Here is a 48,399-nt window from a genome sequence, read left to right on the forward strand (position 1 = left end):
TGTCGCGTTCACGTATGCGGTGGCCGCTCCGGTGCTTGCTTCGGTCAGTCCGGTGTCGGGGGCGGCGGGGTCGGTGGTGACGCTGACGGGCAGCGGGCTCTCGGGGGCGACGGCGGTGCGGTTCGGTGCCGTCGCCGCGTCGTCGTTCACGGTGGTGTCGGCGACACAGATCACCGCGACGGTGCCGGCGGGCTCGGGCACGGTGCAGGTGACGGTGACCACCCCCGGCGGCACCAGCAACGGTGTCGCCTTCACCTACGTTCCCGTTCCCCAACTGGTCAGTGTGGTTCCTTCGGCGGGGCCGACCTCGGGTGGGACCACGGTCACGCTGACGGGGAGCGGACTGAGCGCCGCCACCGCGGTCACCTTCGGGTCCGCGCCGGCCGCCTTCACCGTCGTGTCGGACAGCTACCTGGTCGCCACGGTGCCGGCGGGCTCGGGCACGGTGCAGGTGACGGTGACCACCCCCGGCGGCACCAGCAACGGCCTCGCCTACACCTACACCGCCCCACCGGTGGTGACCACGATCGTCCCGACCCAGGGACCGGCGGCCGGTGGCAATACGGTCACGCTGACGGGCAGCGGGTTCACGGGGGCGACGGCGGTGCGGTTCGGTGCCGTCGCAGCCTCGTCGTTCACGGTGGTCTCGGCGACGCAGATCACCGCGATCGTGCCGACCGGAGGGCCCGGGCCGTCCGGCGTCACCGTCACCACGGCCGGTGGCACCAGCCTGCCCGTGCCCTACTACTACCTGAGCAACCCCCAGCTCACCGCCGTGGTCCCCGACGAAGGGCCTGTTCTCGGCGGAACCACCGTCACCGTCACGGGAAACAATCTGTTGGGGGCGACGGCGGTGCGGTTCGGTGCCGTCGCAGCGTCGTCGTTCACGGTGGTGTCGGCGACGCAGATCACCGCGACGGTGCCGGCGGGCTCGGGCACGGTGCAGGTGACGGTGACCACCCCCGGCGGCACCAGCAACGGTGTCGCGTTCACCTACGTTCCCGTTCCCCAACTGGTGAGTGTGGTTCCCACGGCGGGGCCGACCTCGGGTGGGACCACGGTCACGCTGACGGGCAGCGGACTGAGCGCCGCCACCGCGGTCACCTTCGGGTCCGCGCCGGCCGCCTTCACCGTCGTGTCGGACAGCTACCTGGTCGCCACGGCGCCGGCGGGCTCGGGCACGGTGCAGGTGACGGTGACCACCCCCGGCGGCACCAGCAACGGCCTCGCCTACACCTACACCGCCCCACCGACGATCTAGGGTCGCCGCCTCTTCCGAGAGCGGCGCGGGCATCGGAACCCCGCCCCCGACCGAGCGTTTGACAAACAGTGAGCTCCGACAGCGCGGCTGCTGTCGGAGCTCACTGTTCTCATCCCGCCGGATCGTGTCGCGCACGGACCGGCGGTCGGCCGCCGTCCTACAGGTAGGTGTAGGAGGCACCGTTGCTGGTGCCGGCGGGCGTGATCACCGTGACGGGGACGGTTCCGGTCCCGGCCGGGGAGACGGCCAGGACGGCGCCGTCGCCCAGCACGGTGAAGTTCGTGGCGGGGGTGGTGCCGAACAGGACCGACGTCGCGCCGGACAGGCCGTGACCGACGATGAGGACGGGCAGGCCGCCCATGGCCAGGCCGATCGGCGGCACGAGCGCGAGGATGGTCGGCGGGGCCGGCAGCTGGTAGGTGTAGCTGAGGTTGTTGCTGGTGCCGGACGGCGTGACCACCGTGACCGGGACCGTCCCGGTTCCGGGCGGGGCCACGGCCGTGATGGCCCCGTCGAACTGGACGGTGAAGCTGAGCGCGGGGGTGGAGCCGAACAGGACCGCCGTCGCGCCGGTCAGTCCGGTGCCGACCAGGAGCACGGGGTTACCCCCGGTCGTCGGACCGTGCGAGGGGACGAGCGCGAGGAGAATCGGGGACATAGGATTCCTCTTTTCCGATTTCCGAACGCCGGACAAGGCCATTGTGGCCAAGTCGACGAGGCGTTTCCATCACGGTAGGTTCGGGCGCCATCGGGTGGCAATAGGGAATTTGCTAAACGCGGTAGCAAAGCCACCATCGGGGGCGCGCAATCTCTTCAGCGCCTCGCCGGAGGGAGCCGGCCATGACAAAAGACTTGCCACTGGGCATTTTAGGTGAGCGCGAGCGAGCGTCTCCCAGGACGACCATCGAAGAGCTCTCGAGAATCCTGGCATGAATCATGGTGAGAGTGCCCGGAAACTGGGGAGACAACATGCGGAAACCGGCCCAGCAAGCCATCTGACCTGCATGTTCATCCATGCCATGACACAACCGGGAGAGCATGGCGAAGTCTTCGTATTTATTCTTGACAGCGACCCCCGACTGGGCTTTGTTCAGATGACATCACGACTTCGATGACATCCTCGCGATCTGCTGACTGCGATGCGAGTGCGCCCCTGGCGCACTTCATGCGCTGTTTGGATTCCTGGGTTAACCTGCCTCCCCTGCGGGTATTCAGGGGGGGTGCACCGTCAATCGGATGCTTGATCCTCCTCGAAGAATTCTTTAGCGGCTTCGATTGAGTGAGGTGAGTACCACGTCCCACCGTCTGCTCGTCTTCCTCAAGGGCGGCCCGAGTGACATTCCTGAGATCCAGGAAGTGAAATCCGGAAGCATTGAGGATCGGTTGACGATTCCTCGCGGAAACGGCTATGAGCACTTCGAGATCACGCAGGACTTCAAGGACGTCGGGGGCGTGCTGATGCGGGTCTACCAGTGGTCGTACCGGACCGCCATCGCCGAGTAGCGCCCGTCACCGTCTCCCCCGCATCCGACGCCGGCGCCGGGCCCCATGAGCCGCACACCGACGCGGCGCCGTCCCGCATCACCCCTCCCCACACCCCGAGGTGAGCAATGATCAGCAACCTTCCCGCACCGGTACGGAATCAGCGTCCGCGCCGCACCCTCGGGTACGCGTCGTGAGCAGGCCCTCCAGCACGCGCGCACGAGGCGCCACCGGCGAGCGGGACACCATGGTCACCGGCATGGGGTTCTGCCTGCCGGGCGAGGAGCAGCCGCTGTTCACCGCGGACGAGGTCTGGGACGTGGCCGCCAACGGCCGCTCGTGCCTGAAGCACCACGGCGTCTACTACGGCTCCGTCGATCTGCCGGACACGGCCTTCGCGGAGCGCCTGCCGGACCTGCCGGGCATCTTCTCCCAGCACTACACCAACGCGCACCGCTATGGGCTGGTGTCCCTCGTGGAAGCCTGCGCGGACGCCCAACTGAGCATCCGGGACGGTGACCTCACCAACGCCGCCGTCCTGGTCGGGCGCGGGGGCATCGATGCCAACGTCTCCAGCTACCTCGAAGTCCTGCACGCCGACGCACGCACCACCACCCCGAACCAGGCGATGGAGCTGTTCGTCAGGGCTCAGCAGGGACTCACCCCTTCCGACGTGGCACTGGTCCAAGGGGCGCTGATGCGCACGACCGGCCCCTGCTTCACCGTCTCGTGCGGCTGCGCGTCCTCCGCCGTCCAGATCGGCAACGCCCGCCGCATGATCGCGGACGGTGACATCGACCTCGCCGTCGTCACCGGCGTCGACGTGTTCGGTGTGGACGTGATCCAGAACGTCCAGCGTCTGCTGCACGGTGCCCAGCGTGCCTACGATTCCATCCGCGTCGACGGCATGCCCGAACTCCTCCCGGCCTTCGACCGGATCATGAGGCCCTACGACCGACGGGCCGACTGCGTGAACCACGGGGAGGGATCGGTGACCCTGGTGCTGGAAAGCCGCGACCGCGCCCAGCGACGCGGGGCGTACACCTACGGCCAGGTCCTGTCGCACGGTATGACCCGCGACGGCCTGTCCAATCCGCTCGCGAGCGACGAGAACGGCGCGTCACTGGTCGCCGCCATCCGCAAGTGCCTCGGCGACCGGTGGGACATCGGCCAGGTCCCCTACATCCACGGCGGAAGCGACGGCGACGTCGTCGTGACCGCGTTCGAGGCGAACGCGGCCAGGCAGCTCTACGGCGACGCTGTCGAAGACCTCCTGATGACCTCCCAGGAAGCCTGCTTCGGCCACAACGGCGCCCCGGCGGGAGCTCTGGGCGTCGCCCTGACCCTCCTGATGCTGGAGCAGGGAGAGGTGTGCCCGACCGCGAACTGCGAGGAGCCGGCCGACAACATCTGCTTCGATCCCGTCCCCGGCCGCCACACCCGGCACCTGGAGTTCGACTACGCACTGACCTGCAACTACCAGATCGGAGGTGTCAAGAGCGCGATCCTGCTGGGCAGTTCGGACGTCGACTGACCCCCGGCCTCCGGCGGCCACACCGCCGGACGGCGAGCGCTCCCCACCCCCGTTCGCGCAAGCGCGTAGGAGACCATGTGATGGGCCACGCAGAGAACCCGAGAGCCGCCGATGCGCACATCGCCATCGTCGGCATGGGATGCCGACTTCCCCGCGACATCGACTCGCCCGCCGGGCTGTGGCGGCTGCTCGAAGCCGGCCAGGACGCGGTCGGCGAGCCGCCGATAAGCCGCGCGGGGCACGTGGAGGCCGCCCCGGCCCACGCCGCCGCTCCGATGCCGCTGTGGGGGGGCTACCTTCGCGACGTCGCCGGTTTCGACGCCGACTTCTTCGGGGTCTCGGGCAAGGAGGCCGACGTTCTGGACCCCCAGCACCGGCTGCTCCTGGAAGTGACGTGGGAGGCGCTCGAGCACGCCGGAATCCCCCCGGAGCGACTGGCGGGAACCTCGACGGGACTGTTCTCGGGCCTGAGCTACACCGACTACATGGAGGCCCTCTCCGGCCAGCCCCGTGAACTCGAGGGCGCGATCCTGACCAACGGGCACTGCGTCGCCCCGGGACGCATCTCCTACCTGCTGGGCCTACAGGGCCCTTGCGTGGCACTGGACACCGCGTGCTCGTCCTCACTCGTGGCGCTCCACCTGGCCTGTCAGGCCCTGCGGAACGACGAGTGCGACCTCGCGCTGGCCGGCGGCGTCACCCTCATGCTCGGCGCCAGGACGACGATGTCCTTCGCCCGCATGGGGATGCTCTCGCCCACCGGTCGCTGCCGGACCTTCGACGCGGCCGCGGACGGCTTCGTACGCGGCGAAGGCTGCGGCGTCGTCGTCCTCAAACGCCTTGACGACGCGCTACGCGACGACGACCGCGTCCTGGCCCTGGTCCGCGGCTCGGCCGTCAACCAGGACGGCCGCTCCGACGTCCTGGCCGCGCCCTCCGCCGAGGCCCAGCAGGCCCTCTACCACCAGGCCCTCGCCCGATCCGGAACCGACCCGCGCGACGTTGGTCTGGTGGAAACGCACGGCACCGGCACACCCGTCGGAGACCCCGTCGAGTTCTCCAGCCTGGCCGCGGTCTACGGCGTGGGACAGGGGCGCTGCGCGCTGGGTTCGGTGAAGACGAACGTGGGCCACCTGGAACCGGCGGCCGGCGTCATCGGCCTGATCAAGGCAGTGCTCTGCCTCCAGCGCGGGCTCGTCCCGCCCAACCTGCACTTCACCCGGTGGAACCCGGCCATCAGCGCCGAAGGCACCCGCCTGTTCGTCCCCACCAGCCTGTCCGCCTGGCCCACCCGGACGGCCTCGCGATTGGCCGCGGTGTCCTCCTTCGGCTTCTCCGGGACCAACGCCCACGTGATCCTCGAACAGGCCCCCGCCCGACGCCGCACCGTCATCCTCCCCGGCGGTCCCACCGCCGGCACTCCCACGCGCGCGGCCGCCGTCCCCACCGACGCCCCGCCGTCGCAGGCGCAGGCCACCCCGCCCCACGTCTTCCTCCTGGCCGCCGGCTCCCCCGACGCACTGCCCGCCGCCGCCGCACGCCTGGCCCGCTGGCTGGAGACCGAGGGAGCCGCCACCCCCTTGCACGACATCGCCCACACCCTCGCCCTGCGCCGCTCCCCCGGGCACGGTCGGCTCGGCGTGGTGGCCGGCTCCCGCCGTGACCTGACGCACGCCCTGCGTTCCTTCGAAGCCGGTCGAGCCCACCCCGGCGTCGTACACGGCCACGTGGGCGCGGGCGTCAGCCGCCGTCCCGTCTGGGTGTTCTCCGGTCAGGGCTCGCAGTGGCAGGGCATGGGGCACGGCCTGCTCCACCACGAGCCGGCCTTCGCCGAGACCCTGGCCGAAGCCGATGCGCTGATCGCCGCCGAGACCGGGTTCTCCGTTCTGCGAGCCGTCCGCGACCGCGAACACGTCAGCGGCTGCGGCCACGTGCAACCCGCGTTGTTCGCCCTGCAGGTCGCCCTGGCCGCCGCCTGGCGCGATCACGGGACCGAACCGGCCGCAGTCATCGGCCATTCCATGGGCGAAGTCGCGGCCGCCGTCACCGCCGGAGCACTCACCCTGGCCGACGGCGTCCGCGTCATCTGCCGACGATCCGCTCTCCTCACCCGCATCGCCGGGGCCGGCGCCATGGTGAGCGTCGGCCTCGACAGCGCGAGCGTCGAGAACGACCTCGCCGCCATCGGCGACGACACGGTGTCCGTGGCCGTCGTCGCCGCGCCCGACTCGACTGTCGTCGCCGGCACCGTGGCCGTCATCCGGCACCTGACCACCACCTGGCAGGCCCGCGGAGTCGTGGCACGCATGATCGACGTCGACGTCGCCTCGCACTGCCCCCAGGTCGACCCGCTGCTCGCGGACCTCGCCGCCGCGCTCGCCGGGCTCACCCCCAGCCGACCGACCGTCCCCTTCTACACCACCGTCCTGGACGACCCCCGCGACACCCCGATCTTCGACGCCGCCTACTGGTGCGCCAACCTGCGCCGCCCCGTGCGCTTCAGCGCCGCCGTGGCCGCGGCCGCCGCCGACCGCCACCAGGTGTACCTCGAGATCTCGCCCCACGCCGTCGTCACCCGCCCCCTCTCCCAGAGCCTGACCGGCCTGCTCCACGAACCCGTGATCCTGTCGACACTGCGCAAGGGGGAAGACGACCGCACCACCTTCCGCACACAGCTCGCCGCCCTGCACTGCGCGGGAGTCGGCGTCGACTGGTCCCGCCTCTACGCCGAGGGCCGCCTGACCGACGTACCCGCGCTGACCTTCGACCGTCGACCCCACTGGACCGACATCACCCCACCCCGAACGGCCTCCCAGCACGCCGAAGGCGCGCCCGCCGCCCTGCCGGGCACACACACGCGGGTGCCCGGCGACCAACCCCGCCACGCCTGGCACGCCGACACCGGCACCGACGTCCTGCCCTGGATGGCCGACCACCGTGTCCACGGCCAACCGGTCCTGCCCGGCGCCGCCTATTGCGCCCTGGCCCTGACCGCGGCCGGCGAGGTCTTCCACGGCGCCGCGCACGATGTCGAAGCGACCGACATCCACTTCCGCGAGCTGATGCACCTCGACGCCCGCACGCCCATCGGCACGACCGTCACCCTGACCGACGCCGACCGCGCCGACTGCGAGGTCTTCGGCCAGGACAAGGACGGAACCTGGGTACGGCAGGCCACCGCTGTTCTGCGTCGCATCGACGCCGCCCCCCGGGCATCGGCGCTCTCCGTGGCCGCACTGACCGCCGACCACCCCGTCGTCCTGGATCCGCACGCCCTCTACACGAGCCTGCGCGCACGGGGCCTGGAGCACGGCCCGGCCTTCAGCGGCATCACCGAGCTGCACACGTCCGCCCAGGGCGACAGCTTCTGGGCCCGCGTGACGCTGCCGGAGTCGGCACGGACCGCCCGCCACGGCCTGCGGATCCACCCGGTCCTCCTGGACCTGTGCGCCCAGCTCGTCGTCGCCGGCCTGATCCACGAACCGGGCCACGGCCTGGTGCTGCCCGTCCAGATGCACGCCGTGCGAATCCTCGCGGCCCCCGAGGGCGCCCGCTACGCGCACGCCCGGCTCACCCATTGCGCCGCGGACAGCATCGTCGGAGACGTGCGGCTGCTGGACGAGGCGGGAAACCCCCTCGTCGAGATCGACGCACTGCGCTTCATACGCCACGGCGCGCGGACCGACGAAACCGTCGACCGGTGGTTCCTCGAAACCCGCTGGCAGCCCGGGCCACGCCGGGAGAACCTCGAACCGGCCGGCCCGGGACCCTGGCTCGTCATCGGTGAGGCCGACGGATCCGCCCGGGCACTGGCAGACGCCCTCGAACGCGCCGGAGCACGCACCGACGTCCTCGACGCCCCCGTCGACAGCGCCACCCTCCAGCCGCTCAAGCAGACCATCGCCCGACACTGGGACCCCTCACCCGCGCCACGCGCCGTGGTCCTCCTCGCCGCGCCGTCCGCGCCCGACGACGACGCCGCCGCGATCGCGCTGCACCGTACCCGCCGCCTGCTCGCCGCCGCGCAGAGCGCGATCGCGCGCGGCGCGCCCACACGCCTGTTCGCCGTCACCCGATCCGCCCACGATCCAGAGCCGGGGCACCCCTGCGACCCCGCCCAGAGCGCCCTGCGCGGACTCGTGCGCGTCCTGACACACGAACACCCGGAGCTGCGCGCGACCCTCATCGACGCCGACCCCGCCGACGTCGACCTGCACCGGCTCGCGGCCGAACTCCTCACCGACCCCCCCGAGGACGAGATCGCCCTGCGCGGCGACACCCGCCACATCGCCCGGCTGGCCTACACCCCCCTGTCCGAAACCGAACGCGCCACCGCCGTCACCCGCACCGTGCGCTACGGCGCCGACCGCTTCCAGCTCCACGCGGGGCGGCTCGGCGACCTCGACGCCCTGCGCCTGACCACCACTCCACGACGTGCTCCCGGCCCGGGTGAGGTCGAACTGCGCCTCCACGCCGCAGGCGTGAACTTCCGCGACGTGCTCACCGCCATGGGCATGCTGGCGACCGACGACGAAGCGGGCTACCGCATCGGCTTCGAAGCCACCGGCGTGATCACCGCCGTCGGACCGGGCGTCAGGCACCTGCGCGCCGGCGACGAAGTCCTCGCCGCCGACGTGGGAGGCGGCCTCTTCACCACGTTCACCACCCTGCCCGCCACCGCCGTCGCCCCCGTCCCGACGGGCCTGTCCGCCGAGACGGCCGCCGGGCTGCCCATCGCCTACCTCACCGCCTGGTACGCACTGCGCCACGTCGCCAGGCTCACCAGCGGCGAGCGTGTCCTGATCCACAGCGCCACCGGCGGGACAGGACTGGCCGCGATCGCGGTCGCGCGGCGCCTGGGCGCCGAAGTGCTCGCCACCGCCGGCAGCGAGGACAAGCGCCGATACCTGCGCGCGATGGGCATCCGGCACATCATGGACTCCCGCTCACTGGACTTCGCCGAGCAGACCCGCGCCGCCACCGCCGGAGAGGGTGTCGACGTGGTCCTCAACTCCCTCTCCGGACACGCCATCAGGGCCGGACTCGAAACGCTGCGCCCCTTCGGCAGGTTCGTCGAGCTGGGTGTACGCGACATCCTCGCCGACACCCCGCTCGGTCTCGCACCGCTACGGCACAACATCACCATGAGCACGGTCGACCTCGTCGAGCTCCAACACACCCGCGCGGACACCTTCGCCGAGCTGCTGGGCGAGGTCCTGGCCGAATTCGACCAGGGCACCCTCGCCCCGTTGCCATGCGAGACCTATCCGCTCGCGCGGGCCGCCGACGCCTTTCGCCTCATGGCCGGTGCCGGGCACATCGGCAAACTGGTCCTGACCATACCCGGCGAAGGCCACACCACCGCCGTACTGCGCGACCCGCCCTCGCCGGTGCGAGCAGACGGCGCCTACGTCATCACCGGAGGCCTGCGCGGCGTCGGCCTCGCCACGGCCCACTGGCTGGCAGGCCAAGGCGCCGCCCACCTCGTGCTCAACGGACGCACACCGCCCTCGGCCGACACCGAACGGGTCCTCGCCGGACTGCTCGAACAGGGGACCCGCATCAGCGTCGTGCTCGGCGACATCGCGCAGCCCGGCATCGCCGAGCAACTGGTGGCCGAAGCCACCGCCGACGGCGGGACGCTGCGCGGCGTCATCCACGCCGCGATGGTCCTCGACGACGCCGCGGTGTCCAACATCACCGACGACCAGCTGGAACGCGTCTGGCGTCCCAAGGTCACCGGCGCCTGGCGTCTCCACCAGGCCACCACCGGACTGCCACTCGACTGGTTCGTCCTCTATTCCTCCATGGCCTCCCTGCTCGGCAACCCGGGCCAGGGCGCCTACTCGGCCGCCAACGCGTGGCTCGACGCGTTCGCCACCTGGCGCACCGCCCTGGACCTGCCCACGTTGGCCGTGAACTGGGGCCCCTGGGGCGAAACCGGGGTCGCCACCGACTTCGCGACCCGCGGCTACCAGACCATTCCCACCGCCGACGGACTCGAGGCCCTCGCGGCGCTCCTGACCCACGGCCGCGTACGCACCGGCGTCATCCCCGGCCCGCCGGACACCTGGATCCCCTCGGCCGGCCGAACGTCATCGCTGTTCGCCCTCCTCACGCCCGAGGCGCCCGACACCTCCGTACGGACGGTCGGCCAGGACGCGGCGCGCGATGTCCGACGCGAGCTGCGGGCCGCGGAACCCGGCCTCGCCCGCCGCACGATCCTCGAGAACTACCTGGCCGAACACATCCGCACCGTCCTCCGGCTGGGGGCCAGCACCCTGGATCCGCAGACCCCGCTGAACGCCCTCGGGTTCGATTCCCTGCTCCGCATCGAACTGCGAACCCGGCTGGAAGCCTCGCTCGACGTCAGGCTCGCCGGCGACTTCGTCGCGGGCCATCCCACTCTGGCGGCGCTCGCCGACGGCCTCGCACAGCACATCGGCATCGGCCTGACCACCGACACCCCACCGGATTCCCCGGGTGACGCCGTGCCCCGAGCCGTGGAGCTCATCGCTCCCCGCTCGCCGCGGTCGGACCAGGTGCCGGACCCCACAGCCGACACCGGGCCGCTGAGCAAGAACTCATGAGCTCACTCCGCGCCGTCGGCGCGCCAAGCCACTGCCGGACCGCGAAACACGGGATTCCGTCTTCGCCGGGGGAGGGAACCAGGGGACGACCATGACCTCGACAGACCTGCCACGCCTGGACACGCATGACACGCGGGGACGACGCCTGACCATGTTCGTGGAGCCGGAGCCCCAATGCGTACGGCCCGTACGCCGTGCCGTGAAGGCCATTCTCAGCCATTGGGAGATGGCACACCTCATCGAGGACGCCGAACTCCTGACCACCGAGCTGCTGACGAACGCGATCAAACACACCGACAGCGAGCAGCCGATCAGGGTGACGATCGCGCTCGAGCAGCGGTGGCTCGCGATCGGTATTCGAGACCGCTCCGCGAGCGCTCCCCAGGCGCACCGGGCAACCGCCTGTCAAGAAGGCGGACGCGGGCTGCTTCTGGTGGAGAGCATCGCCGGCGCGTGGGCGTACCGTTTCCACCTCGACGGAACCAAGACGGTTTCCTGCCGACTGCCGCTGTGAGGCCGCGCGCCGTCTCCCGCGCCCGCCGTGATCCGGGGTTGCGGCGTCACCGAACCCGCCGCATGAACGATTCGATGCCAATCCTCGCATGCACGCAATTCAAGCGTCCTTTAATATGCAATTCCGGCATCGCTCGAAAGAATCCCCGGGAATGCGAGGAGGCCATGCCGCAAAGCCGGGACTCAATCCCGAATGGACGGCGGCGGCGCACCACTCGCTCCCTGAAATTGTCCCTCACATATCCAAAAAGAAACGTTTCCCCCCCTTGAGCGATTCCGTTGCATGCTATATTTTTCGACCATGCCTGGCGGCCGCCACTAATTCAAGGCGCTTTGCGGCGGCGAAGTCCGATAGTCAGGGGATTTGGATGCTCAGCGCAGAAGAATACAAAGATGCTTACGCCTTGCGCCAGCAGGGCTGGTCCATCTCTGCGATCGCCCGATGCCTGGGCCGTGACCGCAAGACGGTCAGGGCCTACCTCAACCGGGAGCGGAGCGTAGGGGTCCGAGCAGTGACCTGTGATGAGTTCCTGCAGTTCGTCCCGTACTGCCGGCAGCGCCTCGAGGACGATCCGCACCTACAGGCGAAGGTGCTCCACAGCGAGATCGTCGAGCTGGGCTACAACCGCGCCTACTCGACCTTCACCCGCGCCCTGCGCAGGCACCTGACGCGACCGCCCTGCGGACCGTGCCACCGCGGGAGGGGCAGCCCCAGCCGCGGCACCTTCGAAGACGTGCAGTTCGACTGGGTGCGGCTCCCGCCCCCGCCGGTCGAATGGGACTGCGGGCCCGAGATGCACCTGCTCATGGGTTCGCTCACGCAATCCGGCCGCTGGCGGGCCGCCTTGGCCGACACCGACGACCTCCCGCACTACGTGGAAGCCCTGGACCAGGTGCTGCGTCGCCTCGGCGGCACCGGCGAGCGCTGGCTGTTCGACCGGACCCGGCCGGTCTGCTCGACGGCCGGCAAGGTGACCGCCGTCTTCCACGAGATCGCGGTCCACTACGGTGCCTCCATCGCGATCCGCCCGCAGATGGAAGCGTCCGGCCCCGTCGTCCGCGCCCACCGCTCCGTCGTCCTTCACTGGTGGAACACCGCGGCCGACGAACTCAGCGTACGGGCGGCCCAGGACAGCCTCGACCGCCTGACCGAGCGCTCGGACCGTTGGCACCGACGGACGAGTCGCGACGCCCGAGCCCTGCTGCCGCTGCCCCCGAAGCCGTTCCCGGCCCGCATCTGCGTTCAGCGCAGGGTCGATCCTCGCGGACTCGTGTCGTTCGAGGGCAACTTCTACCTGCTCGCCCCGGGTCTCGCCGGTAACGAGGTGGGGATCCGCCGACGGCTGGACGAACCACACCTGTCGATCACCACCACTCGCGGGGCGGTCATCGCCCGTTTCCCGAGGGCTCCGAGGGGGGCGGGCCAGACGGTCGCCGAGCACAGTGGCCCGATCACCTTGGAACGGCCCAACCGGACCTCCACCGCAGCGGCGCGAGCCTGGACGGCGGGAAGGACCCGTCGCCCGCGGTGTCGGGCCGCCACGGACTAGCAAGGGCCAGGCCCTGTCCCGGCAGGACGACCAGCAGCCCAGCAAGCCGCTCGCCGGCGCCGCGGAAACACGAGACGGATCCGCCTCCCCCGCGCGGAGCCGGTCCCGGTACCGCGGATCCGCACCGGAAGGAACGGACTGACGGCCGCCGAGCGCACCAGCACCGTCTTATGGCTACGGAGGAGATCAGCCGGGTATTCGAGACCGTCTGGACCGGTGCCCAACCGCGCGGCGCCGCCGCCCAGCGCGACGAACACGGGCTCACCGCCCAGGAGCAGAACGCCTCAACGCCCGCAGCCGCTTCCAGGCCGGAGCACTGGCTGCCGAAGCGGGCTGGCTCGGACCCTGAAGTCGCCCAGCTGAATCGGGTGAACCAGGGTAGGTCGGGCGACTGTCGTATCAGACGGCGGGGCCTTCGAGGTAGGTGTAGGTGCTCTGGGTGCTGCCGCCGAGGGTGGTGACCGTGATGGTGATTCCTCCGGCGGGGTGGGGTGGGGCGGTGGCGGTGATCGTCTGGTCGGAGATGACGGCGAAGGCCGCGGGGGTGTTGTCGAAGGTGACTTCCTGGGTGGTGCCGAGGTTGGCGCCGGTGAAGGTGACGTCGGTGCCGCTGGTGGGTCCGGTGTCGGGGTTGACCGCAGTCAGGGAGGGCGTGTCGAGGTAGGTGAAGGTCAGACCGTTGGCGGTGCCGCCGGGGGTGGTGACGGTCACGGGCACCGGGCCGGAGGACGGAGCGCTGGGGACGCCGACGGTGACGGCGGTGTCGGTGACGGACTGGATGGGGGCCACCTGGGAGCCGAAGCGCACCGAGGTGGTTCCGGCCAGGTCGGCACCGGTGATGACCGCGGTGCCTCCGCCGGTGACGGGGCCCATGGTGGGGGTGATCCCGGTCAGCAGCGGGGCGGGGAGGTAGTAGAAGGTGCCGAAGGTCGCGGTGCCGCCGGGGGTGGTGACGGTCACGGGGACCGCGCCCTGTCCGGCCGGGGCGCGGACGGTGACCGAGGCCGCGGTGTCGGCCAGGATGGTGGCTTGGCTGTTGCCAAAGTAAACGGCGGTTGCGCCGGCCAGGTCGTGCCCCTGGATGGTCACGACAGTGCCACCGGCGGTGGTGCCCTGGTCGGGGCTGATGCCGGTGGGCGCGGCCGCGTAGGCGAAGCCGTTCACCAGGCTGGCGGTTCCGGTCGCGGTGGTGACGGTGACGGTGGCCGGTCCGGCGGTCCCGGACGGGGTGGTGGCGGTGATCTGCGTACCGCCCGCGTTGATCGTGACGTTGGTGGCGGCGTTGCCGCCGATGGTGACACTCGCTCCGGTCAGGTTGGTGCCGTTGATCGTCACCGCGGTCCCGCCCGCCGCGGATCCCTGACCGGGGCTGATGCCGGTCAGCGTGGGGAAGGGGATCACGCTGACCGAGTTCGGACCGCGGTTGGCGACGTAGACCTTGTTGCCCGGGACGACGGCCGCGCCGTCGGGATGGAGGCCGACCGCGATGCTGGGGATCACCACGGTGCCGGTCGCGGTGTCGAACACGGTCACGTCGTTCGAGACGTTGTTGACCGCGTAGCCCGTCCCACCGGGGGTGACCGCTCCGCCGAAGGGGCCGGTGCCGGCGGGTACGGGGGAGCCCACGACGGTGTTCGTGACGCTGTCGATCACCGTCAGGTTGTTCGCCCCGTAGTCCGAGACGAAGACCTTGCCGTTCGGGGCGCTCCACAGCTGGAACGGGGTGTTGCCCACCAGGATGCTGGGCACCAGGACGGTGTTCGTGCTGCTGTCGATCACCGTCACGTCGTTCGTGATCTCTTTGCTCACATAGACGTTGCCGTTGGGGGCGACCGCCACGCCGGAGGGACCGGAACCGCTGACGGCGATGGGGGAGCCGAGGACGGTGTTGGTGGTGGTGTCGATCACCGTGACGGTGTTCGCCCCGTGGTCGGCGATGTAGGCGTTGCCGTTGGGGGCGACCGCCACTCCCCAGGGCTGGATACCGACGGGCAGGCTCGCGATGAGGACGGTGTTGGTGCCGCTGTCGATCACCGTGACGTCGTTCGTCCCGAAGTTGGTGACGTAGACGTTGCCGTTGGATGCGATCGCCACCCCGCGCGGGCCGCTGCCGACGGGAATGGGGCTGCCGATGACGGTGTCGGTCGCGGTGTCGATCACCGTCACATCGGCCCCGCCCTCATTGGCGACATAGGCGTTGCCGTTGGGCGCGACGGCGATCCCGAACGGGCCGTTGCCCACCGGGATCGACGTCAGTGCCATGGGAACGATCGACGGTGCGAGATCGCTCGTCACACCCGCGGCAACTGCTTCCGGCCTGTGCTCGGTTGATATGCGGGCGATCGACGGTTCCTGCGGTTGCTGGACGTCCGGACGCATGCGGACCCCTTTCGGGTAGGGGCCGCCTGGCCTAGCGCCAGCCTCTTCCAGGCCGCGGCACAGGCCCTCGGATCCCCCCCGGGGCGCCACAGCACGAACGCAAAAGGCTGTCCACCTCGACGAGGGGATGGGCAGCCCACCGGTTCGAATCACCCCTTCCATCCCCGTACCGGCGGCCATCGAAACGCACAAGAGATTGGGCACTTGGTGTGCTGTCGAGATCCTTCGTGGCGCACTGCGTTCTGCGGCACCGAAGCCGACACCGTCGACGTTGGCGTGGAAACGCTCTGCACGATGTGCGTGGAGCAAGTCACACACGTCTCCCACACGATGCGCCGCCTGATCGACGGGCGCGAGTGGCTGACGGTCTTCCTACTGCCCTCCTGTGCAACAGAGTTGAGTCCGGTCGAATACCTCTGGAACACGTGAAGCACAGCCTGGCGAACCTCGCCCACGCCGCGCTCGACCGCCTGGAGGCACTCGTGCCGCCCTGGTCGCCAACAACCCCGACGGCCGCGAGCACAACCGCACCGATTACGTCACCGAAGCCGTCCGTGACCTGGCGGGCCACAAGCTCGTCGAGCCACCAGTACGTCCAGCGGACGGGGCGCAGCGGAACCGTACCGGGCGGACGTGGGGAGCGGTGGGGTACTCACTCGTCGTACAAGTCGTACAGGCATGAAAGGGCGACGACGCAACTCTGGGTCCAGATGCGTTGCGCCGTCGCCCGCTCCTGGTGGTCGTCGCGCGCCGGGTAGCCGAATGCACCGGTGGGGTGCTGCTGGCAGAGCAGGAAGTCGACCCCGTCGCGGGTGATCCGGTGATCGGCCCAGCCGAGCACCCCCAGCCCTTGAAGGAGCGCGGCGACCTCTTCGAGTCGGTAACTCCGGCAGGCGGCCGGCAGCGCGGCCGCGAACCGCTCCGCGACGGAACGCCAGGCGGAGGCGTCGTCGCCGAGGCGAAGCGGTTGGCCGTCGGCATACTGTGCCAAGGCCACGGCGGTGATCGCGGGTGCATGGTTCTCCGCCAGCAGGCTCGCGGGGTCCGTGGAGGCGAGGAGGGAGTCCGCCTGCTGCGCGGTGAGTCGGCCCAGGTCCTGAAGTCGTCTGACTCCACCAGCGGCGGTCGCGGGAACGGCGGTGAGTCCGGTGAGTGTTCCTGCCGTGTCCGTCAGGAACCGGTCGAGGGAGTCGCAGACCAGTCCGCAGGCCGACAGGCCTCGCGCACACTCGGCAACCGCGTCGACGCCCTGCTGCCCCCAGGCCACCGGCTGGGCGAGGGCGCCATCGGCACGTTGCGCGAGGCGTGCGAGAGTCCGGGCGGCGAGTTGCGGCTCCCCCACGGAGCGTGCGGCGCGCGAGGCCGCGCCCGCTGCCGGAACTGCGTCGTCGAAGGGCACCTCGAGAGCGTCGTCGGTCAGCCAGGTGATGGCACGCCGGATCGCGGCTTCGAGTCGTCCCTTGCCGGCGGACCGGGGAGGTGAGGGGCGCGGCCGTCGGATCACGGCTGCGTCGCGGGCGAGGTGGCCGGCCAGCGCTGCCACGATCGTGGTGTGGTACCCGGTGGCCCAGCCGCGGTATTCCGAATCGCCGTTCTCGAGTTCCGGCGGGAGAACGCCGTCCGGCCCGGCGACCCTCCCGCTGGGTTCCTGTGCATCGGCGAGGAACGCCCATGCCCGTTCCGTCTCGGGCGAGTCCCGGATCCCCAGGCACAGCAGGCAGCAGAGCAATTCGGCGACGAGGTCGGCGTTCTCCTTCTGACGGCACAGAAGGCTGAGTGCCTCCAGTAGTTCCACGGCCTGCGGAAGATCGTATCCAGTGGGCCACCGGGGGATACGCCGACCAAAATCGGTGGCGTAGAACACGGTATGCGTGATCGCGTAAATATCGCCATCGCTCAGCTTCAGCACGGATGGATCGGCACAGAGCAAGGAGAAAGACAGTACAGCGTTGGCCGCCGGTACTCCGTGATCGATTCCGGCCAACTCCAGCGTGTGCAGCAGATCCAGCTGCCGAAAGGGAACGCGCTCGAAACAGGCCGCGTAGCGCCCGGAGACCGCTTGGCCGATGAGGCGCTCGAACTCGCCGTCGGGCTGCCCGCACAACCGCTGTGACGCATAGGTGCCCGCGTACAAGAGCAGGGCCCGCTCGTCGCGTGCGACGAGCTCACGGTACGAAGCTCGAGCTGCCACTGCGGTGACCTGGTCGAACAGCATCTGATAGTCGGCATCGCCGAAGGATCCGGACTCCGCCCGGGCGCGCAGTCCGACCAGCAACGCGACCTCGACGAGCGCCTTGCGGACGAACAGCACACGCCCCTCATCGACGGCGTCAGGATCGAAACGGGTGCGGTGTGCGGCCAGCCAGGAGACTGCTCCGCGTTCCACCGTGCGCTGCATGCCAGCCACAGCCGCCCTCCTGATGAGTCGATCCAACCCGGCCGCACGTTTCGCCTGACGCGGGCACCCCCGGACCGGCGCAGTCCGAAGCTAGGCCTGCGCGGCCTCCTCGGTCACGGACGGGACGACGAGCACATACTTGTCCCAGGCCAGCACATAGCCGGAGATTTCTCCGAGCGTGGTGGTCGCACTGACCAACTGCTCCAGAGTGGTGTTCATGTTTATCAGTCCGCTGCTCTGGAGGAAGGCGAGAGCAGCCCGGGCGTCGACAGCAGGGCAGTTGGTCATGATGAACCTCCGTCGGGGCGTGATTTCCGCGGGCCCCTATCCCGCAGGATACTCATCCTCGATCGTGTCAATGATTTACGCGAATGTCACCAGTGAATATATGAATTCACTCGAACAGTCCATCCTGAATACAATATTCTATTGTCCTCGCAGTGCGGATCCACGTAGCCCGCGTCCACGAACACCACCGGGTGGACGGATCGAGCGATCGGGCACGCCATTCGGCCATCGACTCCAGGGCCTTGTCGGCCAAGTGGTCCGGCAACCCGGGGCTGAGCCCGTTCGGCGAGACGGTCGTGTTCCCACGTCGCCACCGCCGAGGGCTTCGTCGGCCGGGTCAACCGACACGCCGTCAGCGACCTCGGTGCGGGCGGGTGGGGTGGTGTCAGCGGGATGGGCGGCAGCGGGCCGGTTGAGGGCGGGGGACCGCTGAGCTTGGCTTCCGCTTGCAGGCGAACGCGAACGAGACACTGGAGGGCTGGCAGGTGTGGCCGCGGTACGCGGGGAAGCGGCCGTCGCGACCGGGTGGACAGGACGTGCGGGATCGTTTCCGGGTAGAGCGCGCTCGGCCGTTCGGGTGAGAAGCAGGCCTTTCGATGGCTACCGTCCGTGTCCTATGGGTTACTCGTAGCGATCACACCCGGTGGGCCGCCCATCCCTTGCCGGGGGAACGCGCTGGACCTCAGGAGACAGGTGCTCCCGGTCCGGCAGCCGTCGGGCGCCCCCGGTCAGGAACCGACGTCATGTCGGCTGTCGTGAACGCGACGGCCTTTGGACGTCGGCGGTCCCCGTTTGACCGGAGGGGACGTCATGATCTCAGCGACTGACCGCCTGACAGCAGGGCCGGCGGCGAAGGACGCGACCGTGCCGGTCGGGGCGTGCCCACCGGAATCGCGGTCCCCCCGAACGGCAGCCGCGCCCATGTGGCGAACAACGCCGTCGGCAGCGTGAACGTGATCGCCACCGCCGCGAGCAGGGTGGCATTCACCCCCGAACGCTCTCTCCTGCTAGGTGAGCGTCCCACCACAGGCACCATCCACGTCCCCAGCGCCTACACCTACCTCACCGCACCCACCGCGTAGACGGGCACCCACGGGTGGCCGCCGGACGGATCCGGCGGTCAGAACCGGCCCGGCGAGAACCTCGACGAGACCGTGGCACCACACCGACACCCGTGACCGCCACACCGTCCGGCTGACGCACGGACGTTCAACCCCTGCGCCCCGGCAGTCCCAGGCCGGATGCCCGAACGGGTGCGACCAGACCAGACCACACCAGAGGGCTCGAGCCACCACGAGCCCGGTCCCAGCACACCCTCGACCCGTTCCCGGACACGCCGCACGCGGCCCCGTGAACGATCCACTCACCACCAGGGAGAAAGCAATGAACCACAGCAAGCTGGCGATCCGCACGTTGGGCGTTCTCGGGGCGGCCGCCCTCATGGTCACCGGCGTGGCCGTCACCCCGGCGGCCGCGCAGACGTTCGTCCCGTGCACCACCGACGCGCTGGCGACCGCCATCACCAACGCGAACACCTCCGGCGGCACGCTCGCCCTTGCCCCGGGCTGCATCTACGACCTGACCACCCCGCTGCCGGACATCCAGAACACGATCACCATCAAGGGTCACGGCGCCACCATCACCCGTGACCCGGCCGCGCCGGCCTTCCGCATCCTCACGGTCGACTCGACGGGAAACCTGGACCTTCGCGAGGCCATCATCGCCAACGGCGACGCGACGGGAGACTTCGGCGGCGGCATCCGCAACGACGGAATCCTCACCGTCAGTCGCAGCCTCATCCGCAACAACCACGCCGACTTCTCCGGCGGGATCGGCGGCAACACCGGGTCCACCACGAACGTCGACCACAGCCTCATCACTGACAACAGCGCGCTCCACAACGGTGGCGGTCTGGGCAACGACGGCACCATGACCATCGACAGGAGCACCGTCGTCAACAACAACGCGCTCGAGCTGGGCGGCGGAGTGGCCAACGACGGCACGCTGAACGTCACGCGAACCGCCGTCGTCGACAACTCGGCATCCGGGCCCACGGGTGCGGGCGGCGGAGTCGCCAACTTCGGCGCCGGCGCCACCACGCTCACCCAGAGCAAGGTCGTCAGCAACAACGCGACCAACGCCCCCGGAGGCGTCTACAACAACGGCGGCACCGTCACGCTCAACTTCACCGCCGTGCTCGCCAACAACCCGACCAACTGCTTCGGCAGCCCCACCCCGGTCCCCGGCTGCGTGGCCTGACCCACCGAGCCCGCTGTCCGCGGCCTCCACACCCCGACGGCGGCCAAGACCTTGGCCGCCGTCGTCGACCGTCGCCCAGTCTCCGACGCTGCCGACAACCAAGGGTTGCCGTCCGCCGACCCCGACGACGCGATCACCCCGCTGCGTCTGCTTCTCGCACGGAACCGGGTGCCGGGTCGCACCGCAGCCGCACTGCTCGCGGCCTCGCCGCCCCATCGACGCCCTGCCCGACGAGGGGGGCGACCAGCGCAAGGGGGGGGCTGACCTGAGGACATGCCCTGTCATATCGGAGGTCGATGATGCCCGTTGACCACGGTCGATCCCGCAGGTCGCGGATCAGGATCGCCGCAGCGCTGACGATCTCGGCGGCGACCGTTCTCGCAGTCTCTTCGTGCAGTTCCTCCGGCGGAACCGCGGAACCGGCGGTGACGATCCCGCCTTCCATGTCCGAGGGAACATCGGCATCGGCGAAGGCCCCGCCCGCCGTGACAATGCCTCCGGCGCACGCCGGGTTCGACTACCAGATCGGCGGGCCGTACCAGCCGCCGGCCGGTGTGTCCGTCGTCAGCCGCGACCACGGGGCGTCCCCGGCAGCGGGGATCTACAACATCTGCTACGTCAACGGCTTCCAGGCCCAGCCGGACGCAGAGCAGGAATGGGACCGGGACCTGCTGCTCCGGGACCAGGCCGGCAACGTCGTCTACGACACCACCTGGAACGAGGCTCTGCTGGACATCAGTACGGACACCAAGCGTCAGCGGATCGCTCTGAAGGTGGACGGCTGGATCGACGAGTGCGCCACCAAGGGCTTCGACGCCGTCGAGCCGGACAACTACGACAGCTACACACGGTCGGCCGGACTGCTGGGCGCGGCCGACGCCGAGGCGTACCAGTCCCTACTCGTCGCGCACGCCCACGGACAAGGCCTCGCCATCGCCCAGAAGAACGCGGCGGAGCTGGCTCCGGACCGGCGGCGACTGGGCCTCGACTTCGCGGTGGTGGAACAGTGCGGCACGTACGGCGAGTGCGACCGTTACGCCGACGCGTTCGGCGACAGCGTGTTCGACATCGAGTACGACGAGCAGGGCCTCCAGGTGGCGTGCGCGACGTGGGGGACCCGCATCAGCATCGTGCGGCGCGACCTCGACGTCGTTCCACCGAGCAGCCCCGGCTACCTGCGCCAGACCTGCTGAACCGGCCCCGCCACCCGCTCGTGCGATGCCCTGCCCAGATCGCATTGCCGAGTTACATCACCCGCGTCAAGGTTCGCTTCGGCATCGCGGGACGGTACGTCTGGCACTGTCACATCATGGACCACGAGGACAATGGAATGATGCGGCCGTTGCAGGTCCTCGATCAGCGCAGCCCTTGAGGCCTTCTCAGCGGTGATCACTCGGCGGCGGGACGAAGAAAAGCGGGAGTCCGCGACCGTGCCCCTGCCGATCGGCCTCCGTATCCGGTGCATCATCGCGCACCTGCTCCCAGCAGGGCGGATGAGGCTATCGGCAAGGGCCGGCCCAGAACCTGACGCTGCAACGGTTCGAACGCTCGACGCGGCCCGCGGGCAGCACCCTCGGGCACGGGCGATCAAGGAAGCCGAACCGCGGCGGACAAAGCGGCGGCGAGGCGCTGCGCGGCCGGTTGTGCCGGGCGGGATCAGACGTAGGTGTAGCCGTTGGTGGCGGTGCTGGCGCCGCCCGCCGTGGTGACGGAGACGTTGACCGCGCCGAGCAGAGTCCCGGGGGGCGTGTAGAGCGTGAGCGTGTGGGTGCCGCCGACGGCGAAGGGCACGGAGGTGCTGCCGAACAGGACCTGCGACGTGGTCGTGGCGTCTCCGGTGGTCGTGATCGTGACGTGGGTGCCGCCGGTGAGCAGTCCGGTGTTCGGAGTGATCGTCAGCGTGCCGGGGCTGGCGACGTAGGTGTACGACAGGCCGCCGAAGGTGCCCGCGGCGGTCGTGACACTGACGTTCACTGATCCGGCCGCGCCCGCCGGGGCGGTGACATCGAGCTGACCGTCGGTCTTGGAGACCACGGTCGCCGCGCTGGCGCCGAACGACACCGCGCTGGTGGTGTCCAGGCCGGAACCGGTGATGACGACCGCGGTGCCGCCGGCCAGTGGCCCGGCCGTGGGGCTCAGCGTCGACTCCACGGGCGCCGGGATGTAGTAGAAGGGCACGCCGTCGCTGACCTGACCGTTGGCGAGGACCACCGTCACCTCCACCACGCCCGCCCCGGCGGGAGACAGGCAGGTGACGTGGTCGGCGCCCGCGTTGTAGGCGACGTCGGTGGCCGGAGTGTCGCCGAACAGCACCTGGCTGACAGTACTCAGGGCGTGGGCCGTGGTGCTGGTTATCGTCACGGAGGTGCGGCCTCCCGTGGAGCCCTGGTTCGGGGACAGTGGCATCGGACTCTCCCAATGGCAGGCACCGCAGTGGGGCGTACTGGTTCGGACGCAGCCAGTAGCCCAAAAGGATGCCCTTCGCCGCAAGGATGCTCACGGGAACTCAGCCAGATGGCCGAGCGCGTGAGCAACAGGTGTTGCGGCGTGCGGGCTGAGGCGGCGCCGGAGGCCGTCGAGTGCCCGGAACGCGTTTCCATGTCTGGGCCCGCTTCCACGGCGACGCGAGTGGCCGGCGCCTCGACGCTTCGTCCTGCCACGCTGGTGGGGTCCGGCATCCGCGATGGGCGTGCGCGGGACATCTCGTCGCGCTGGGCCTTTTGGGTGACTATTCGTCAATACTGTTGCTTCATATCCATTCTTTCGGGTTAATGATGACGTCTGAACCGGCGGGCCGCCCATCCCCGAGCCGGGAAGCTCAACCGGCGGCCCGTCCGTTGTGCCAGCTCCCTCCACTCGGACACCGGGGCTGATCGGTTCGAGCCAGCCCGGTGTCAGCTCGCCGGCATTCGCCGACGCCACCGGTCCAGACATCCCCTAGTCGCGATGGTGGCGGTACCCGCGGCCCGGTTTCTCCCCTTCCGTCCTTCGGACTCGCCGCCGGGCGCGGTGCGCCGGGTCGAGGCAGTGGCCGGACCGCCGACAGGACCGGGGCCGGGCGGCGTGGCCGAAGGTCCACCCGACCGCCATCACCGCTCTCACCCAGGAGACACATCGTGAACGCAACCGTGCACGCGACGCCGTTGGCGCCGAGCCCCACGCTGCCCTGGCCGCTGCCGCCCGTGCTGTTCGCGGACAGCCCCAACGCGGGGCCCGCGGCCGGCGGCAACACCGTCACCCTCACCGGTCTGGGCCTCAACGCCGCGACCCAGGTTCTCTTCGGATCGGCTCCGGCCACCATCGTGGCCGGTGACGTCCTCGGCTTCAGTCTCGTCGTCGTGGCCCCGCCCGGAAGCGGCACGGTGGCGGTGACCGTCACCACCCCGAACGGCACCAGCAACCCCGTGGCCTACACCTATCTGGTGGTTTCGCCGCCGCCCGCGCCCAACCCCACAGCCATCACGCCCGTCTCCGGCCCGGTCACCGGCGGCACCGTGTTCGTCATCACCGGTACCGGGCTCGCCGGGGCGAGCGTGACCTTCGGCGGCACCCCGGCCACCGTGCTGGCCAGCACCGCGAACGTGATCGCGGGCCTGACCCCGGCGCACGCCGCGGGCAACGTCCCCGTGGTGGTGACCACCGCCGGTGGATCGGCGAGTGTTCCGGGCGGCTTCACCTACCTCGCGCCCGCGCCGCCGGTCGTGACGGCGGCCATCACTCCGTCGGTCAGCATCCCGGCAGGTGGTGGCGTGTTCACCATCGTGGGCACCAACCTCACGGGTGCGACCGTGACCGTCGGGTCGACCGCGGCGACGGTGACCACCAACACCGGTACCGTCATCACCGGCATCATCCCGGCCGGTACCCCGAGTACCACCGTCAACGTCACCGTGACCACCCCGGGTGGCACGGTGTTCGCCGGCACCATGACCTACACCGCCTGATCGACCCGGCGGCGCGGCCGGCCTTCGGATGGCACTCCGAAGGCCGGCTACCCGCCTTGGCACGCCGATCCTTTTCAGGGCGGGCACTGGTCGGGTGACAGCCGGCGCACGAGCGGGAGCCGGTTGAGCTGCGGCTCGATCGGGTGGTGCTCGGCGAGCACGCCGCGGTGGCGTACCGCCGGGATGCCACAGTCGTCGAGCAGGGAGATCAGGGTCTGGACCGTGGTCGTCTTGCCGGACATGTCGAGCCCAGCACGGACCTTGCGACGTCCTCACGTCCCGACCACATGGGAAGACCCGTTGGCCGCCGGCCTCGCTGCTGGCACGATCCTGGGATGACCGACCACTGCGACGCCGTCCTCCGTCTGTGGGGTCGCCAGCTGTACGAGCGCCAGAGCGAACCACTCGCCTGGGCGCAGGCGGTCCTGCGGGCCACCGGTCGCCCGCCGACCGCCCTGGCAGCCCGGCTCAACGACGAGACCGACTGGGTGCGCAGCAGGGCCGCCCAGGCCCTCGGAGAAATCGGCGGCGACCAGGCGCTCGCCGTGCTCTGGCAGACCATGACGCAACGCCGCAACCCCAAGGCCGGGCATCTCGCCTCAGCGATCGCCGCCTTCGGCCCGCCGGTGGTGGAGGACCTGATCGCCCTCACCAGCGACCCCGACCCGGACCTACGGGCACTGGCCTGCCGTGCCCTCGGCTCCACCGCCGACGACCGGGCCCTGCCCGTACTGGAACGCCTCGCCGCCCACGACCTCGCCAGAACCACCCTCGGCGGCCTGGTGGCACCCACCGCCAAGCAGGGGCTGCGCACCGCACACCGCATTCGCGCGCGCACCGCACCGCCCGCCCGAGCCTGGCGCTCGTCTCGACGGCTCGTTCTCCTGGCTCGGACACCGGTCGAACCGGGTTCACCGGATTCCGCGTGCCGACGGCAGCGGTCGAAGCGGGGTCTCGTCCACCGCCCCCTGTCCGCGCATAGAGTTTCCCGGTGACCCGCCCCGACCCGTACGACGTCCTCGCCCAGTGGCTCGCCGCCGGCTTCGGCAAGCACGGCCGCGCCCTGCAGGGCACCACCCCCACCCGGTACGAGGCCGACGTACGGGACCGGCTGTACTTCACCGAGGAGACCACCGGCATCGGCGCCTGGAACGCCAACGAGTCCACCGCCTCCACCTGGGCCTACGCCCCCGCCCTGCGCCCCCCGAACCCGGACCGGCCCTCCCGCCGCCCGCTCGCGCGACGTGTCTCCCTGCACAACCCGGCCCGGCGCCTGGCCGCCCTCGCCGCCTTCTACGCCTACGCCGCCGGCGCCGGCCACATCCCCGAACCGCCGTTCAACGCCTCAGCGCTGCGCCCGGCCCCCACCGCGCTGCCCCGCGCCGCGCCGCTCACCCTCGAACAGGCCGCCGCCCTGCAGTACGCGGCCGACGACATCCTGCCCGGACGCCACCGGCGCGGCCCCTACGACACCGCCCCGCACCGCGACCGCCTGCTCGTCCACCTCCTCCTGGACGGCCTGCGCCCCCGCCAGGCCGTCGGCATCGACCTGGAGGACCTGCACGAGGAGGACCCGCACCGCCGGATCCGCACCCTCACCTGCCCGGCCCCCAAGGGCGACGGCACCATCACCCACCAGCCCTCCCGCGAGGTCTGGCAGGCCATCGCCGACTACCTCCCCCACCGTGTCGACGGCCGCGCCCCCGACACCGGCCGCCGCCCCCCCTGCTCACCAGCCGCAACGGCCGGCGCCTGGACTCCAACACCATGCCCGGACGCATCGTCAAGGCCGTCGCCGCACGGGTGCCGGAACTCATCTTCGAACCGAACACCGTCACCCCCGACCGCCTGGCCATGGCCCCCGCCGTCCTCCTCGACCACCCCCTCCCCCAGCCTTTTTACAGACCCCTAACCAGCGTTCTTGGCCACCCCTTGAGGGTTTGGCAAGCCCGTGGGGGCCGGAATCTTCACCGGTCCGGCCTTGTTGAGCTGGTTCTTAATGCCCGGCAGCTTACGGTTCGTTTCTGCCTCTGTCTGCTTTTCTACCTGCTTGGCATATTGTTCGCCGATCTTCTCGCCTAGATGGACGCAGGAGACAATATCGCCTGCTACAGGAATCGACGCGCCGATATCCCAAATCAGGTTGTACGTATCGCCCGTATTCAAGTCCTCGCCGACGGCGTAGCCATTGACGAACGCCTGCGTAAGCGTGATGCTCAGTTGTCCCGTCTTCCCTGTCAGCTTGAGTACCCTGGGCAGATCACCCGCGGGACCAGACGCGCAGTCGAGTGCCTGTTTCTGCACCGGATTCAACCGGTTATAGAGACCCGGCTGGTTCCGGTACGGCGCAGCCTGGTCGTTTCCACCCACGTTGTAGTTGTCGGAGGCGCCGTTGTCTGCGTTCCCTCCACCGTTGTCGGAGGGTGCGCTCGGATGGTCGTCCGTGTTGCTGGGCTGTCTACCGGTGTCCGACTCGTTGTCGCTTTGGTTGCCGGTGTCCGAGCCACCATTGTCGGACCGTTTGCTCGGATGGTCGCCGGTGCCCGAACTGCTGCCGGAACCGCCGGAGTCCGACCCCTGATCGCTACCGCCCGAGTCGTCCCCGGGTATTTGTTGACCCGGCATAGGAGACTGGGGTGCTGCTACGGCTGTGGCAGCACTTGTGGAAATCAGGAGTGCACTGCTGAGGCAGCAGGCGCAGATAAGCCGGGGGATTCGCCCCCGGGCCGTGGTAGTCATGATGACTCCGTGAGCGAGTATCGCTTGCACTGGGGCGCGGATTCGCTTTGGCCGTCTAGGGCTAATCTATTGAATGAGTGACCACTTTGGCGCCGATCCCGATAGGGGGTGCGGCCCTGGCCTATAGCCCATGCTTCCCTTGTCATTGCTTCGCCGCAACGACGAGCTCCTGCACCAGAGCGGCGAGCAGCCCCGGCAGGGACGGTGCAATGCGCTTCTCGGGCGTTCCTCCGGTCCCACCCTGCCGGATCCGGCCCTGAGCGTCCCGGATAGCCGTCACGGAGTGACGCGTGTCAAGACGGAACGTGGCTCCGTGACGGCTACGGGGACGGGGCCGCCTTCAGGCGCTCACGCCAGGCCCGGGTCCGACACGCGGACGAACAGAAGTGCGAGTCGGACCGCTTGCGGATGCTCATGATCCCGCCGCACTGCTCGCACCGCCCCGCGCCGAACATCGTCTCGCCGAAGATGACCGCAGTTCCGCGCGCGATCAACAGGTCCCGCCGCTTCCGGTAGCGCCAGGCCCGCTTGCGGCACACCGGGCCGCAGAACGTCGGCCGAGCTGTCGCGCCCTTCGGCAGCACCGTCCGGCACCACGCACAGCGCGTCCGTGGACAGCATGACGTTGGCAGGCTTGACGTCGCGATGAACTCCAGCCGCTGCATGGACATCCACGCCTGGAACACCGCCAACGGCAGAGTCCCCGCCATCTGGGACTGCGCCGGCAGCCGCAACGAACTCTGGACCCTCTCCCCCAACACCGCCGGACCACCTCCCGCAGCCCGGGGCCCGCAGACGCGCGCCGTGGGCCCCGGGCGTTGTCGCGCTACCGCCGCTAGCCGCCCGCAGGAGGCCGGACGAGGAGCAGCCCCGCGCTGTAGGCGCGGGCCCGGCCGACGCCGGTGGCGAGGGCGTCGACGAAGGCGTGCGGGTCGGTGACGGTGAGGGCGCCCTTGATCTCGGCGCGGCCGATCTTGGTGCCCTGGTGCTTGGCGGCCAGGCCGAGCTTGGGCAGCATCCGGATCGCCAGGGTGTCCAGGTCGGCGTCGGCACCGATGCGGCGCACGCCGCCCGGGCCGACGCGGTCGGCGCCGTCGGGCTGGAGCCGGGCGGCGAACCACTCCTTGACGTAGCGGGGGGTGGTGTCGGAGAGCCGCTTGCGGACCAGGGTGCCGTCCGCGGACACGGTCTGGCGGTCCCGGGTCGGGTTCACGACGATCCGGAAGCCGTACCTGGCGCCGGTGCGCACCGTGGTGTCGACCTGGAGAAGCGCGATCTTGTCGGCGAGCGCCGCACGGGGGATGGACGACCAATCGGGCTGGACGCGGGACTGGACGATCAGCACCAGGCTGTTGTTCTTCAGGTCCAGCGTCCAGGTATTGAGGATGCCCATCTGGGCGCGCGGGTCCGCCTCCCCGGGCTCGGTCCAGCCGTAGAACCCGGACATGACCAGCCGGTGCATGACGTGCGGGTCGAGGACGGCCTTCTGCGCCAGGGCGTGGGTGGCGTCCAGGTGCAGGACACTGTGGCAGGCGACGAAGCGGGCGGTGTCGGTGGAGGCAGTGGTCACAGCAGGTGGTCCCATCCGATGGACTCGCCGGGTTCGATCCGTACGCGCTTCTCCCAGCGGGGCGCGTAGGACCGGTGCACGGTGTGGAAGGTGATCGGGTGGTCGGCGACCGCGGAGGCGCCGCCGGTGCCGGCGGGTACCTCGATCCACGTCCACGGGCGGGGCTCACAGTCCGGCGAGAGCAGCTTGGTGGCCGCGAGGACGTCCTCGATGCGGCCGGGGTGGACACCGCCGGAGATCTCGCCGGCGGGCGGGCAGTTCTTGCGGCCGAGCCAGAGCAGGCGCCGGGGCTGTTCGAGGGCGGCGGCCAGTTCCTCCAGCAATTCCCTGTCCGGGTGTTCGACGGCCGCGACGAACTTGGCGTCCGCCAGATAGCTGCGGCTGGTGATCATCGGATCGCGACCGACCTTGCGGGCGAGGAGGGCACCGCCCTCCGGGTCTGGGGCGATCCCCTTGGGGGCTCCGTACCAGCCGGTGACGGCGCGGGCCGGCATGGTGCCGAACGTCGCTCCGGTGGCCGCCTCGAGGGCCGTGGCGGCCTGCTGGGCGCGCCGGTGGTCGGTGATCAGGTCGCGCGGGCGCAGCGGGTACCGGCCGCCGCCGACGGTGTGGTAATCGCGGACGGGGGTTCCCGGCCGGTCGGCGCGGACGGCGAAGCGGAGCTCGTCGAGCGGCTTCAGCGGCCTCTTCGGGTCCTGCGGGTCCACCGGCTCGTCGCGGGAGTAGCCGGCGGCCGCCGCTAGCAGGCCGATGAACCCGGACTTGGTGGGCCTGAGGTGGGTGTCGCGCCGGTCGAAGCGCGAGACGAGGCCCCAGGCCTGCAGCGGCCCGGCGAGCCGGGCCAGGAGCACGTACGCCTGGGTCACGGGGCGGTCAGCTCCCCGGCGGTGTCGGCCTCGGCGGACACCAGGGTGCCCTCGGCGGCGAGCCGGTCCAGCAGGTCCTGGACGCCGAGGTCGTAGGTGAGGACGCGGCCGGCGGCGATGTCGGAGCGCTTGCGGGTGACCAGGCGGTGGTGCTTCAGGAGCCTCTCGGCGGCGAGGCTGGCGCCGCCGCCGGCCTGCTCGTCGATGGGCTCCTCGAAGACGGCGGAGTAGTTGAAGGGGCGCTTGCCGTCGAAGGCGAGGACCAGCTTGGGCAGGGAGCCGGTGGAGGCGGTGGTGTTCTTCTTGGCGGCCGGCATCGCGTCGATGAACGCCTCCACGAACTGGCGCTCGGCGGCGACGGCGGCTTCGTCCGCGTCCTCGGCGCTCATGCCGCCGGCCATGAGGTTGACGCGCAGCTGGACTCGGTCGAGGGCGGCGTGCCGGTAGAAGGTGCCGGAGATGAGGGACTGGTAGCCGGTCATGCCGGCGCCGGCGTCGTCCGCGGCGTCGAGGTAGTCGAGGGCGTTGGCCTTTCGGCGGATCTTGGAGTCGTCGGCGGCGCTGTAGAAGTCGTCGATCTGGGCGGCGGCGTGGACGGTGAAGGCGGGGCCGGTCATGACGGCGCCGTCCACGTTCGGGGAATCGGCGATCTCGGCGAGGAAGCGGCCGTAGAGGGCGATGTCGATGGCGTCGCGGGGGGCGAGGGCGGCCAGCACGGCCGCGCGGACGGTCTTGGGCAGTGTCGGGATGCCGGTCTCGGCGGCGTCGGCGGCCTCCTCGACCTCGACGGGCAGGACGTCGTCGTCGGTCTTCGCCGTGCGCTTCCGGCCCTTGGCCTTGGCGGCCTCAGCGGCCTTGCGGGCCTCCTCGAACTCGCCGACCCAGGCGACGACCTCGTCCCGGTGCGCGTCGAGGTGCTCCGCCAGCTTGGCCCCGGCGTCCTCCGGGGCGAAGAGCAGGACCTTGGTGAGGTTGCGGGTGCGCTCCTTGTCGCCGAACTTGAGGCCCACACCCTCCAGTACGGCCTTGGCGACGGGCAGGGCGTCCTGCTCCTCCCAACCCAGGCCCCGCAGTGCCTCCGCGGTGAGCAGCGCCCACTCACGGGTGCGGATGCCCATGGTGTAGCCGGCCAGGGCGCCCTCCCCGGCGTTGGCCTTCTCCCGGCTGAGGGTGCGTTCGGCCCGGCGGCGGGCCTGGGAGGTGATCAGGTTCCGGGTCTCCCCGCCGAACGGGATGATCTTCGCCATACCGTTCTCGTCGCGGACCGGCAGGACGGCGACGAGGCTCTCGAGGGCGTGCAGGGACAGGAACTGGTGGCCGTCGAGCCGCTCGGACACGGCGTTGGTCCGGATGATCGTCATGTCGTCAGCCGTTCTTCTTCGCAGGGAATTCGGGGGTGTAGAAGGCGCGCGCCCAGCTGTACGGGGTCTTCCTGCCCGGCGTCTTCCACGCGGACAGGTCCTCGACGAGTCGGGCCCAGGAGGGCGGTGCGACCTCGCAGGCCCGAGCGCGCTCGACGGCGTGCTGTAGGTGGCGTACGGGCACCTCGCGGGAGGCCACCAGCCGGTCGAGGAGGCGCTTGGCCCCGGGGTCGTTCTGGCCCCGGCCCGCGGGGGAGCCGATGCGGCGCAGGGCGTCACCCATCGAGCCGTAGCCGGCCTGGGGCACGCTCTTGCCGGCGTGGTAGCGGGCGAAGAGGAAGGCGACGCGCTCGAAGGCCGGCCGGTGGGTCTCCTCTGGGCTGAAGGAGGCCGCCCGCAGTCTCGGCTCCGACAGGGCTTCGGGTCGGCGCAGGTCGGCGAGGCGGCCGTAGTCGTGGGACCACACCAGGCCGCACAGCCAGCTGGTGAGGCGCTGCTGCGGGGTCCGTTCCGTCGCGGGTTCTCCGTCGGGCGCCTCGCCGGAGGCGTCGGGCCCGGTGTCCAGGAGCTCGAAGAGGTCGAACGGTAGCTGCTGTGGGTCAGGCACGCGGCGGCTCCTTGAGGTACGCGGGGCAGGTCGAACCGGTCAGCCGCTTCTTCAGTCGCTGCTCCGCCTGGGCCCGGGCGTTCATGCCGCGCCCGTTGGAAGGCAGCGAGCTCAGGCGGTCCGCCAGGACCTTCCAGGTCAGGTTCCGAATCTCCGTCCCGAATTCCGCGAGGGGGCCGTTCCCGGGGCTGATGCCACAGCTCACCTCGGACATCAGCGCGAAGAAGTGGTCGGCCGCCCCCGCCCACAGCTCGGGTTCGGCGTGGAAGCGCTTGAGCAGCCTGGCCTTGTCGGCCGGCTTCGGGTTCGGGTAGGTCGCGTCGCGGGCCGCCGACGCGGCGGCGAACAGGGCCTTGGCGGCGTACTCGCAGATCGCCAAGCCCTCGTCCGCCGCCTCCTTCAGCTTGTCCTCCTCGCCCGGCACGTAGGGGAACGTGCCCGACACCCAGGCCGTGGCGGTCGCCTGCCGGGAGACCAGGCCGACCGCGACGAGGTCCACGCGACGGTCGATCAGGCGGGCGAGCCGGTCGTACAGGTCCGCGCCCTTCGTCAGATCCTGGGAGGCCGTGGCCGTGGCCGCGTACACCGCGTGGGCCTCCCGCCACAGCATGCGGTCCTCGCTGGGGCGCAGGGGCAGGATCTTGCCGTCCTTCCGCGCCTTCTCCAGGACCGCGTCCTGGAGGTACATCGGCGGCAGGGGGTCGAGCAGTTCGCCGGCGGCCTGCAGGACCCGGTCGACCATGACCTTGCCGTCGACCAGGACGGGACGCAGGAGGATCGAACGGCCGAGGAAGGAATGGAGGTCGGCGGGGCCGTCCGGCTGTCGGGCCACCTTCCGGGCCCGGAAGGTGCGCCGCCCGGGGCGACCGTCGGTCCACGAGTAGTTGAAGGTCCCGGTGCGTTTCCCGGTGCGCCGCCTTTCGCAGGGAGTCAGGTTCAGCCGGAGTGTGTCACCGAGCGTCGGGCCGGTGGCCACCACGCGGATCCGGGTGCCGAGCCGTCCGACGGCCTGATAGGTCAGCTGCGGGCCGAGCCAGTCCGATTTGGCCATCGCCCGGCCGCCCAGACCGTACGCGTGCTGGGTCAGCATGGCCCGGAATGCGGCGTCGGGGAGCATCGGTTCGGGGTCGTGCAGGTGCACCTTGTCGAAGAACTGGTTGTAGTCGCCCGCGCGTTCGATGACGAGCTGCGCGGTGCCCACACCGTGCTCGGCCATGAACGGCGCGAGCAGTGCGTTCTGTCCGAGCGGGCGCTCCGGGTGGAACAGGTCCCAGTGATCGTCGGGCTGGCCGGCCAACCAGTCCGCTGCGGGTGCGAGCGACTGCCGGTCCTCCACCCAGCGCTGCCACTCGTCGGCGTCGCCGGGCGCGTGGCCGGCCGCGTAGAGGATCGCCATCAGGTACTCGAGCACGGCGACCTCCTCGCCGGGAGTCGAGCCGACCAGAGCACTGAAGCCGTCCGCGCCACGGAGGAGTTCGACCAGCCCCACGTGTCGGACCTCGGCCCGCCGCCTCTCCCCGGCCGTTGTCAGTACCGACTGGCAGGCTTCCGTCCGCGGATCCCATCGCCGGGGTAGATCGCTCGATTCGATCAAAACTCAGTACCTCCTTGTGATCTGATGCCCAGTCACATAGGCGGACTCTACTGACTCCGGAGGCGATCGGGTGATGGATTCTCAGAAAATCACTGTTTCGAGGGTCGCAGTCTGGGGTAAGACCGACCGATTCAAGATCAGCGGCGACAGCGGCGGAGCACCGTGGAACCCGCTCCTCGCCCACCTGCTCGATGCCGCGGCCTGCGCGGGAGAGCTTTGGGACCGCTACCTCGCCCGGCCCGTCCGCGACCGCCTGGTCGAGGCCCTGGGGTCGGGAGACCTCGACGCCGCCCGCCGCAACGCCATGTTCTACGCGGCCCTGCACGACGTGGGGAAGGCCTCCGCCTGCTTCCAACTCCAGTTCGCGGACACGACGCATCGGCACCTGCGCGAGGCGGGCGCGAAGTGGCTTCGACTGGCTCACCAGGTGGGCCTTCCCCTCCCCAGGGACCACCGCGCGGCCTCCTGGATCCGGCACGAGCACATCACCGCCTTCCAGCTCCCCCGTCTCCTCGGCTGCGCATGCGGGGACTGCGGCGGCACCGGTGAGCGGCACGAGGGCCTGCACAGGATGGCCCTGCTGCTCGGCGGCCACCACGGCCACATCCCCAGCCTCGATACCGTGAAGCGGGCCAAGCGCGCGGTCCGCGACGGCGAGTGGGACAGCCTCCACCAATACTTCATCGACACCCTCGCCAACCTCTTGGGTGTCGACCTCAAGCGGCTGGCGGACCGGACCACCCTCGAACGCCCGGCGACGCTCCCCCTCTTCGCGGGCCTGGTCGTCACCGCGGACTGGATCGCCTCCGACGAGGAGCGCTTCACCTACCGTCCGCACAACGAGCCCGCCGAGCAGTGGTGGGAGCAGTCGAAGTCGCAAGCCTCCACCGCGCTGAGCGCGCTACGGCTCGACGCCTGGGCCCCCGAGCCCGCCACCTGGGCAGAGCTCTTCCCCCATGCCCCGGCGCCCCGCCCGTTCCAGACCGCGGCCATGGCGGCCGCCCCGGCCCAGGGCCCAGTCCTGGCCATCGTCGAGGCCGGTACGGGATCGGGAAAGACAGCCCTCGCCCTCTGGTACACCCACCACCTCGCCCGCACCAACGGCTACCACGGCTTCTACACGGCGATGCCGACGCGAGCAGCCACGGACCAGGCCGCCGTCGAGCACATCGCCTTTCTGACCAGGGCCTTCGGAGCCCCTGGCGATGCCAATCTGGCCGTCGTCCACGGCACGGCCGAAGCCACCGAGAACGTCGGACGCCTTCTCAACGCAGGCGACACGACAGCTCAGCCGACCGACTTCACCGAGCTCATCCCGTTCATCGAGCCCACCCTCTGCGAACACGACGACAAGACCCACTCCACCCGCGCGGTCCTCGACCCGTGGTACCTCAGGCGCTGCGTCGGCCTGCTGTCCGCCTTCGGAATCGGCACCGTCGACCAGATCGCCCTCGCCGCACAGCGCTCCGAGCACTGGTTCCTGCGCCTGTTCGGCCTGGCCAACAAGACCGTCGTCATCGACGAGGCGCACGCCTACGAACTCTTCCAGGAACGGCTGCTCGAAGCCGCCGTCGCCTGGCTCGCCGACGCGGGGGCCTCGGTGGTCGTCCTGTCCGCCACCCTCCCCAGCGCCACCCGCGAGGCACTCGTCAACGCCTGGTGCCAAGGCCATCGCACCACGCCGCAGCCCGCCGACACCAAGGGCCCCGTCACCCTCGTCGACCGGCGCGGCCACATCGCCCACACGTCCCCCGACGAAGCCCCGCCCCAGCTCCACACCCGGCTCGACCTCCTCCCCGACCCCGGCCCGGTCGCCCTCGCCGGCCACCTCCTCCACGAGGCGGCCCTCGGGGGCATCACCACGGTCATCCGCAACCGCGTCGACACCGCTCACGACCTCTACACGCACGCCCGCACCCAGGCGGGCGGGCACGGCTGGAACCAGGAGGAGATCGTCCTCCTCCACGGCCAGATGCTCTCCCGCGACCGGCTCCCGCTGGAAAGCAGGATCCGCCGACTCCTCGGCCCGGCGGAGGACCGAAAGGCCCCCAACCCGAACCGGCCGCACCGACTCCTCGTCATCGCCACCCAGGTGATCGAGCAGTCGCTGGACCTGGACAGTGACCGGCTCTACACCGACCTGGCCCCCATCGATCTGCTCATCCAACGACGCGGGCGCCTCCACCGGCACGCCCCGAACGACGCCCGCAGGCCGACCGACCTGCGCATCCCGCGCATGACCGTCCTGTGGCAGCCCGACCGCGGATGCCTTCCGCTCGTCCATCCCCCGACCGGTAACAGCCCCGGTAACCCGGACGGTTACGTCTACGCCCCCTACGCCCTGGCCGCCACCCACGGCCTGCTCGACGGCCTCACGCGCGAGCAGGCCTGTCCGGACTGCCAGGAGGCCCGCCGCACCGGCCCGGACACCCGGATCGCATGCCTGTCCACGCCACGCGACAACGAACGCCTCATCGAATCCGTCTACAGCCCGGGCGCATTCCCGAGGACCCCGCTGGGCTCCCTGCTCGCCGAGACCTGGGACGCCTGGCTCGCCGAACACGACAACCACGAGAACACCGCCTACCCCCGCGCCCTCCAGCCCTACCTCCTCGACGGCTCCCCCACCGACATCGACCGCCTCAAGAGCGGATCCGCCGAGGGACAGGGCGACGACGGTAGCCCCGGCCTGGCCGCCCGGTCACGCCTCGCCGAGCCGACCACCGACGTCATCGTCCTGTTCCGGCAGCAGACCGCCGGCGCCGGCCGCCCCCGCGTCTACTACAGCTACGACCAGGGCGGCCTTCACGAGGCCGATTCCAGGTACTACAGAGTCCGGGACGACTCCGTCCGAGACGCCCGCCGCGCCCAGCAGCGAAACCGGCTGCTGAACACCGTCCCGATCCCGCGCAGCTGGTTCAGGCACCTCCCGCCGGTCGAGGAATGGGCGACCCCCGGCACCGTCCGCATCAACCGACGGCACGTCATCGTCCTGTCCCCCGAAGGCGCCTGTCTCAGCGGACCCGTCGGGCGACTGCGCTACAGCCCCACCAGGGGACTGCACCTCGTCCACCGGCCATGAAGCGATACGCTGCCCGTTCCTGCTCCCGGTGGACGCCGGGATGAGCCGGAGGTCCCGAGCTCTGAACCAGTACTCCCCGCGCCAGCGGGGGTCAGCTGGGCGGCTTCTTCCACACCGCCGGGCCGGTGAAGTCTTCCCCCGCACCTACGAGGGAGGGCTCGCGCCTCGTAGACCCTGTTCCGTCGCCATCGTCTGAGCCGGCTCGGAAGCCGCGGCACCGTAGGTTCTGACGTCGCATCGCCGCTCGCGTGAGCTGACCATCAACGCGACCTGGTTTATTTCGCGTCTACTAATGTCTTTTGTGTTCAAAGCTCGAAGCAGACGTGATGTGCGGCGGCCACATCACGATCCACCGGTAGGACTCGACTCCCACGGGCACGGAGAGTGACTCTCTCGCGGGCCTGGCTCTCGCCCTGCGTGATTCTGACCTGAGTCGGAGGGTGCGCTCCCGCCGAAAGCAGACGAAGTCTTCGAAGCCACGCAGGATGTGTCCGTCCTATCGACGAAGCGCCGACAAGCGGATCCGGTCCGTCCTATCCCCCGGTCCAGCCGTTGCCGTACTCGAAGCCGGTCTCCGTGGTGCCACGGAACGCCAGCGCCTCCTGGCCGATGCCGAGGGCGCCGAGCACAGTGTCGAGCGCCGCTTCCACGTTGTCCGACGAGCGGTTCACCCAGACGGCCGTGTACGGGGAGTGCCCGCCTTCGTACCCGCTCAGGGCGAAGTCCGTCCCCTTGATGCGGAACATGGCCACGTTCACGTAGCCGAGGTCCTCCCAGGTCCGTTCAACGCTCAGGCGCAGTCGCGCGGCGAGCACGTCCAGCGGTGGTTGAAGCCCCGCGACGATGTGGAGGGAGCTGGCGGCGAACTCCCATACGCTCTGCTGGAGCGCAGGGTTGCGCTTACCGCCCTGGTACGACGGGGCCGTCTCCCAGTCCGGCTCAGGTCCTGGCACTTCGATGTCCGCCATGTCGGACTCCCCTTCCTGACATCGGCACCATGACCGGTACTCGTCTCGGCCGGGCCCCGGCTCGACAAGCTCCATCAGGCGGATTGCCGGTTCAAGCGCTGACGGTCAAGGCACGTCAGACCCATGCCGCTGCCTTCCCCGGCGGGCGGTCTTGTCGCGAGTTCAGGGGCCGTCAGACGGCACCCCCGTGGCCCCTCTCCCATCCAGTCCGGTCCCAGTCGCCGGCGTAGGAATTTTCCGCGGAAAATCGGTGAGGTGCGAGGCAGAGGTCGCCCGCGCCCCAGGCCGTTGTCCGTAGCGGTGTCTAGAGTGCGCGAGTGAGATCACCTGAAGAGTTGGACACGGTCGACTGGTCGTCGCTGGGGCACGCCTACGGGAGCGCCGACGATGTCCCGGGCTGGATACGAGATCTGTGCTCGGGCGGCCCCGAACAGGCGCACAAGGCCATGGACGAGTTCTTCGGCCGGGTGCTGCACCAGGGCTCGGTGTCCTCGGCTGCCGTGGCGGCCGTCCCCTTCCTCGCGCACGCCGCGGTGCACGGCGTCCACGAGCGGGCGGGCGTGCTCGCGGCGCTGGCCGGGACCGGAGGTCCCGAGGCGGAGCCGGAGCCGGAGTTCGAGGACGAGGTGCGGGGATGCGCTCGGGTAGCCGCAGAGGTGACCGGGCTGCTGCATCTGCTGCACGACGACGATCCGCAGGTGCGCCGGAACATGGTGCGCGTCGCCCGCCGGGCGACCGGCGAGACCCTGCCGGCGGCGCTGCGCGAGCTGACCGCCTGTTTCGAGTCCGATCCTTGCGCCGCCGTGCGGGCGGAGGCGCTGACCGTCCTGACCCGGCTCGACGCCGACCCGCGGGCCGTCGAGCGCCGGCTGCGTTCGGCGCTCGCGGATCCGGTGCCGGCCGTCCGTGCGGCCGCCGCCGTCGACCTGGTGGAGCGGGCGCGGGCACCGTACCCGGCCGAGGTGGTCGCCGTGCTGGCCGAGGCCGGCGGCGACCCCGAGTTCTCCGTCAACAGCGGCGAGTTCGCCCCGGGGATCGGGACCGTGGACAGCCGCCTGTGGGAGCTGGCCGAGGACGCCGACGCCCTCACGGCCGTGGCCCGCGGCTGGATCGCTCGGGGCGACCACCAGATCCGCGGTTCGCGCCGGGCCCAGCGGCTCTCCGAGGTCTGGCGCGACCGCGAGAACGAGACCATCGGCCTGCTCACCGCCGCCCTGGCGCACGACCACGCCCCCTGGGACCTGTTCACCCTCCTCGGCGCCATCGCCAGGTGGCTGCCGGGCGCCTCCCACCCCGACCCGGCCCTCGGCGACCACCTCCTCCCCCACGCACGCACCGAGCGGCAGGCCCAGGAGCTCCTCGGTCACCTCGGCGACCAGCGCCTGCTCACCGACATCCCCGACCCCTGCCCGAGGGCACTGGCCGCCCTCGCCGCCCGCACCCAGCACACCGACCACCAACGCCTCGCCCTGCGCCACCCCGACGGCCACGGCCTCGACCAGCTCTACCCGGCCCTCTCCCCCGAGGCCGCCCGCACCCACCTGCCCGACCTCATCCACCTGCTGCACCGCCACCCCACGCCGACGCTCCTGCACCGCTTCGGGGACTGGGCCATCCACGACACCGGGCTCCTCGACGCCCTGGAGACTCTCGCGCGCACCGCCGACGACGGCACCCTCGCCATCGCCGCAGCCGTGACCGCCGCCCGCCTCGGCGCCGACCCGCACCCCGCCCTGCGCCTGCTGGAACAGCAGCTCTCCGACACCGGACGGCATCTGGAGGAGGCCGCCCGGCTGGGCGAGGCGGCCACACCACTGCTGCCGCTGATCGAGCGCCACCTCGACAACGGCAACACCCGGTACCGACTGCACGCCGCCCAGGCCCACGTGAACATCACCGGCGACCCGTCCGTCGCTGCCCCGGTCCTGACCGTACTCCTCGACCCCATGGGCCCCGTGGGCGTGCACGCCCTCCAGGCACTCCGCCGGATCGAACCGCGCTACCCCCAGCACCTGCGACCGCAGCTCCTGCATTGGGCCACCAGCGAACGCCGCTTGATGAGCGAATACACCGCCTGGGTATCCGGCCGGCGACAGCACCTCGACGACCAGCTCCGCGAAACGGCGCGCCAGATGCTCACCTGACAACCGCGCTGACCGGCGCGGAACGACGAGTTGAGTACGCGTACCCACGTGACGGCCGGACGGATACTCATGCGCCAGCCGTCCGGCCCCGGGCACGATCAGGGCCATGGAAGACGGTTCTCAGCACCCCAGTCGCCGCCGCAAGGCGGCCATCCTGCTCACCGGCCTGGCCCTGTCGGCCACGGTGGTGCTCGGCGCGGTGGCGCTCGGCGGGGCCTTCGAGGGGAAGCCGTACCCGGTGGCCGATCCGGCCGCTACCGCCGAACACCTCAACGACCGGGTACTGGCCGCCTACGACGCCCTCAGCCTGCCGGAGGCACCGGTGCTGAACCCGCAGCGCAGCCTCGGTGTCAGGGCCGACGTGTACCGCTGCCACAGGCGCGGGCTCGGAGGCTTCCTCGACAACCTGTCTGACAGCCCTCCGCCCGAGCCCCGAACCGCCGCAATCAACGCGGGCTTCACCGTCACCGGGCTCACCCACCCGCAGGCGGTGGACGCGGCACTGCGAGCGCGCCGGACTTTGACCGGGCGGGGCTGGGAGGTCGTCTCCTATGAGGAGTTCGACGGCCTCCGGCTGAAGCTCAAACCGCCGAACGTCGGCCCCGGATCCGTCTCCGGCACCGTCCTCGTCACGTACTACGACGGGAGCGGCTTCCTCGAAGTCAGCGCGCTCGCGGAGTGCGTCCGCTACCCCAGCGGCACCCCCGTGGATTCCGAGGGGGAGCCGGAGCACCTCCCCTCCCTCACCCTGCCGGCACAGGTCCGCCGACCGTGACCGCCACCTCCAGGCGCCCGGGCAGCGGATCCGCTCCATGGATCAGAGTCGGCGATTTTCCGCGGAAAATCCGGATCCGTCGAAGAGCTGCCGTCGAGCACCGGAACCGAGGACGAAGCGGTGCCTCGGAGAGCCGACACCGCTACAGCTGCTGGAGCCACAGAATTTTCCGCGGAAAATCGTCGGGTCTCAGTCGGCTCTGGCAGGGCACGGAGGCCAGCTCTTGAGCGCGTCGCTCCGCCTGCCATGACATGGCTGTGGCCGTCCGACGCCACCACACAACCTACGTGCCCGGCGCCGGAGCACTCATGGCATTCGGCCGCTGATGCCGGTGGAAGCCCCACTGTCGTCCTCACCGGGCCAGCGCCCTTCGAGGTGCAGCTGGATGAGCGCTGCGTGGGACAGCGGGCTGGTGGGGTCGGTGACGTCCCCGTTGGTGGTGTAGTCCAGGAGTACGACGTCGTCCTTTTGCCTGAGCTGCTCGACCAGGTCGGCGACTCGGTGCTCGAGGATCCAGCGGTAGGCCGGCAGGTAGATCCGGCGCCGAGCCGTTTCATAGGGCAGCAGCCGGTCGCCGTCCAGACCGGTTCGGTGGCCTTGGACGGGGCCGTACCGACGGACCGTCCGCTTCAGCCCCTTCATCGTGGTGACTCCGAGCCTCGCGGGGTCGACGTCGGAGTCCTGGAAGACCTTGAGAGCTTGCCAGATCCCTTCCACGGACTGGCTGGTCACTCCGTCGCTGTAGGGGACCGGGATACCGCCGTGCGGGTAGAACGGGCTGAACCGTACCCATGGTTCCGGTCCCTTGGAGGTCACGTCGATGATCTCGGCGCCGGGGAACGCGGCGGTCAGTGACGCCATCGCGCGACGACGGCTGGCGATACGGATCGGCATCTGAAGGCCCCCTGGTGTGATGACAGCGGCCACCGAGCATCCCCGACGGCACTGACATCAGGCCCGTCCGTATGACCGGGCAGCGCCGACGAGCAAGGGCCGCGTGTGTTCCTGTGGCTGCCGTCGGAGAGGACGAAGCGACCATCGTGTCCGAAGCCATGGCACCGGGGGAGTGGGTACGGGACTCGGAGTTGAGTACGGGTACTCATGAAGCGGCCGGACCGCGCCGTCCACGATACGAACCATGGGGAATGGCTTTCGGCAACGTAGTCGGGGACGCAGGGTGGCTCGCGCGCTCGCGGTCCTCGCGGTGGCGGGTTCGGTGGTGCTCGGCGGGGTGAAGGTCACCGGGGTGTGGGAGGGGGCTCCGTTCCCGGTGGCCGATCCGGCCGCCATCGCTGAGCGTCTGAACGGCCAGACACTGGCCGTCTACGACGCGCTCGAGGTGCCGAACGGGCTGGTGCTCGATCTGAGCAACAGCCTCGGGGTCGAGGCCGACATCTACGACTGCCACGGGCGGGGGCTCTCCCACTTCCTCGACAACCTGGAGGACACCGCCCCGTACGAGCCCCGCACGGCGGCGATCAGCGCGGGCTTCACGGTCACCGGGCTCACGCATCCGCAGGCCGCGGAGGCGATGGAGCGAGCTCACGGGGCCTTGACCGCGCAAGGATGGACGGTCGAATCCCAGGAGGCGCCCGACCACATCCAGCTGAAGCTGAAGCCCCCGAGTACCGGCCCCAACGGCGTCTCCGACACCGTCTTCGTCGACTTCTACGACCCGAGCGGCTTCTTCACCGTCGAGGCGCACGCGGAGTGCGCCCGCTACCTCGACGACACGCCCGTGGACTTCGAGGGGAAGCCGGAGCAGCTGCCGTACCTCTCGGTGCCGGACCGGCTCCGCCGGGAGTGACCACAGATGGCCGCGATCTGCTCGGAGAATTTTCCGCGGAAAATTCGGAGCCCATCGGAGACGGAACCCGTGGCCTGATCGCTGTCCTAGGGAGTCGCCCATGGGGAGGAGCGAACAGGGGCTGGGCAATCGGCTGCCGGCCTGAGCCGAGGCAGCCCAGCCCGTCGCCCCAGCGGGCCTCGGTTCCCCGGGTCCGATTTTCCGCGGAAAATCGGGACTCACCGGAAACCGCCTCAGCGGGCGGGTGTCCGACGGCGAGACGAACCGCCATGAGGGGCCCGTGCCCCTGAGCCGTCCGCGACTCTCCGGACCACGAAATTTTCCGCGGAAAATCCGGAGCCCGCCGGCAGGACCGGGCGGCGCATGCGGCCTTCAAGGGTCAGCGGTACAGCACGTCCCCCGTCTCCGGGCCGCTCCGATGGTCCCGAAACAGGACATGCCCCGTCCCGGGGGAGACGGAGCAGTCCGGGTCATGCAGGTTCAGATCCGCGGGGTCTGTGGGGAGGGCGAAGTCGGATCCGACGTATGCCAGGTCGAGGCTGAGGCTCACCCGCATACCGCTACCGCCGTCCGACGGCTGGAACTCCTCGACGTCGGCGAGTGGTCGGAGCCCCGCCTGGTGCTGCCTGAATCCCAGTCCCCCGCGCCACCGCTCGACGACCGCCTCGGCGGACAACGCCGTCGCCGCGTCCAAGGACCACCCCGGGTCGGCTCCGAAGAACATCCTCAGGGGTCTCCGGACCGTCGCGCCGAAGTCGGGTGGCTCGATCGTGATGTCGTCGTACGAGTGATCCGCCATGGTTCGGCGCTATCGCCACGACCGGACCATCGAACCGGGAACCGCCATGCCCCCTCCGTACAAACGCGGAGGCAAGCGGGTGCGGTGATGCGGTGTGAGTTCGCGTCTCCGTGGCGAGCCCGGGTGCGCGGAAACGCGTTCGCGGTCCGCCGGGCCGGTGGCATGGACACCAGTGACGTCCCCATCCGGGGACACCGAATTTTCCGCGGAAAATCGGTGCGTCAGACTCCCCTGGTCGTGAACCGCTTATCTGAGAGCGGCGGGCGGCTTCTGCGTGGGTTGGTCGGGCAGAGCTGGAGGTCGAACGAGTCACCCTCGTTGAGCGTCATGGCCGCGTTGCGTGGGGCGATGCGTGTTTCCCAGCATCCATCTCAGGAGCTGCCCCCCTGCCCAGCAGGGAGGTGGTCCGGATCCGGGCCGACGCACGGCGCGAGGGATCGTCGCAGGCGACACTCCGAGCCGACCGTGCAGGCCCTGCCTATGGTGATCCGTAAGAGCGCTCCTAGCTAATCGGAGTTCTCCCGGACCAGTACGCCGGGGCCGTCGGGAGTGACGACCGGGATCCAGGCTTCGGCCGCCTCCGCGAGTCGGGACTCGTCGAGGATCAGGGAGGGCGGGTAGGGATCGTCCTCGCGGCCGGAGCCGTAGATGCCCAGGGAGTCGACGGCGGTGCGCAGCCGGGCGAGCACATCGGGCGGCCACTCGGTGCCTCGGAAGCCCACCCCTTCAGTTCCCCGACGAAGATCTCCTTCATGTCCTCGTCCAGGTCCGTCCCGTAGAGCGGGACCAGGTAGCCCTCCTGCTCGTATTGCTCGCAGGCGTAGCCGCCGCACTGGTTCTGGTAGACGACGCCGGTGGGCGCCGCCACGATGACGAACATCCAGCCCGCACCGCAGCCGTCGGGGTCGAGGAAGACGTGTCGTTTCGGCCGGGCGTTGGACGTCGCGTCTGTCATCGGGGCGGTCTCCGGGGTCGGTCGGTCCTACGGCTGGTCGGTGGAGGCGCTCCGGTACGACGGTTCCGTGGTGAAGGCCCATGAGGTCATCGAAGCGGGGCTGGGGCTTATCGGACCACTGGATTTCAACAAGCGGCAGCCCGGCCGGCCTCTGCGAAGCGCTCTTCCTCTCCGTTGGCCGGGGTTTGCGGTCGCTGCCGGATTTTCCGCGGAAAATCCGGCAGCGCAATTTCCGTCGACCTGACGTCTTGATCGCTGGCACGATGGCCCGATGTCCTCCTCCCCGCCCACGGAAGCCTGGCTGCGCGGCATCGCGGCCAACCCCGCCGCACCGTCCGAGGTCCTGCTGCGTCTGCTCGCCCCGGAAGGACGCGCAGCCTGGCCGGTCCTCTGCGGGGAACGCGCCCTTCCCCCCGATGTCGTCGGGGCGGTGGTGACGCACCCCGAGCGGGCGGTCCGCCGCGCGTTCGCCCGTAACCGGTACGCCGATCCCGGGCAGCGCGGCCGACTGGTCGACGACCCCGATTCGCTCGTGCGCGCGGCTCTGGCGGCGGGGCGGAGGCCGCATCTGGGCTGGACCGAGGTGCTGCCCGACGCCGTCCTGGAAGCCCTGTTGACCGCCCGGGACGACGAAGGCGGGCAGGTGCTCACCGCCGCCGAGATCCGGCAGGAGCTGGAGTTCTCCCGGCAGATCCCGCAGTCCTTCCGCCGGGGGATGGTTCACCACCCGAACCCGGAGCTGCGGGCCCAGGCGACCGGCCTGTGGCGGTGGCTCACCCCCGCGCAGCGCGACGCACTCCTGGCCGACCCTGACCCCGTGGTGTCCGAGGCCGCGCGCGAGCACAGCAGGATCCTGGACCCGGCGGCGATGGAGGCGGAGCTGCCCGAACGCGACTGCCACTACCGCAATCTGCTGCTCATCAACTACGCCGTCTCCCGCACCGTCGCCGAGCGGTGCCTCGAGCAGGGGCGCGACCTGTGGTCGCTCGCCTCCAACCCCCACACGCCGGGCGAGGCCGTCGCCCGCCTGGCACGCGACCCCGATCCGAAGGTGCGCGAGCGGGTGGCCGCCCGCGCCGACCTGGATCCGGAGCTGCTGGCGGAGCTGGCCGAGGACCCGAACGTCACCGTACGGACCCGGGCCCTACTTCAGCCGCTGCCGCGGACCTGGCCGCAACGTGCCGCCATCGACCAGGTCGTGGGCCACGCGGCCGAGTGCATCGGGCCGGTCGGCGAGATGTTCCTCGAGCCGGAGCCGGACTGGTACGAGGCGTGCGCCGTGTCCCCGCACCCTCTGCTCCGACGGGTCGCCGCGGCGTGGGCCCGGCTGCCGGGGGAATTGGCGCACCGTCTGGCCGAGGACCCCGATCCTGAGGTGCGCCACCTGCTGGCGTACAACCATCCGCTGGCTCCGCCTGGGGTCGTGCTCGACGCCTTCGTCGCCACGCCGCGCCAGCGTCCGTACCTGCTGATGCTGCCGCGGCTTCCGCGCACCGGGCTGGGGCACCTCCTCGGGCACAACGATCCGGAGGTGCGTGCTCTGGCCGCTGCCGACCCCACCCTCACCGAGCCGCCCGTCGCCCTGCTGGCCGATCCGGATCCGCGGGTGCGCCGGGCCGCGGCCGCCAATCCGCTGCTTCCCCTCGAGCTGATCGGCTCGCTCCTGGATGATCCGGAGCTCGCCGAGGGGGCAGCGGCCCATCCGCGTCTGCCCGCCGAGCGCCTCCACGATCTGCTCGACCGCAGCGGGCTGGCCGGCACTCCGCGACCCGCGTGATCGGGGCGGGCCGGATCCATTCAGGGGACGGGGGGCTACGGGCGTGCGCCGTGAAGTGTCCTGAACGCGGATGCGCGGCCGGTGGGTCCGCTTGTAGGCTGCCGGGCCATGTTCGAGTACCACGGCTGGATCAACGTTCTCGAGACCGCCGGCGCCGATGACGGCGACGTCGCCGGTGAGGATGCGCGCCTGCGGGTGATCGCGGAGGGCATCCAGCGCCGGATCGACGAGATCGCGAACCCCTATCTCCTGGATCTGCGGTGGATGAACGGCGCGGTGTTCGTCCACTTCGGGGGCCAGCCGAATCACCGCGATCCGGAGATCCTCGATTTCTTCCGCGAGGTCGGCGGGCGGGCGCCCGGTTCGTACGGCCTGCTGCATGTGCGCGATGACGAGGACTCCGCGCACGGGAACGAGGTGCGTGTCCTCCAGATGGTCCGGGGTGAGGTGAGCGAGCACGCGGAGCCGTTGCTGTCCCCGTGCATCCCGGTCCTGGAGGATCCCTTTCATGGCTGACCGGGCGGTCGGATGTGGCTGACGCTCCAGCCGGGACGAGCCGGTCAGGCTCGGTCGTGGGCCGCGTTGCCCATCCGGTTCGAGCCTGCCTGAGTCGATGTCACTGATGCCGGTTAGCCTCACGGCAGGCCGTCGCAGCGTCCGTGGGGCGATCGCACGGCATCCCGACACCCGAACCCGATACGGAGTACCGGTGCGCGACTATCTCTCCGAGGTCTTCGCCATGCTGGGCCCTGGCGAGCGGCGCTTCGCCAGCCCCGATGCATGGGCAAGGCTGGAAGCCGGGATCGGCACCGAGCTCCCCGAGGACTACAGGGCCGTCGTCGACGCGTACGCCCCGATCCAGATCAACGGGCACCTGTATCTCATGCATCCGGCCACCGATCGGTGGAACCTCGGGAAGGACATCCGCGAGACGTCCCAGGCCTGGGCCGCGCTCGACTGGGACCGGGAGGACTGGCTGGAACCGGAGGAGGACATCCGCGTGGTTCTCGGCCTGGAAGAGGTGCGGTTCGGGACGGAAGACGGCCTGATCCCGATCACCAGCACCGATCGCGGCGAGTACATCTTCCTGGCCCCACTGCCCGACCGCAGCGGGCACCGGATCTGTGCGGTGGAGCACGACGGGTCCTGGTTCGAGTACCGGATGGGCTTCTCCGAGTGGCTCCACCGCTACCTGGTCGGTGAGGACATGGTCGGCCCGAACAGCTCCGCCTTCTACCCCGGTCCGGTGCTGCTCGAACCACTGCCGATGTCACCTGATGACCGCCCCGCACCGATGTACGGCCCGGAGCGCGGCATGTGACGGGTTCCACGAGCCGGGGAGGCCGGACAGGTAGCGGTGGCCGTAGACCGGGACGAGCTGCGGGACGGTCGCCAGCTCGGTCCGCGCGATCCGCAGCCCGGCCGGGGTCTTCTCCGGTCTCGATGCCCAGTCCGGGTGCCAGAAGCCGTTGTTCTCCACCTGGAACACTTCCCCGACCGCACGTTTGCCTTCGACGATTTCGGCCCGCTGCGGCAGTTCACGCTCGCCAACTCCAACCGCCCGAACCACACGGTCCAGACCCGCGAACTGCACCTCTGCCCGCGCTGGGGCGGACGACCGTCGAAAGTCGCATGACCCTGCCGATGGCACCGGCGACACTGACGCCATGACTGGTTCTGCACTGCCTCAACTGCTTCGACCGCGTGCCCTGAGGCCCGGAGATCTCGTTGTCATCGCCTCGCTGTCCGGTCCGCTGCCGGCCGCTTACGAGCCCAACGTCGAGCAGACGGTGGTGGTGCTCGAGCGGATGGGATTCCGCGTGCGTCGGGCTCCGCTACTCGACGTAGGACGCCGCCATTGGTGGAGCGCGGCCACGCCGGCGGAGATCGCCGGGGAGCTCAATGGTCTTCTGCGTGATCCTGAGGTGCGCGCGATCATCGCGAGTGACGGCGGCCAGACGGCGCTCGGCTACCTCGACCTGATCGACGTCGAGGCGATCAGGGCCGATCCCAAGCCGATCCTCGGCTACAGCGACATCTCCCTGCTGCATCTGGTGCTCTACGCGCGCACGGGTCTGGTCGGGTTCCATGCCGACATGGCCGTCCCTGGCTTCGGCGGACACTGGCGGTCCGCGCCCGTGGCGCGCCAGGCGGAACTCGAGAAGCTCTACTCCAGGTTGCTGACCGGTACCGAGGCGCTCGGTGCGCTGCCTGCGGGTCCGTCGTGGGAGTACTGGCGTCCCGGTCGTGTCGAAGGTCGGCTGATCGGCGGGGTGATCAATCGCATCGTGCTGGCGCAGGCGACGCGTTTCGCGCTGCCGCTCGAATGGTTCGACGGTGCGGTGCTGTTCTGGGAGGAGATGGGCGGCCTGGCATCGTACGTGTGGAGCTACCTGCAGGTGATGCGACACTGCGGCATCCTCGATCGGATCTCCGGCATGGTCGTGGGCGTTCCACGCGAGATCAGTGGACTCGAGCCCGGCGCGTCCCCCACCCTGCCCGAGATCGTCCTCGACGTCCTCGGCGACCGTGACATCCCGGTCCTGGGCAACGTCGACTTCGGGCATGCCGGCCCGAATCTGCCGATGCCGGTCGGCATCCGCGTCGGCCTCGATGCGCAGCAGCGGACGTTGTCGCTGCTCGAACCGGCGGTAGGGCCGCACGCGATGACGGGACCGGTCAGCTGAGCACCGCGGGCTCGTGTCGACCGCCTGCGCGGTGAGGCCGTGGTGACGGCTGCGGCAACGCCCCGCACGACCGCGGCGGTCGCCGACCCGGACCGCGCGGAGGTCCGCCCCGCCCCGTACGGTCGCGCCCAGGTGCTGGACGCGGTCCGCGAGGAGCAGGCCGGGCAACGCCAGTCGATGACCCGCATCGCCGATGCCGTCGGCGTCATGGTGTCCGCCCTGACCGAGCAGACCCGGGTCCTGCGGGCGCCGACCGAGGCTCTGGAGAGCCGGAGCGCCCCGGTCGCCGAGCACGGCCGTTCCTGGAGAGTCTCCGGTCGGGCCAAGCGGTTCTCCAGGAGGAGCTGCGCCGGTAGCAAACCGGTGGAAAACCCGGTGGGGGGGGGGGCCCGGCAAGCCGGGGGGCCCCCCCCCCCCCCCGGGGGCACCCCGCCCGCCCGGCGGGGGGGGGGAGACCCCCCCCGCCAGGG

36 protein-coding genes and 3 pseudogenes are annotated in these 48,399 nt (G+C 70.4%); 23 read left to right on the forward strand and 16 right to left on the reverse strand.

The window, feature by feature from the left end; translation table 11 throughout:
* The first annotated feature begins 76 nt into the window (after positions 1-76).
* Positions 77-1,261, forward strand: a complete 1,185-nt coding sequence (locus ACFVWU_RS13440; protein ID WP_387619320.1) for an IPT/TIG domain-containing protein — start codon at positions 77-79, stop codon at positions 1,259-1,261.
* Between the two features lie 157 nt (positions 1,262-1,418).
* Here ACFVWU_RS13440 and ACFVWU_RS13445 read toward each other — a convergent pair whose 3' ends face one another.
* Positions 1,419-1,919, reverse strand: a complete 501-nt coding sequence (locus tag ACFVWU_RS13445; RefSeq protein ID WP_387619233.1) for an IPT/TIG domain-containing protein — start codon at positions 1,917-1,919, stop codon at positions 1,419-1,421.
* A 626-nt stretch (positions 1,920-2,545) separates the two neighbouring features.
* Here ACFVWU_RS13445 and ACFVWU_RS13450 point away from each other — a divergent pair.
* The 5 genes from ACFVWU_RS13450 to ACFVWU_RS13470 all read left to right on the forward strand — a co-directional run bounded on the left by ACFVWU_RS13450 (position 2,546) and on the right by ACFVWU_RS13470 (position 12,930).
* Positions 2,546-2,764 carry a DUF5988 family protein gene (locus ACFVWU_RS13450; RefSeq protein WP_387619236.1) on the forward strand — a complete coding sequence of 73 codons (219 nt, stop codon included), beginning with the start codon at positions 2,546-2,548 and terminating at the stop codon, positions 2,762-2,764.
* A gap of 226 nt (positions 2,765-2,990) precedes the next feature.
* Positions 2,991-4,277, forward strand: coding sequence for a beta-ketoacyl synthase N-terminal-like domain-containing protein (locus ACFVWU_RS13455; RefSeq protein ID WP_387619322.1), 1,287 nt, complete (start codon positions 2,991-2,993; stop codon positions 4,275-4,277).
* 80 nt (positions 4,278-4,357) lie between these two features.
* A complete protein-coding gene (locus ACFVWU_RS13460) occupies positions 4,358-10,867 on the forward strand; it encodes an SDR family NAD(P)-dependent oxidoreductase (RefSeq protein ID WP_387619239.1) in 6,510 nt (2,169 codons plus the stop codon).
* Positions 10,868-10,958: 91 nt separating this feature from the next.
* The gene (locus ACFVWU_RS13465; protein WP_387619242.1) at positions 10,959-11,381 is read left to right on the forward strand and encodes an ATP-binding protein; all 423 of its coding nucleotides are present in this window, start codon (positions 10,959-10,961) and stop codon (positions 11,379-11,381) included.
* A gap of 367 nt (positions 11,382-11,748) precedes the next feature.
* Positions 11,749-12,930 carry an IS21 family transposase gene (locus tag ACFVWU_RS13470; RefSeq protein ID WP_387619245.1) on the forward strand — a complete coding sequence of 394 codons (1,182 nt, stop codon included), beginning with the start codon at positions 11,749-11,751 and terminating at the stop codon, positions 12,928-12,930.
* A gap of 399 nt (positions 12,931-13,329) precedes the next feature.
* Here ACFVWU_RS13470 and ACFVWU_RS13475 read toward each other — a convergent pair whose 3' ends face one another.
* Positions 13,330-15,192 (reverse strand): IPT/TIG domain-containing protein, encoded by a 1,863-nt coding sequence (locus ACFVWU_RS13475; RefSeq protein WP_387619248.1) that lies wholly within the window; start codon positions 15,190-15,192, stop codon positions 13,330-13,332.
* A 429-nt stretch (positions 15,193-15,621) separates the two neighbouring features.
* Between ACFVWU_RS13475 and ACFVWU_RS13480 the strand changes: the two are divergent.
* A pseudogene (locus ACFVWU_RS13480) lies at positions 15,622-15,794 on the forward strand (transposase); the annotation flags it as partial.
* 167 nt (positions 15,795-15,961) lie between these two features.
* On the opposite strand, the gene ACFVWU_RS13485 reads toward ACFVWU_RS13480, so the two are convergent.
* Both ACFVWU_RS13485 and ACFVWU_RS13490 read right to left on the reverse strand, forming a co-directional pair.
* Positions 15,962-17,707: a DUF6895 family protein gene (locus ACFVWU_RS13485; protein WP_387619325.1), complete on the reverse strand. Its 1,746-nt coding sequence runs from the start codon at positions 17,705-17,707 to the stop codon at positions 15,962-15,964.
* Between the two features lie 90 nt (positions 17,708-17,797).
* Entirely contained in the window at positions 17,798-17,995 is a 198-nt protein-coding gene (locus tag ACFVWU_RS13490) for a hypothetical protein (protein WP_387619251.1), read from the reverse strand.
* 878 nt (positions 17,996-18,873) lie between these two features.
* On the opposite strand from ACFVWU_RS13490, the gene ACFVWU_RS13495 reads away from it, so the two are divergent.
* From ACFVWU_RS13495 to ACFVWU_RS13510, 4 genes are all read left to right on the forward strand, one after another.
* The gene (locus tag ACFVWU_RS13495) at positions 18,874-19,077 is read left to right on the forward strand and encodes a hypothetical protein (protein WP_387619254.1); all 204 of its coding nucleotides are present in this window, start codon (positions 18,874-18,876) and stop codon (positions 19,075-19,077) included.
* A 301-nt stretch (positions 19,078-19,378) separates the two neighbouring features.
* Positions 19,379-20,254: a hypothetical protein gene (locus ACFVWU_RS13500; RefSeq protein WP_387619256.1), complete on the forward strand. Its 876-nt coding sequence runs from the start codon at positions 19,379-19,381 to the stop codon at positions 20,252-20,254.
* 299 nt (positions 20,255-20,553) lie between these two features.
* Positions 20,554-21,447: an endo alpha-1,4 polygalactosaminidase gene (locus tag ACFVWU_RS13505; protein WP_387619259.1), complete on the forward strand. Its 894-nt coding sequence runs from the start codon at positions 20,554-20,556 to the stop codon at positions 21,445-21,447.
* 20 nt (positions 21,448-21,467) lie between these two features.
* Entirely contained in the window at positions 21,468-21,626 is a 159-nt protein-coding gene (locus ACFVWU_RS13510) for a multicopper oxidase domain-containing protein (RefSeq protein WP_387619262.1), read from the forward strand.
* A 284-nt stretch (positions 21,627-21,910) separates the two neighbouring features.
* On the opposite strand, the gene ACFVWU_RS13515 is transcribed toward ACFVWU_RS13510, so the two are convergent.
* Positions 21,911-22,660: an IPT/TIG domain-containing protein gene (locus tag ACFVWU_RS13515; protein ID WP_387619265.1), complete on the reverse strand. Its 750-nt coding sequence runs from the start codon at positions 22,658-22,660 to the stop codon at positions 21,911-21,913.
* A 710-nt stretch (positions 22,661-23,370) separates the two neighbouring features.
* Between ACFVWU_RS13515 and ACFVWU_RS13520 the strand changes: the two genes are divergently transcribed.
* The gene (locus ACFVWU_RS13520; RefSeq protein ID WP_387619268.1) at positions 23,371-24,198 is read left to right on the forward strand and encodes an IPT/TIG domain-containing protein; all 828 of its coding nucleotides are present in this window, start codon (positions 23,371-23,373) and stop codon (positions 24,196-24,198) included.
* A gap of 74 nt (positions 24,199-24,272) precedes the next feature.
* Here ACFVWU_RS13520 and ACFVWU_RS13525 read toward each other — a convergent pair whose 3' ends face one another.
* Positions 24,273-24,440 (reverse strand): hypothetical protein, encoded by a 168-nt coding sequence (locus tag ACFVWU_RS13525; RefSeq protein WP_387619271.1) that lies wholly within the window; start codon positions 24,438-24,440, stop codon positions 24,273-24,275.
* Positions 24,441-24,533: 93 nt separating this feature from the next.
* Here ACFVWU_RS13525 and ACFVWU_RS13530 point away from each other — a divergent pair, with 93 nt between their 5' ends.
* Both ACFVWU_RS13530 and ACFVWU_RS13535 read left to right on the forward strand, forming a co-directional pair.
* Entirely contained in the window at positions 24,534-25,193 is a 660-nt protein-coding gene (locus tag ACFVWU_RS13530; RefSeq protein WP_387619274.1) for a HEAT repeat domain-containing protein, read from the forward strand.
* Positions 25,190-26,110, forward strand: a complete 921-nt coding sequence (locus tag ACFVWU_RS13535) for a hypothetical protein (RefSeq protein ID WP_387619277.1) — start codon at positions 25,190-25,192, stop codon at positions 26,108-26,110. Before ACFVWU_RS13530 ends, ACFVWU_RS13535 begins: the two co-directional genes overlap by 4 nt.
* Here ACFVWU_RS13535 and ACFVWU_RS13540 read toward each other — a convergent pair.
* The 6 genes from ACFVWU_RS13540 to ACFVWU_RS13565 form a co-directional block, all read right to left on the reverse strand.
* The gene (locus ACFVWU_RS13540) at positions 26,107-26,937 is read right to left on the reverse strand and encodes a hypothetical protein (RefSeq protein WP_387619280.1); all 831 of its coding nucleotides are present in this window, start codon (positions 26,935-26,937) and stop codon (positions 26,107-26,109) included. The genes ACFVWU_RS13535 and ACFVWU_RS13540 overlap by 4 nt on opposite strands.
* Positions 26,938-27,772: 835 nt before the next feature.
* Positions 27,773-28,507 (reverse strand): type I-E CRISPR-associated protein Cas6/Cse3/CasE, encoded by a 735-nt coding sequence (gene cas6e, locus ACFVWU_RS13545; RefSeq protein ID WP_387619283.1) that lies wholly within the window; start codon positions 28,505-28,507, stop codon positions 27,773-27,775.
* Complete coding sequence (gene cas5e / locus ACFVWU_RS13550) at positions 28,504-29,373, reverse strand: type I-E CRISPR-associated protein Cas5/CasD (RefSeq protein ID WP_387619285.1); 870 nt, start codon at positions 29,371-29,373, stop codon at positions 28,504-28,506. The genes cas6e and cas5e overlap by 4 nt, the downstream gene beginning before the upstream one ends.
* Positions 29,370-30,734 (reverse strand): type I-E CRISPR-associated protein Cas7/Cse4/CasC, encoded by a 1,365-nt coding sequence (locus ACFVWU_RS13555; protein WP_387619288.1) that lies wholly within the window; start codon positions 30,732-30,734, stop codon positions 29,370-29,372. The genes cas5e and ACFVWU_RS13555 overlap by 4 nt, the downstream gene beginning before the upstream one ends.
* Before the next feature lie 4 nt (positions 30,735-30,738).
* Positions 30,739-31,341 carry a type I-E CRISPR-associated protein Cse2/CasB gene (gene casB / locus ACFVWU_RS13560; protein ID WP_387619291.1) on the reverse strand — a complete coding sequence of 201 codons (603 nt, stop codon included), beginning with the start codon at positions 31,339-31,341 and terminating at the stop codon, positions 30,739-30,741.
* The gene (locus ACFVWU_RS13565; protein ID WP_387619293.1) at positions 31,334-32,935 is read right to left on the reverse strand and encodes a type I-E CRISPR-associated protein Cse1/CasA; all 1,602 of its coding nucleotides are present in this window, start codon (positions 32,933-32,935) and stop codon (positions 31,334-31,336) included. The genes casB and ACFVWU_RS13565 overlap by 8 nt, the downstream gene beginning before the upstream one ends.
* A gap of 73 nt (positions 32,936-33,008) precedes the next feature.
* Between ACFVWU_RS13565 and cas3 the strand changes: the two genes are divergently transcribed.
* Positions 33,009-36,017 (forward strand): CRISPR-associated helicase Cas3', encoded by a 3,009-nt coding sequence (gene cas3, locus ACFVWU_RS13570; RefSeq protein WP_387619296.1) that lies wholly within the window; start codon positions 33,009-33,011, stop codon positions 36,015-36,017.
* Between the two features lie 533 nt (positions 36,018-36,550).
* Here cas3 and ACFVWU_RS13575 read toward each other — a convergent pair.
* Positions 36,551-36,985 carry a hypothetical protein gene (locus ACFVWU_RS13575; protein WP_387619299.1) on the reverse strand — a complete coding sequence of 145 codons (435 nt, stop codon included), beginning with the start codon at positions 36,983-36,985 and terminating at the stop codon, positions 36,551-36,553.
* A 317-nt stretch (positions 36,986-37,302) separates the two neighbouring features.
* On the opposite strand from ACFVWU_RS13575, the gene ACFVWU_RS13580 reads away from it, so the two are divergent.
* Together ACFVWU_RS13580 and ACFVWU_RS13585 are read left to right on the forward strand one after the other, a co-directional pair.
* A complete protein-coding gene (locus ACFVWU_RS13580) occupies positions 37,303-39,129 on the forward strand; it encodes a HEAT repeat domain-containing protein (protein ID WP_387619301.1) in 1,827 nt (608 codons plus the stop codon).
* Between the two features lie 106 nt (positions 39,130-39,235).
* Entirely contained in the window at positions 39,236-39,904 is a 669-nt protein-coding gene (locus ACFVWU_RS13585) for a hypothetical protein (protein WP_387619304.1), read from the forward strand.
* Positions 39,905-40,210: 306 nt separating this feature from the next.
* Here the strand turns inward: ACFVWU_RS13585 and ACFVWU_RS13590 are convergent, their stop codons facing one another.
* Positions 40,211-40,798, reverse strand: a complete 588-nt coding sequence (locus ACFVWU_RS13590) for a DUF6939 family protein (protein ID WP_387619305.1) — start codon at positions 40,796-40,798, stop codon at positions 40,211-40,213.
* Between the two features lie 283 nt (positions 40,799-41,081).
* Here ACFVWU_RS13590 and ACFVWU_RS13595 point away from each other — a divergent pair, with 283 nt between their 5' ends.
* Positions 41,082-41,711 carry a hypothetical protein gene (locus ACFVWU_RS13595; RefSeq protein ID WP_387619306.1) on the forward strand — a complete coding sequence of 210 codons (630 nt, stop codon included), beginning with the start codon at positions 41,082-41,084 and terminating at the stop codon, positions 41,709-41,711.
* A gap of 379 nt (positions 41,712-42,090) precedes the next feature.
* Here the strand turns inward: ACFVWU_RS13595 and ACFVWU_RS13600 are convergent, their stop codons facing one another.
* Positions 42,091-42,510 carry a hypothetical protein gene (locus ACFVWU_RS13600; protein ID WP_387619308.1) on the reverse strand — a complete coding sequence of 140 codons (420 nt, stop codon included), beginning with the start codon at positions 42,508-42,510 and terminating at the stop codon, positions 42,091-42,093.
* 506 nt (positions 42,511-43,016) lie between these two features.
* A pseudogene (locus ACFVWU_RS13605) lies at positions 43,017-43,465 on the reverse strand (DUF6210 family protein).
* A gap of 271 nt (positions 43,466-43,736) precedes the next feature.
* Between ACFVWU_RS13605 and ACFVWU_RS13610 the strand changes: the two are divergent.
* The 5 genes and pseudogenes from ACFVWU_RS13610 to ACFVWU_RS13630 all read left to right on the forward strand — a co-directional run bounded on the left by ACFVWU_RS13610 (position 43,737) and on the right by ACFVWU_RS13630 (position 47,929).
* On the forward strand, positions 43,737-45,242 hold the full coding sequence (locus ACFVWU_RS13610; RefSeq protein WP_387619309.1) for a hypothetical protein: 1,506 nt from the start codon (positions 43,737-43,739) through the stop codon (positions 45,240-45,242).
* Positions 45,243-45,350: 108 nt separating this feature from the next.
* Positions 45,351-45,758 carry an Imm7 family immunity protein gene (locus tag ACFVWU_RS13615; protein ID WP_387619311.1) on the forward strand — a complete coding sequence of 136 codons (408 nt, stop codon included), beginning with the start codon at positions 45,351-45,353 and terminating at the stop codon, positions 45,756-45,758.
* A gap of 193 nt (positions 45,759-45,951) precedes the next feature.
* Positions 45,952-46,563, forward strand: a complete 612-nt coding sequence (locus ACFVWU_RS13620; protein WP_387619313.1) for an SMI1/KNR4 family protein — start codon at positions 45,952-45,954, stop codon at positions 46,561-46,563.
* Between the two features lie 198 nt (positions 46,564-46,761).
* Positions 46,762-46,851 (forward strand): annotated as a pseudogene (locus ACFVWU_RS13625) (IS630 family transposase); the annotation flags it as partial.
* A 58-nt stretch (positions 46,852-46,909) separates the two neighbouring features.
* Entirely contained in the window at positions 46,910-47,929 is a 1,020-nt protein-coding gene (locus ACFVWU_RS13630; protein ID WP_387619315.1) for an LD-carboxypeptidase, read from the forward strand.
* Positions 47,930-48,399: the final 470 nt, after the last annotated feature.

The sequence above is a fragment of the Kitasatospora sp. NPDC058190 genome, assembly GCF_042883685.1.
In the GTDB taxonomy this organism is placed as follows: Bacteria; Actinomycetota; Actinomycetes; order Streptomycetales; family Streptomycetaceae; genus Kitasatospora.

Coding starts and splice junctions, on each gene's coding strand:
- ACFVWU_RS13445 (WP_387619233.1), bottom strand. CDS start 1,919: ATGTCCCCGATTCTCCTCGCGCTCGTCCCCTCGCACGGTCCGACGACC.
- ACFVWU_RS13455 (WP_387619322.1), top strand. CDS start 2,991: ATGGTCACCGGCATGGGGTTCTGCCTGCCGGGCGAGGAGCAGCCGCTG.
- ACFVWU_RS13460 (WP_387619239.1), top strand. CDS start 4,358: ATGGGCCACGCAGAGAACCCGAGAGCCGCCGATGCGCACATCGCCATC.
- ACFVWU_RS13465 (WP_387619242.1), top strand. CDS start 10,959: ATGACCTCGACAGACCTGCCACGCCTGGACACGCATGACACGCGGGGA.
- ACFVWU_RS13470 (WP_387619245.1), top strand. CDS start 11,749: ATGCTCAGCGCAGAAGAATACAAAGATGCTTACGCCTTGCGCCAGCAG.
- ACFVWU_RS13475 (WP_387619248.1), bottom strand. CDS start 15,192: ATGGCACTGACGTCGATCCCGGTGGGCAACGGCCCGTTCGGGATCGCC.
- ACFVWU_RS13485 (WP_387619325.1), bottom strand. CDS start 17,707: ATGCAGCGCACGGTGGAACGCGGAGCAGTCTCCTGGCTGGCCGCACAC.
- ACFVWU_RS13490 (WP_387619251.1), bottom strand. CDS start 17,995: ATGACCAACTGCCCTGCTGTCGACGCCCGGGCTGCTCTCGCCTTCCTC.
- ACFVWU_RS13500 (WP_387619256.1), top strand. CDS start 19,379: ATGAACCACAGCAAGCTGGCGATCCGCACGTTGGGCGTTCTCGGGGCG.
- ACFVWU_RS13505 (WP_387619259.1), top strand. CDS start 20,554: ATGCCCGTTGACCACGGTCGATCCCGCAGGTCGCGGATCAGGATCGCC.
- ACFVWU_RS13515 (WP_387619265.1), bottom strand. CDS start 22,660: ATGCCACTGTCCCCGAACCAGGGCTCCACGGGAGGCCGCACCTCCGTG.
- ACFVWU_RS13525 (WP_387619271.1), bottom strand. CDS start 24,440: ATGTCCGGCAAGACGACCACGGTCCAGACCCTGATCTCCCTGCTCGAC.
- ACFVWU_RS13530 (WP_387619274.1), top strand. CDS start 24,534: ATGACCGACCACTGCGACGCCGTCCTCCGTCTGTGGGGTCGCCAGCTG.
- ACFVWU_RS13540 (WP_387619280.1), bottom strand. CDS start 26,937: ATGACTACCACGGCCCGGGGGCGAATCCCCCGGCTTATCTGCGCCTGC.
- ACFVWU_RS13555 (WP_387619288.1), bottom strand. CDS start 30,734: ATGACGATCATCCGGACCAACGCCGTGTCCGAGCGGCTCGACGGCCAC.
- cas3 (WP_387619296.1), top strand. CDS start 33,009: ATGGATTCTCAGAAAATCACTGTTTCGAGGGTCGCAGTCTGGGGTAAG.
- ACFVWU_RS13575 (WP_387619299.1), bottom strand. CDS start 36,985: ATGGCGGACATCGAAGTGCCAGGACCTGAGCCGGACTGGGAGACGGCC.
- ACFVWU_RS13585 (WP_387619304.1), top strand. CDS start 39,236: ATGGAAGACGGTTCTCAGCACCCCAGTCGCCGCCGCAAGGCGGCCATC.
- ACFVWU_RS13590 (WP_387619305.1), bottom strand. CDS start 40,798: ATGCCGATCCGTATCGCCAGCCGTCGTCGCGCGATGGCGTCACTGACC.
- ACFVWU_RS13600 (WP_387619308.1), bottom strand. CDS start 42,510: ATGGCGGATCACTCGTACGACGACATCACGATCGAGCCACCCGACTTC.
- ACFVWU_RS13610 (WP_387619309.1), top strand. CDS start 43,737: ATGTCCTCCTCCCCGCCCACGGAAGCCTGGCTGCGCGGCATCGCGGCC.
- ACFVWU_RS13615 (WP_387619311.1), top strand. CDS start 45,351: ATGTTCGAGTACCACGGCTGGATCAACGTTCTCGAGACCGCCGGCGCC.
- ACFVWU_RS13630 (WP_387619315.1), top strand. CDS start 46,910: ATGACTGGTTCTGCACTGCCTCAACTGCTTCGACCGCGTGCCCTGAGG.